At 68.9% G+C, this 56,627-nt stretch carries 51 protein-coding genes and 1 riboswitch (2 of these 52 running past the window's edge); of the genes, 18 read left to right on the top strand and 33 right to left on the bottom strand.

Features of this window, described 5'->3' with window-relative positions; all coding sequences use genetic code 11:
* Positions 1–7, top strand: the 3' portion of a protein-coding gene (eno, locus tag EV666_RS03705; RefSeq protein WP_132003279.1) for a phosphopyruvate hydratase. 1,280 nt of this gene lie to the left of the window's left edge; 7 of the gene's 1,287 nt are visible here — the last part of the coding sequence; the start codon falls outside the window, past its left edge; the stop codon is at positions 5–7.
* 653 nt (positions 8–660) lie between these two features.
* On the opposite strand, the gene EV666_RS18150 is transcribed toward eno, so the two are convergent.
* Positions 661–891 carry a hypothetical protein gene (locus EV666_RS18150; RefSeq protein WP_165909885.1) on the bottom strand — a complete coding sequence of 77 codons (231 nt, stop codon included), beginning with the start codon at positions 889–891 and terminating at the stop codon, positions 661–663.
* A 28-nt stretch (positions 892–919) separates the two neighbouring features.
* On the opposite strand from EV666_RS18150, the gene EV666_RS03695 reads away from it, so the two are divergent.
* On the top strand, positions 920–1,747 hold the full coding sequence (locus EV666_RS03695; protein WP_132003276.1) for an alpha/beta fold hydrolase: 828 nt from the start codon (positions 920–922) through the stop codon (positions 1,745–1,747).
* A 206-nt stretch (positions 1,748–1,953) separates the two neighbouring features.
* Here the strand turns inward: EV666_RS03695 and EV666_RS03690 are convergent, their stop codons facing one another.
* The 6 genes from EV666_RS03690 to EV666_RS03665 form a co-directional block, all read right to left on the bottom strand.
* Positions 1,954–2,865, bottom strand: coding sequence for an energy transducer TonB family protein (locus EV666_RS03690; protein ID WP_132003273.1), 912 nt, complete (start codon positions 2,863–2,865; stop codon positions 1,954–1,956).
* Positions 2,862–3,344: a TonB system transport protein ExbD gene (gene exbD / locus EV666_RS03685; protein ID WP_132003270.1), complete on the bottom strand. Its 483-nt coding sequence runs from the start codon at positions 3,342–3,344 to the stop codon at positions 2,862–2,864. Before exbD ends, EV666_RS03690 begins: the two co-directional genes overlap by 4 nt.
* Positions 3,345–3,348: 4 nt before the next feature.
* Positions 3,349–4,551 (bottom strand): tonB-system energizer ExbB, encoded by a 1,203-nt coding sequence (gene exbB / locus EV666_RS03680; RefSeq protein ID WP_245514195.1) that lies wholly within the window; start codon positions 4,549–4,551, stop codon positions 3,349–3,351.
* Positions 4,552–5,102: 551 nt separating this feature from the next.
* Complete coding sequence (locus EV666_RS03675; RefSeq protein WP_132003267.1) at positions 5,103–6,083, bottom strand: aldo/keto reductase; 981 nt, start codon at positions 6,081–6,083, stop codon at positions 5,103–5,105.
* A gap of 228 nt (positions 6,084–6,311) precedes the next feature.
* The gene (locus EV666_RS03670) at positions 6,312–7,415 is read right to left on the bottom strand and encodes an NAD-dependent epimerase/dehydratase family protein (protein ID WP_132003264.1); all 1,104 of its coding nucleotides are present in this window, start codon (positions 7,413–7,415) and stop codon (positions 6,312–6,314) included.
* A gap of 111 nt (positions 7,416–7,526) precedes the next feature.
* Positions 7,527–8,336: a TetR/AcrR family transcriptional regulator gene (locus tag EV666_RS03665; protein ID WP_132003261.1), complete on the bottom strand. Its 810-nt coding sequence runs from the start codon at positions 8,334–8,336 to the stop codon at positions 7,527–7,529.
* Positions 8,337–8,972: 636 nt separating this feature from the next.
* On the opposite strand from EV666_RS03665, the gene EV666_RS03660 reads away from it, so the two are divergent.
* Together EV666_RS03660 and EV666_RS03655 are read left to right on the top strand one after the other, a co-directional pair.
* A complete protein-coding gene (locus tag EV666_RS03660; protein ID WP_132003258.1) occupies positions 8,973–12,263 on the top strand; it encodes a carboxyl transferase domain-containing protein in 3,291 nt (1,096 codons plus the stop codon).
* Positions 12,264–12,796: 533 nt separating this feature from the next.
* On the top strand, positions 12,797–13,318 hold the full coding sequence (locus tag EV666_RS03655; protein WP_132003255.1) for an Lrp/AsnC family transcriptional regulator: 522 nt from the start codon (positions 12,797–12,799) through the stop codon (positions 13,316–13,318).
* A 24-nt stretch (positions 13,319–13,342) separates the two neighbouring features.
* On the opposite strand, the gene EV666_RS03650 is transcribed toward EV666_RS03655, so the two are convergent.
* Positions 13,343–14,383 carry an AraC family transcriptional regulator gene (locus tag EV666_RS03650; RefSeq protein WP_132003252.1) on the bottom strand — a complete coding sequence of 347 codons (1,041 nt, stop codon included), beginning with the start codon at positions 14,381–14,383 and terminating at the stop codon, positions 13,343–13,345.
* Between the two features lie 677 nt (positions 14,384–15,060).
* Between EV666_RS03650 and EV666_RS03645 the strand changes: the two genes are divergently transcribed.
* The 4 genes from EV666_RS03645 to EV666_RS03630 all read left to right on the top strand — a co-directional run bounded on the left by EV666_RS03645 (position 15,061) and on the right by EV666_RS03630 (position 18,651).
* On the top strand, positions 15,061–15,471 hold the full coding sequence (locus EV666_RS03645) for a nuclear transport factor 2-like protein (protein ID WP_132003249.1): 411 nt from the start codon (positions 15,061–15,063) through the stop codon (positions 15,469–15,471).
* Between the two features lie 163 nt (positions 15,472–15,634).
* On the top strand, positions 15,635–16,519 hold the full coding sequence (locus EV666_RS03640; protein ID WP_132003245.1) for an SDR family oxidoreductase: 885 nt from the start codon (positions 15,635–15,637) through the stop codon (positions 16,517–16,519).
* A 270-nt stretch (positions 16,520–16,789) separates the two neighbouring features.
* On the top strand, positions 16,790–17,332 hold the full coding sequence (locus tag EV666_RS03635) for an aspartate 1-decarboxylase (protein WP_132003242.1): 543 nt from the start codon (positions 16,790–16,792) through the stop codon (positions 17,330–17,332).
* Between the two features lie 209 nt (positions 17,333–17,541).
* Positions 17,542–18,651: a glycerophosphodiester phosphodiesterase gene (locus EV666_RS03630; protein ID WP_207906326.1), complete on the top strand. Its 1,110-nt coding sequence runs from the start codon at positions 17,542–17,544 to the stop codon at positions 18,649–18,651.
* Between the two features lie 51 nt (positions 18,652–18,702).
* Here the strand turns inward: EV666_RS03630 and gltS are convergent, their stop codons facing one another.
* Positions 18,703–19,911: a sodium/glutamate symporter gene (gltS, locus tag EV666_RS03625; protein ID WP_132003236.1), complete on the bottom strand. Its 1,209-nt coding sequence runs from the start codon at positions 19,909–19,911 to the stop codon at positions 18,703–18,705.
* A gap of 267 nt (positions 19,912–20,178) precedes the next feature.
* On the opposite strand from gltS, the gene EV666_RS03620 reads away from it, so the two are divergent.
* Together EV666_RS03620 and EV666_RS03615 are read left to right on the top strand one after the other, a co-directional pair.
* A complete protein-coding gene (locus EV666_RS03620) occupies positions 20,179–20,640 on the top strand; it encodes a GNAT family N-acetyltransferase (protein ID WP_132003234.1) in 462 nt (153 codons plus the stop codon).
* 79 nt (positions 20,641–20,719) lie between these two features.
* Positions 20,720–21,133, top strand: coding sequence for a PaaI family thioesterase (locus tag EV666_RS03615; RefSeq protein WP_132003231.1), 414 nt, complete (start codon positions 20,720–20,722; stop codon positions 21,131–21,133).
* Positions 21,134–21,178: 45 nt separating this feature from the next.
* On the opposite strand, the gene EV666_RS03610 is transcribed toward EV666_RS03615, so the two are convergent.
* Together EV666_RS03610 and EV666_RS03605 are read right to left on the bottom strand one after the other, a co-directional pair.
* The gene (locus EV666_RS03610) at positions 21,179–21,886 is read right to left on the bottom strand and encodes a CerR family C-terminal domain-containing protein (RefSeq protein WP_165909884.1); all 708 of its coding nucleotides are present in this window, start codon (positions 21,884–21,886) and stop codon (positions 21,179–21,181) included.
* Positions 21,887–22,049: 163 nt separating this feature from the next.
* Entirely contained in the window at positions 22,050–23,381 is a 1,332-nt protein-coding gene (locus tag EV666_RS03605) for an oxygenase MpaB family protein (RefSeq protein WP_132003225.1), read from the bottom strand.
* Positions 23,382–23,650: 269 nt separating this feature from the next.
* Here EV666_RS03605 and EV666_RS03600 point away from each other — a divergent pair, with 269 nt between their 5' ends.
* Positions 23,651–25,120: a cobyric acid synthase gene (locus tag EV666_RS03600; RefSeq protein WP_132003222.1), complete on the top strand. Its 1,470-nt coding sequence runs from the start codon at positions 23,651–23,653 to the stop codon at positions 25,118–25,120.
* Here EV666_RS03600 and cbiB read toward each other — a convergent pair.
* Positions 25,104–26,093 (bottom strand): adenosylcobinamide-phosphate synthase CbiB, encoded by a 990-nt coding sequence (cbiB, locus tag EV666_RS03595; protein WP_132003219.1) that lies wholly within the window; start codon positions 26,091–26,093, stop codon positions 25,104–25,106. The two genes, EV666_RS03600 and cbiB, sit on opposite strands and share 17 nt — an antisense overlap.
* A 43-nt stretch (positions 26,094–26,136) precedes the next feature.
* On the opposite strand from cbiB, the gene cobD reads away from it, so the two are divergent.
* Entirely contained in the window at positions 26,137–27,240 is a 1,104-nt protein-coding gene (gene cobD, locus EV666_RS03590; protein ID WP_245514194.1) for a threonine-phosphate decarboxylase CobD, read from the top strand.
* A 13-nt stretch (positions 27,241–27,253) separates the two neighbouring features.
* On the opposite strand, the gene EV666_RS03585 is transcribed toward cobD, so the two are convergent.
* From EV666_RS03585 to cbiE, 7 genes are all read right to left on the bottom strand, one after another.
* The gene (locus EV666_RS03585; RefSeq protein WP_132003216.1) at positions 27,254–28,009 is read right to left on the bottom strand and encodes a (2Fe-2S) ferredoxin domain-containing protein; all 756 of its coding nucleotides are present in this window, start codon (positions 28,007–28,009) and stop codon (positions 27,254–27,256) included.
* Positions 28,010–28,220: 211 nt separating this feature from the next.
* Positions 28,221–28,985, bottom strand: coding sequence for a precorrin-6A synthase (deacetylating) (cobF, locus tag EV666_RS03580; protein ID WP_132003213.1), 765 nt, complete (start codon positions 28,983–28,985; stop codon positions 28,221–28,223).
* Positions 28,986–28,992: 7 nt separating this feature from the next.
* A complete protein-coding gene (locus EV666_RS03575; protein ID WP_132003210.1) occupies positions 28,993–30,423 on the bottom strand; it encodes a cobyrinic acid a,c-diamide synthase CobB in 1,431 nt (476 codons plus the stop codon).
* On the bottom strand, positions 30,420–31,193 hold the full coding sequence (gene cobA / locus EV666_RS03570; protein WP_132003752.1) for a uroporphyrinogen-III C-methyltransferase: 774 nt from the start codon (positions 31,191–31,193) through the stop codon (positions 30,420–30,422). Before cobA ends, EV666_RS03575 begins: the two co-directional genes overlap by 4 nt.
* A 110-nt stretch (positions 31,194–31,303) precedes the next feature.
* Complete coding sequence (gene cobM, locus EV666_RS03565; RefSeq protein ID WP_132003207.1) at positions 31,304–32,113, bottom strand: precorrin-4 C(11)-methyltransferase; 810 nt, start codon at positions 32,111–32,113, stop codon at positions 31,304–31,306.
* On the bottom strand, positions 32,110–32,553 hold the full coding sequence (locus EV666_RS03560; protein ID WP_132003204.1) for a cobalamin biosynthesis protein: 444 nt from the start codon (positions 32,551–32,553) through the stop codon (positions 32,110–32,112). Before EV666_RS03560 ends, cobM begins: the two co-directional genes overlap by 4 nt.
* A complete protein-coding gene (gene cbiE, locus EV666_RS03555) occupies positions 32,550–33,782 on the bottom strand; it encodes a precorrin-6y C5,15-methyltransferase (decarboxylating) subunit CbiE (RefSeq protein WP_245514193.1) in 1,233 nt (410 codons plus the stop codon). The genes EV666_RS03560 and cbiE overlap by 4 nt, the downstream gene beginning before the upstream one ends.
* Before the next feature lie 85 nt (positions 33,783–33,867).
* Between cbiE and EV666_RS03550 the strand changes: the two genes are divergently transcribed.
* A complete protein-coding gene (locus EV666_RS03550) occupies positions 33,868–34,731 on the top strand; it encodes a cobalt-precorrin-6A reductase (RefSeq protein ID WP_245514192.1) in 864 nt (287 codons plus the stop codon).
* On the opposite strand, the gene EV666_RS03545 is transcribed toward EV666_RS03550, so the two are convergent.
* The 7 genes from EV666_RS03545 to EV666_RS03515 are packed head-to-tail and all read right to left on the bottom strand — an operon-like array spanning position 34,674 to position 43,129.
* Positions 34,674–35,489, bottom strand: coding sequence for a precorrin-3B C(17)-methyltransferase (locus EV666_RS03545; protein WP_132003198.1), 816 nt, complete (start codon positions 35,487–35,489; stop codon positions 34,674–34,676). The two genes, EV666_RS03550 and EV666_RS03545, sit on opposite strands and share 58 nt — an antisense overlap.
* Positions 35,486–36,223, bottom strand: coding sequence for a precorrin-2 C(20)-methyltransferase (locus tag EV666_RS03540; RefSeq protein WP_132003194.1), 738 nt, complete (start codon positions 36,221–36,223; stop codon positions 35,486–35,488). The genes EV666_RS03545 and EV666_RS03540 overlap by 4 nt, the downstream gene beginning before the upstream one ends.
* Positions 36,224–36,234: 11 nt before the next feature.
* Positions 36,235–36,864, bottom strand: coding sequence for a precorrin-8X methylmutase (locus EV666_RS03535; RefSeq protein ID WP_132003192.1), 630 nt, complete (start codon positions 36,862–36,864; stop codon positions 36,235–36,237).
* Positions 36,861–38,171, bottom strand: a complete 1,311-nt coding sequence (gene cobG / locus EV666_RS03530) for a precorrin-3B synthase (RefSeq protein ID WP_132003189.1) — start codon at positions 38,169–38,171, stop codon at positions 36,861–36,863. The genes EV666_RS03535 and cobG overlap by 4 nt, the downstream gene beginning before the upstream one ends.
* Positions 38,168–41,536 carry a cobaltochelatase subunit CobN gene (gene cobN / locus EV666_RS03525; RefSeq protein ID WP_132003186.1) on the bottom strand — a complete coding sequence of 1,123 codons (3,369 nt, stop codon included), beginning with the start codon at positions 41,534–41,536 and terminating at the stop codon, positions 38,168–38,170. The genes cobG and cobN overlap by 4 nt, the downstream gene beginning before the upstream one ends.
* Before the next feature lie 10 nt (positions 41,537–41,546).
* Positions 41,547–42,626, bottom strand: a complete 1,080-nt coding sequence (cobW, locus tag EV666_RS03520) for a cobalamin biosynthesis protein CobW (RefSeq protein ID WP_132003184.1) — start codon at positions 42,624–42,626, stop codon at positions 41,547–41,549.
* Complete coding sequence (locus EV666_RS03515; protein ID WP_342635643.1) at positions 42,623–43,129, bottom strand: DUF1636 family protein; 507 nt, start codon at positions 43,127–43,129, stop codon at positions 42,623–42,625. Before EV666_RS03515 ends, cobW begins: the two co-directional genes overlap by 4 nt.
* 37 nt (positions 43,130–43,166) lie before the next feature.
* A riboswitch (cobalamin riboswitch) is annotated at positions 43,167–43,404 on the bottom strand.
* A gap of 108 nt (positions 43,405–43,512) precedes the next feature.
* Between EV666_RS03515 and cobO the strand changes: the two genes are divergently transcribed.
* The 5 genes from cobO (at position 43,513) to EV666_RS03490 (ending at position 49,983) form a co-directional block, all read left to right on the top strand.
* Positions 43,513–44,139, top strand: coding sequence for a cob(I)yrinic acid a,c-diamide adenosyltransferase (gene cobO / locus EV666_RS03510; RefSeq protein WP_280990822.1), 627 nt, complete (start codon positions 43,513–43,515; stop codon positions 44,137–44,139).
* A gap of 226 nt (positions 44,140–44,365) precedes the next feature.
* On the top strand, positions 44,366–45,814 hold the full coding sequence (locus EV666_RS03505; RefSeq protein ID WP_132003181.1) for an amidohydrolase: 1,449 nt from the start codon (positions 44,366–44,368) through the stop codon (positions 45,812–45,814).
* Positions 45,815–46,294: 480 nt separating this feature from the next.
* On the top strand, positions 46,295–47,515 hold the full coding sequence (locus EV666_RS03500) for an ABC transporter substrate-binding protein (protein WP_132003178.1): 1,221 nt from the start codon (positions 46,295–46,297) through the stop codon (positions 47,513–47,515).
* 124 nt (positions 47,516–47,639) lie between these two features.
* Positions 47,640–48,851 carry an acyl-CoA dehydrogenase family protein gene (locus EV666_RS03495; protein ID WP_132003175.1) on the top strand — a complete coding sequence of 404 codons (1,212 nt, stop codon included), beginning with the start codon at positions 47,640–47,642 and terminating at the stop codon, positions 48,849–48,851.
* Positions 48,852–48,861: 10 nt separating this feature from the next.
* Positions 48,862–49,983, top strand: coding sequence for an acyl-CoA dehydrogenase family protein (locus tag EV666_RS03490; RefSeq protein ID WP_132003172.1), 1,122 nt, complete (start codon positions 48,862–48,864; stop codon positions 49,981–49,983).
* A 104-nt stretch (positions 49,984–50,087) separates the two neighbouring features.
* On the opposite strand, the gene EV666_RS03485 is transcribed toward EV666_RS03490, so the two are convergent.
* The 7 genes from EV666_RS03485 to urtA form a co-directional block, all read right to left on the bottom strand.
* A complete protein-coding gene (locus EV666_RS03485; protein ID WP_132003169.1) occupies positions 50,088–50,450 on the bottom strand; it encodes an FmdB family zinc ribbon protein in 363 nt (120 codons plus the stop codon).
* A gap of 139 nt (positions 50,451–50,589) precedes the next feature.
* On the bottom strand, positions 50,590–51,822 hold the full coding sequence (gene fmdA, locus EV666_RS03480; protein WP_132003167.1) for a formamidase: 1,233 nt from the start codon (positions 51,820–51,822) through the stop codon (positions 50,590–50,592).
* A 37-nt stretch (positions 51,823–51,859) separates the two neighbouring features.
* Positions 51,860–52,549: an urea ABC transporter ATP-binding subunit UrtE gene (urtE, locus tag EV666_RS03475; protein ID WP_132003164.1), complete on the bottom strand. Its 690-nt coding sequence runs from the start codon at positions 52,547–52,549 to the stop codon at positions 51,860–51,862.
* A 132-nt stretch (positions 52,550–52,681) separates the two neighbouring features.
* Positions 52,682–53,431 (bottom strand): urea ABC transporter ATP-binding protein UrtD, encoded by a 750-nt coding sequence (urtD, locus tag EV666_RS03470; protein ID WP_132003161.1) that lies wholly within the window; start codon positions 53,429–53,431, stop codon positions 52,682–52,684.
* A 23-nt stretch (positions 53,432–53,454) separates the two neighbouring features.
* On the bottom strand, positions 53,455–54,714 hold the full coding sequence (gene urtC / locus EV666_RS03465) for an urea ABC transporter permease subunit UrtC (RefSeq protein WP_132003158.1): 1,260 nt from the start codon (positions 54,712–54,714) through the stop codon (positions 53,455–53,457).
* Positions 54,715–54,794: 80 nt separating this feature from the next.
* Positions 54,795–55,721: an urea ABC transporter permease subunit UrtB gene (gene urtB / locus EV666_RS03460; RefSeq protein ID WP_132003155.1), complete on the bottom strand. Its 927-nt coding sequence runs from the start codon at positions 55,719–55,721 to the stop codon at positions 54,795–54,797.
* Positions 55,722–55,833: 112 nt separating this feature from the next.
* A protein-coding gene (urtA, locus tag EV666_RS03455) for an urea ABC transporter substrate-binding protein (RefSeq protein ID WP_132003152.1) crosses the window boundary here: on the bottom strand, positions 55,834–56,627 show its 3' portion. Its footprint extends 460 nt past the window's final position; only the last 794 of its 1,254 coding nucleotides appear in the window; its start codon lies off the right edge, out of view; the stop codon is at positions 55,834–55,836.

Below are 56,627 nucleotides of genomic sequence, written 5' to 3'. Positions count from 1 at the left end.
CGGCTGAGGCGCGCCTGTGCGCGGTGCGCTGTCGCCGCGCGCCTGAACGCGGGCAGGGCGGAAGAGTTCACCGGCCCTGCCGGCTGGCCCCTTGCCGACGTTTCCATCCGGCCTGGCTTCACCGCCAGGCCGGTTTTTTTGTGCGCCCCCCATCTGGTTTCCCTGCCGCATCCCCCTTTCACCCCTACGCTCGGCGGGCCGGCGTTCCAGCGCCGCCCTGGCGTCGTGACGCGGGAGCAGCTTTACGGGCGGGCGACCCTGGGGCAGTCTCGCTACACCGCAATGGGGACTGGCGCATGGTTTCGCGCGCGCGGACAATTCGCGGACGAGTCGGCGCGAACGGTCGGCGCACGGGCGAGGCGAGGAGGACGGCATGACGGCCACGGCGATTCCAGCAAAAGTGCGCGCCGCTTTTGCGGCTGGAACGGCAGCCAGCCGGGCTAACCGCGCCTTCGGACCCGACCATCCGCCGCCGTGCGCGTTCCCCCCTGGCGGGAAAGCCTCCCTGTCAAGCCGCGTCAGAGTTAACGCTGGCGCGAAACCATTTGGCAAATGCCTGGCTGGCTTCTGCCTCGCCGCCATGCTCCTGGCGGCGCCGGCCGTTCACGCAGCCGACGCCGCGCCCCCCGTGGCTGCATCCCCAGCCGTCCCGGCGACATCTCAGGCCACCCCTCCCGGCAGCGCCGCCGCGACGCCGCACGCGCCGACGACGCCAGCGCGCCCGGCCAATGCCCCGGCGGGTGCGGCCGCCAGTTCTTCTGACGGCTCTTCCGCCAGTTCTTCGGGCGCGCCCACGGCGGCGCCGGCGATGGTCGCCCAGGGGCAGTCTGCTCCAGCCGGGTCTGCTCCAGCCGGGTCTGCTCCTGGCGAGACTGCGCCAAATCCCGCCACGCCAAACCCCGCGACGCCAAATCCCGCGATGCCAGCGCCCGCTGCGCAGGATCCCGCTGGCGCGCCGTCAGAAGCCGCGAAGGCCGCCGTCACGCCCACGGTCATCCTGGTCCATTCCGAACTGCTGGACGGGTCGTCGTGGCGCGGCGTCATTCCCCTGTTGCAGCGCTCTGGCGTCAACGCCCTCGCGGTGCAGTTGCCGCTGAATTCCCTGTGGGCGGATGTGGCGGTGGTCCAGCGGGCGCTCGCCATCGTCCGCGGGCCGGTCATTCTCGTCGGGCATTCGTGGGGCGGCGTCATCATCACCGAGGCGGGCGTCGACCGGAAGGTCGCGGCGCTGGTCTATGTGGCGGCCATGGCGCCGGATGTGGGCCAGTCCTTCATCGACCGCCTGCGCAACGCGCCGCGTGGCCCGGGGCTGGCGAAATTGCTGACCGATTCATCCGGTTTCGTTCGCCTGGCGGATGACGCTTTCGCCACGGACTTTGGCCAGGACCTGGACGCGGCGCAAAACCGCCTGCTCGCCGCCACCCAGGCGCCGGTGTTCGGCAAGGTGTTCGAGGAGCGGGTGAACAACGCCGCCTGGAAAAACCTGCCGGTCTGGTATGTGGTGGCCGCCAATGACCGGCTGCTGGATCCTGGCGTCCAGCAGGCCGAGGCCGGGCGCATCAAGGCGCGCACGGTCGCCACGCCCGCGAGCCATGCGGTGGTGCTGTCGCAACCGGAGGTCGTCGCGAAGGCAATTCTCGAAGCTGTCGCGGCGGTGAAGGCCGGCGCCGCCGCCGGCCACGACGGCGCCGCCCAGCAGTTGCAGCCGCTTTCGCCGCCGGTGCAGCCAGAGCCGCCGAAGAAGTAACCGCCCCCGACGCCGGGACGGTGCGCACGGAACCCCGCGCTCGTCCCGGCGCCGCAACCCCGCGCCTCTCACGATGCGTGGCGAACGCCAGCCTGGCGCGGGGACGGGCTGCCCCTGCCCACAAGAAATGCCCCGCAAAAGAAATGCCCGCGACTCGCGCGGGCATTATCAGGTTTCCCGCTCCGGCAACGCCTTGCTGACGGCGCTCAGCGGCTGTAGCGGATCGGCACCGACAGGGAGATCGAGCCGCCGGCGATGTGCGCGGGCGGGGCCGGCACCGGGCTGGCGCGACGGACGGTGGCCACGGCCTCACTGTCCAGGGCGCTGTCGCCAGATGAACGGGCCAGCCGGGCGCTGGTGACGCCGCCGCTCCGGTTGATCGAGAACGACACCACCGCCGTGCCGTTATTGGACGAGGCGCCGCCGGGGAAGCGCTTGTGCCGGTTGAGGTGGGCCATCAGCGCCCCCCGCCAGCTCGCCATCGCCGCGCTGTTGGCGCCCGCTGATGCGGAGGCGGCGGAAGGTGAACGTGGCCCGGGCGCGCCGGATGGCGCCGAGGTGCGTTGCGCCGTGGCGTTGCGCTCGGCCTGAAGCGCCTTTGCCCGGGCGGCGCGCTTTTTCTCGCGCTCCAGCTCGCGCTTGCGCTCCCGTTCGCGTTCCCGTTCGCGCGCCAGCTCGATGCGCTTCTGACGCTCGCGCTCCAGCTTGCGCTCTTTCTCGCGCTCCTTCTGCGGATCAACCTTGGGCGCGGCCGGAAGCACGACCTCCGCCTTCTGGGGAACCTCCGGCGCCTGAATTTCCTGTGGTTCAGGCTCCGGCTCCGGCTCGGGCGGCGGGGGCGGCGGCTCGTTCTGGGCTATCTCCGATTCCACCGGCTTCTCGGCCTGCTGCGCTTCCGCGACTTCGGGGCCGGGGGCTGCTTCGTTCTGCGGCGCGTTATTGGCGGAGACCGGCAACGGCGCCAGCTCGATCATGATCGCGGCCGGCGGCTCGCCCGCCGGTTCGGCGTGCTTCCAGTGCAGCGCCACCCAGGCTCCGCCGAAATGGGCCGCCAGCACGACGGCGCCGGCGGCGCCCCAGCGGGCGAACGCCCAGCCATGACCAGTGCTTCCGATCACTGGCCGGCTCCAGGATTCTGCCCCGCCGCCGGGCTGGCGGCGGGCGCTGCCGGCGCGGCTTGCCCGGTGTCTTCCAGGCCAACAAGCGCGATCTTCAGGTAGCCGGCGCTGCGCAGCAGGTTCATCACCTTCATCAGTTCGCCATAGGCCACGCCCTGGTCGGCGCGCAGGAACACACGCTGCTCGCGGTCGCCGTGGGTGCGGCCGTCAAGCGCGGCCTGCAGGCCGTCGCGGGCCACGCCGTCGTCGCCGAGCGCCAGGGTGAGGTCGTTCTTCACGGACAGGAACAGCGGCTTGTCCGGGCGCGGTTGCTGCTGGGCGTTGGAGACCGGCAGATCAACCGGCACGTCCACGGTCGACAGCGGCGCCGCCACCATGAAGATGATGAGCAGAACCAGGATGACGTCGATGAACGGCGTCACGTTGATTTCGGAGACTTCCGCGAGGTCGTCGCCGCTTTCTTTCAGACTGACGGCCATCTGGTTACTCCGCGGCGCGACGCAGCCGGGTCACGTTGACGCCCATGTCCCGGCGATCCAGATCACGGGACAGATGCTGCAGGGCGAGGGCCGAGGCGTCGGAGAGCAGCGCCCGGTAGCCGGTGATCGAGCGGGAGAACACGTTGTAGATGATGACGGCCGGGATGGCGGCGACCAGACCGATGGCGGTGGCCAGCAACGCTTCGGCGATGCCGGGGGCGACAACCGCCAGGTTGGTGGTCTTGGCCACCGAGATGCCGATGAACGAATTCATGATGCCCCACACGGTGCCGAACAGGCCAACGAAGGGGGCGGTGGAGCCAATGGTGGCGAGCAGGCCCGTGCCGCGCGCCATGTTGCGGCCGGCGCGCGCCTCGATGCGCGACAGGGCGATGGCGACGCGCTCCTTGACGCCCTCGGCGGGCAGGCCGGCCGAGCGCTCTTCCTCGGATTCCGCCGCGGCGACGATCTCGCTGACCGGGCCGCCGGAGCGGATGGCGTTGTCGCTGAGCGCTTCCACGAGGCTGTCGGCCGCGTGCAGGCGGCGCACGGCGCGCACGGCCCGGCGGCGGGCCGCCAGCAGCTCCAGCGATTTCGCCAGCCAGATGGTCCAGGTGACCAGCGAGGCGAAGGCAAGGCCAATCATCACCGCCTTCACCACCATGTCGGCCTGCATGAACATGCCCCATGGCGACAGATCATGCGGGATAACGGCGGTGGCGGCCGGAGCCGCGGGCTTCGCGGCCTGCTCCTGGGTCAGGTTTTGTCCCTGGGCCTGGTTTTGCCCCTGGACCTGAGGCTGGACGGCGTTGGCCGGCGCGGCCTGTTGGGCGGACGGGGCGCCTGCCGGAGCGGTGGCCGGAACAGCGCCAGAAGCCGGCGCAGCGCCAGGCGCAGGAGTTGCGGGCAGGGGCGGGTGACCCACTGGCAGGTTTGAGGTCGGGGCGGCGTGATCGGGAACCGACATGACAGGTTTCGGCTGCGCAGCCGGCGCGGCGGTTGGCGCGGCCGGAGCCTGCTGCGCCTGCTGCTGCGTCTGCCCCTGGGGCAGTCCCTGGGCAAGGGCGGGGGCCGCCAGCGCCTGGGCCAGCATCAGGACGACGAGGGGCGCGGCGAAACCCTGGTGGACCCCAGGTTTGGCGCGTTCGGAGGCCGCGACGGCGCGCGTGCTGCGCGAACGGGCGAAATGCTTCGAAAACGCGGACAAGTGAGCAACTCCCCTATTGCAACAACCGCCGGATATCCTGGCGGAAGGGCCGTCGTGTACGGCGGGAACAGGCGTTCCGCCGCTGCCGGCGCCCCGGCCCGTTCGCCCGGCAAAAGGCGCCGCAAACGGCCAATCTGTCATTCCGTGCAATCCCGCCGGCTGGCCCGCGGACCGGAATGACGCATCCGCAAGCCGCAGGCGATTGGCGCCAGACAGGCCCGTGGAACTCGCGCTTCACTAAACCCGCAAAAATTTGAACGCAATCTCAATGATTTAGAGGGATTCTAAGAAGTGTACTTCCCCGACGCCCCACCGGCGTCGCCCATTGAAGCCACCCGGGAAGACAGATCGCAAATATTGATGTTGAGACAATTGTTTATTCGAGGCTGTTGCGGCCACGCCCGTCGCGGAACGTCATGCGACTGGCGCAAGGGGCCTCTGTGAATCGTCGCGTGAAAATGATGGGGAAGCGGCGCGGCCCGCGCCATGGCGGGAAACCATGGCGAAACGGCCGCGCCCGCTTCCAGGCGGCGAACTGGCGCCGGCCGGGCTCAGCTGAACCCGGCGACCGGGTGGGGAACGTACGGAGCTTCCAGGGCGGCGATCTCCGCGTCGTCGAGCACAAGATCGACAGCCGCGACGGCGTCGGCCAGATGCTGTGGCTTGCTGGCGCCGACGATCGGCGTCGTCACGCCGTCCTTTTGCAGCAGCCACATCATGGCGACCTGGGCGCGCGAAACGCCGCGCGCCGCGGCGATGCGGGCGACCTCCGCCACGATTTGCCGGTCGCTGTCCTCGCTGGAGCGATAAAGCGTGCCCCCGAACACATCGGTTTCCTGACGCTGGCTGGTCTCGTCCCAGTCGCGTGTCAGGCGGCCGCGCGCCAGCGGGCTCCACGGCATCACGGCGACGCCCTGATCCCGGCAGAGCGGCAGCATCTCGCGCTCCTCCTCCCGCATCAGCAGGTTGAGGTGGTTTTGCATCGAGACGAATTCCGTCCAGCCGTTGAGGCGCGAGGTGTAAAGCGCTTTGGCGAACTGCCAGGCGAACATGGAGGAGGCGCCGATGTACAGCGCCTTGCCGGCCTTCACCACATCGTGCAGCGCCTCAAGCGTCTCCTCCACCGGCGTGTCGTAGTCCCAGCGGTGGATCTGGTAGAGGTCCACATAATCCACGCCGAGGCGCCTCAGGCTGGCGTCGATTTCCTGCATGATCGCCTTGCGTGACAGTCCGGCGCCGTTTGGCCCCTTGCGCGTGCGCATGAAAACCTTGGTGGCGATGACGGTTTCCTCGCGCCGCGTGAAATCCTTCAGCGCCCGGCCGACGATTTCTTCCGATGTGCCGTCGGAATAGGCGTTCGCCGTGTCGAAGAAATTGATGCCGGCCTCCACCGCCTGGCGGATGAGCGGCCGGCTGGCGTCCTCGTCCAGCGTCCACGGGTGCGCGCCGCGATCCGGAACGCCATAGGTCATGCAACCAAGGCAGATGCGGGAAACGTCGAGACCGGTCTGGCCGAATTTCACATATTTCACGGATTATACCTTTCGCTGCGATATGGCGGTCCATGGCGCTGCCACGCGTCGGGGATCACGCCTGTTCGTGAAATTGGCGTATGCGCCGCAAGGGTGGCGCCGACCTGGAAACGCCGCGAACCAGGCGCCACGGCGGAACATGCTTCAGGAACCCACGCCCCGGAGCGGACGCCCGGCGATCGTGTCGGAGCGGCGGCCGCCGTCAGGTCTCAGGCACTCAGGCGTGTCTCAGTGCATTCCGGCGTGGCCCGGCAACAGCCGCGCTTCCCGAAAGGCGCTGAACCATTTCCTGAACATGGCTTCCGTGTCCATCACCATGGAAAAACCCGCCTCGTGCCGGCGGATATCGGAAATGATAGAGACCTTGGCGCCGCCGCTGGCGTTTCGCGCCAGCAGATAATCCATGTACTGGGCCGAGGCTCCGACAAAGGCCGGCAGTTCCGGCGCGGCGAGGCCGTGCCGGCGGCACAGGGCGGCCCATTCCGCGCCGCTTCGCGCCAGATCGTCGGCCAGGGAGGCGGGGCGGCGTTCGCCGGGGCGCATGCCAAGGGCGTCGGCGATCGCCGGCCAGACATTGGCCCACACGAAGACATCGCCGTTGGTGATATTGAAAATGCGGTCGCGCGCCGTTTCAGCCTCACCACCCCAGGCGATCGCCTGCGCCAGCAGGTCCGCGTCCACCGCCTGCAACACGTTGCCGGTTTCGCCGCCAGGAAAATACAGCGGCTCGCCCTTCTCATGCAGCAGGGCCGCCCAGGCGCCGATGGCGGTGATGGGGTTCATGGCGCTGCCGAACGACAGGCCGAAGATGATCTGCGGACGCCAGATGGTCCATGTCCAGTTCTGGCCGCGCCGGGCCGCCTTGAGCCAGTTCTCCTGCTCCCAGTAAAAATTCGGGATGTCGTGCGCCTCGTCACGATCTTCACGCGGCGGCAACGCCATGCGGCGCGCGTGGGCGCCGTAAGCCTTGGCGCCCTGCAACAGGGTGACGTGGCGCAAGCCGCCGGCATGGGCGAGCAGCGGCTCCATCAGATTGCTGAACATACGGGCGTTGACGGCGATCTGTTCCGGGTCGCGCCAGCCGTCGATCAGCGCCGGCTTTTCGTAAAGCGCCGCATAGACCACATGGGTCACATCGCTAAGGCACGCGGCCGCGTCCGCGCAGGCTTCCTGGTCCGTGAGGTCAAGGCTGAGAAAGCGGGCGCCGCTGTCCTGAAGCGGGCGTCTGCGCGACAGCGCGGTGACGCGCACCCCCGCCATGCCCTGGAAATGGCGCAGCGCCGCCTGGCCGACGAGGCCCGATGCGCCCGCCACAAGCACATGCCTGTTCATTCTCCGGCCCTCCCATGCGCGGCGTCTTCAGCGCCTGCGTTTCGCCTCGCGCCATATTCGCAAGGCCCGGCATCCTGCCGCTGAAACGCCCATTGGTCCAGGGGCAATTTCTCAGGCGCCCGGTGGCGGCGCGTCATCGCCGGTCGTTGCCAGCAGCCCCTCGAACAGCACGGAGACGATGGCGTCGCCGTAGATGCGCACCTGCTCGGGGTCAAAGGGGTCCTTGCCGTGAATTGCCCGCGTCACGGCGCCGATGCTGAAGGTCATGGACGCGGCCGAGGTGATGATGTTCGACGTCTGGTGAGGCGGCAGCGGCCGGACGAGCCCTTGGGCCATCGCGTCGGCGATGGCGTCGTCAAAGGCGGCGATGCCGGGCCGGATGAAGGTTTCCATCAGCCAGTCGAACCGCTGCGTCTGGCCCATGGCCTCATGGCTGACAATGCGGATGTAGCGCGGCTCCGCGGCGTTGGCCGCCACCAGACGGCGGATCAGCGTCCGCAGACGTTCGAGCGGATTGGGTTCGGGCGTTTCGGGGCGCCCCACAGGGAAATACTGGCCCCGGCGACGCATCACCCGGTATATCGCCGCGCGCCACAACCGCTCCTTGGAGCCGAAGTGGTAGTGCACCATCGATTGCGACAGGCCGGCGGCGCGCGCCACCGCCGCGGTGCTCACCGGCTCATAACCCCGGTCGGCAAACAGGTCGATGGCGACGTCGAGCAGTTTCTCCCGGGATGAATCTTCCCCGGCGCCTCCCTTCAGGGGCGGGCGGCCTGGCCGGCGGAAAGACCGTGGGCGCGAAGGTCCGGCGCCGGAGGTATGCGGGTTTGCCGGACCAGTCGCCGCCGTCGCCGCGTGCAGGTCCGGGTCTGGCGTTCCGGCCGGCGCCGGCCCGCCGCCCGCCTCATGGCGCCCGGCCAAGCTCAGGCTTCCGCGCCGGTTGCCGGCGGGCAGGCGGCGGTCGCCTGGAATCCGGCGCCTGCCCAGTGTGCGAATCAACAGGAACGGGGCGCATCGACGATGTCACGCCGCAACGCGGTTCGCGTGATGGTTGCGGAGTTGCCGGCCCGGAAGGGCGTGCTGTCTGAAGGTTCAAAATTCGCAAGCCGCATTGGAACAGGGAAACTGTTGGCGTGGCCGGGACCCGGCGCCCGACGAAGCGGAGGCGATGCGGCGGGCCCCGATACAATTAGCGCGTGTATGTGGCCTGCGCATTGATGCAAATCAATGTGCCAATGGCTTGATGCAAATAAATTGATCATGCTAATAATTACAAAAATGCGGCCGGCTCACCGGCGCGCCGACAGGACGTGAAAGGGTGGAAACATGACCGGTCAGGGCAGGTGGCCGCGCGCGGCCTCACAGCGCGTCCGCGTGGTCGTTACGCTTCCTGAAAATGGTGAGCGTCTTTCGCGCCGGCCCGGCGGTCCGGCCAGCGCTGTAGCCTGAATATCCGCCCGCCAGAATCCGCGTCGCGGACCAGACTGCCCCGCGCCAGCCAGGCGCGGACCGCTCCCGCCGGGAGCCGGATTTGCTGACCCCGTGAAAGACCCGCCCTTGTTCCGCAAGCTTCTCATTGCCAATCGCGGCGAGATCGCCATCCGCATTGCGCGAGCCTGCGCCGAAGCCGGCGTGGCGTCGCTCGCCGTCGCCCCGCGGGACGACGCCCGCGCGCTGCACATGACGAAGGCGGACGCGGCGGCGACGCTGCCAGGCGAGGGCGCGGCCGCTTACCTTGACGGCGCCGCCCTTGTTCGCATGGCGGTGGAGCACGGCTGCGACGCGGTTCACCCCGGCTACGGTTTCCTCAGCGAGAACGCGGATTTCGCCCGCCAGTGCGCCGCCGCCGGCCTCACCTTCATTGGGCCACGGCCCGAAGCGCTGGAGCTGTTCGGCGACAAGGCGCGCGCCGTCGCCCTGGCCCGTGAAACTGGCGTCCCCGTCGCCCGCAACACCAACGGCCCCGCCAGCCTGGCCCAGGTCCAGGCCTTCATGGAACGTCTGGGGCCGGATGCGGCTGGCGTCATGCTCAAGGCTGTCGCCGGCGGCGGTGGCCGGGGCATGCGCGTCGTCCGCGACATCGCCGATCTTGCGGAAGCCTGTGACCGCTGCGCCTCCGAGGCCCGCGCCGCCTTCGGCTCCGACGACATCTACGCTGAGGAGCTGATCGGCCGCGCCCGCCACATCGAGGTGCAGGTGGTTGGCGATCGTACGGGCGCCGTCTCGCACCTGTGGGAGCGCGAGTGCTCGGTGCAGCGCCGCCACCAGAAGCTGGTCGAGATCGCCCCCAGCCCGTGGCTGGAAAACGATCTGCGCCAGCGCCTGTGCGAGGAAGCGACGCGCATCGCCGCCGCGGCGCGCTATGATGCGGTCGGCACCGTGGAGTTTCTGGTCGAGACAGACGCCCGGGGGCGCGCCACGGGGCGCTACGTTTTCATCGAGATGAATCCCCGGCTTCAGGTGGAGCACACTGTCACCGAGGAGGTGACCGGCGTCGACCTGGTGCAGACCCAGCTTGCCCTGGCTGCTGGCCGCACGCTGGCCGAACTGGGATTGACCACGCCGCCGCCGGCGCGCGGCCATGCCATCCAGCTGCGCGTCAATATGGAGACGCTCACCGAAGATGGCGGCGCCTTGCCGTCCGGCGGCGTCATCGGCGTGTTCGAGCCGCCCTCCGGCGCCGGCGTGCGCGTCGAGAGCTTCGGCTACCGGGGCTATGAAACCCATTCCGGCTTCGACGCCCTGCTGGCCAAGCTGGTTGTCCACGCGCCGTCCGGCGATTTCGGCCAGACCCTGGCGCGGGCCCGCCGGGCGCTGGGCGAGTTCGGCGTCGCCGGCGTCGCCACCACGATCCCGGCGCTTCAGGCCATTCTCGCCCATCCTGAATTCATCGCCGGCCAGGCCGACACCGGCTTCATCAGCCGCGCCGCCTCGCAACTGGTGGCCGCCGCCGGCGATCAGAAGTCATGGCTGGCGCCCCGCGTCGATGCGGGCGACAGCGCCGGGACGCAGGCCGTGACTGGCGATCTGGAGGGCGCGACGGCCCTGCGGGCCCCCATGCGCGGCCGCCTGGTGGCGGTGAAGGCGGCGGCGGGCGACAGCGTCGCGGCGGGCCAGACCCTGGCCATCGTTGAGGCCATGAAGATGGAGCACGCCATCACCGCCGCCACGGCGGGGCAGGTGGCGCGCATCGACGCCGCCCCCGGCGACACCCTGCGCGCCGATGCGCCAATCCTCTGGATTGTCGGCGCCGACGGACCGGTGGTCGAGGTGGAGCAGACGCCGGAGCACGATGCGGAGGCGCTGGCCCTGCGCGACCTCATCGAGGACGCGCGCGCCGCCACCCTGGACGCGGCGCGGCCCGGCGCCGTGGCCCGCCTGCGTGAGCGCGAGCGGCTGACGGCGCGCCAGCGCATCGACCTGCTGGCCGACGCCGGCAGTTTTGTCGAGATTGGCGGGCTGGTCGCCCATGAGGGGCTGGAAGAAACCGCCCCGGCTGAAGGCGTGGTGGTCGGCTCGGCGCGCATCGACGGCCGGCCGGTGATGGTCGTCTCCCAGGACTTCAGCGTCTTTGGCGGCAGCGTCGGTCACCTCGGCATCGGGAAAATGGACCGGGCGATCGCCATCGCCCTGAAGAGCGGCGTTCCGCTGGTCATGCTGCTCGATGGCGGCGGCCATCGTATCCAGGACGGTCAGAACTCCCGCCACTATGCCGCCGGCGCCTCGTCGTTCCATGATCTCACCCGCCTCAACGGCTGGGTTCCTGTGGTGGGCGCCATTCTCGGCGCCGGCTTCGCCGCCAACACCAATTACACCGGCCTCGCCGATTTCGTCGTCATGGTGCGCGGCAAGTCCGCCATGGGTCTTGCCGGGCCGGCGCTGGTGAAGGCCGGCACGGGCGAGGACATCGGCATCGAGGCGCTGGGCGGCGCCGATGTTCAGGTGGGACGCCATGGCCTCGCGGATCTGGCCGTCGCCACGGAGGAGGAGGCGATCGCCGCCCTGCGCAGGCATCTCTCCTATATGCCCTCCAACGCCCGGGCGCCGCTTCCGCTGACCCCGCCCACCCTGAGCGCCGCCGAGGAGGCGGAGCGCGCCGCGCCGCTGGCGGCGATGGTTCCGGCCAATCCCCGCAAGGCCTATGACGTGCGCTGCGTCATCGACCGCATCGCCGACGCCGGCAGCGTCACGGAGTTCAAGCCGGCGTTCGCCCGCAATGTGGTGACGGCGCTGGCGCGCATGGATGGGCGGCCGGTCGGCTTCATCGCCAACCAGGCCCTGGTGCTTGGCGGCATGCTCGATTCGCCGGCCTGCGAAAAAGCCGCCCGCTTCATCGCCATGTGCGACGCCTTCGGCCTGCCGCTGATCTATCTGATCGACGTGCCCGGCTTCGCCATTGGCTCCGACGCCGAACGCACCCAGCTTGGCCGGCGCAGCGCCAAACTGATCGCCGAACTGGGGCTGGCGACGGTGCCGCGCATCTCCGTGGTGCTGCGCAAGGGCTATGGTCTTGGCTATGTGGCGATGGCCGGCGGCCGCAGCTTCGACGCCGATCTCGCCGTCGCCTGGCCGACCGCCGAGATCTGCGCCATGTCGATCGAAGGCGCCGTCGATGTGGCGTTTCGCAAGGAGTACGCCGCCGCGGCCGACCCACAGGCCCGTCGCCAGCAACTGATCGACGACATGCGCGCCCAGGTGACGCCGCTCGAAGCCGCCCGTGGTTTTGGCGTGGACGACGTCATCGATCCGTGCGCCACCCGCTTCCGCATTATTGAGACGCTGCAGCGCGTTCCCGCCCGCCGGGACAACCACGCGCCGCCGCGTTTCCGCACCATTCCGCCGGTCTGATCCGTCAAACCGCCGGAACGCGCAGCGTGCCAGTCCCCTCACTGGCGCGCTGCGCACCCAGAACCAGCTGGCCAAGCGCCGCAACGGGTCGCCCACCGGCGAAACGCGCCGCCGCGCGATGACGTCATGTTGCGCGATGCCTCGATGATCCGGGAATAGGCGCAGGAATAGGCGTGGGAAGAAGCGTGTGTGCGCCGCCTGGCCATGCCATCGCCTCCCATTGTCTGGCTGCCCAACGAACCGGCCCCCTCCCATCCAGCAACAGACCGCCCGGCCGCAAACGCGGCCGGGCATTTTGTTGCAGGGCCGGGGCTTCTTGCGCCCTGTGCCCCGGGGGGATTCATCCAGCCTGACAGCGGCTTGCGGCCATAAAATACGAACGTCCCGAAAACTGGTTGCCTTTACATCGTAATTTTCTGTATTATTATTTTAAATATCGAATTTTAATGTGAATTAAGCTGCGCAGCCCGGCGCGCGCCTGAATCCGTCAGGCGGCCGCTGGTGCGGCAGGCGTTGGGGACAGGACATCGGGAATGGTTGAAGCTGCAGTGACACGCGACATTCCGCGCCCGGCCCCGCGTGGGCCGGCGCCGAGGCTGGACGCCATAGACCGGCGCATTCTGCGGGCCCTGCAGCGCGACGCGTCCCTGACCATCGCCGAGGTGGCGGATGAGGCCGGCCTGTCGCCGACGCCGTGCTGGAAGCGCATCCAGCGCCTTGAGGCTGCCGGGATCATCCGCAAGCGCGTGGCCCTGCTGGATCACGAGATGCTGGGCTACGGCGTCACCGTGTTCGTGTCCATGCAGATCGGTGAGCACTCGGAGGCGGAAATCCGCCGTTTCGCCGAGGCGCTGCGGCAAATGCCAGAAGTGCTGGCTTTCTATCGCATGGCCGGCGACGTGGATTATCTGGCGGTGATCGTGGTGCGTGACATGGCGGAATACGACGAGGTCTACCGGCGCATCATCGCCGCCGGCAATCTCAAGAACGTCGTGTCCCGCTTCGCCCTGGAGCGGCTGAAGTCCGAAACAGCGATACCGGTCATCCAGCCCTGAGGGGCCAACCGCCCGGAGGGGCTGTCAGACTTCCTGCGGCTGGCCGATGCTCTTGCGCCAGGCGCGGGGGCTGACGCCGCAGGTCCGGCGGAAACTGTGGTTGAAGGCCGAGGTTTCCGTATAGCCCAGCCGCCAGGCGATTTCCGCCACCGGCAGGCTGGTTTCACGCAGCAGCCGGCGCGCGCCGTTGATGCGCTCCCGGGTCTGGAGCTGGCGATAGCTGACGCCGGCCCCGGTCAGCCGTCGCTGCAGGGTGCGCGGACTCATCCGCAACCGCGCCGCCGCGTCCGGCAGGCTGAGGCCCGGATCCCCCTCCTGCAATAACCGGCAGATGCGGGCGACGAGATCGTTGCTCTCGTCCGTCGCCAGGGCGTGTTGCAGCAGCTGGTCCGCCTGGCGGAGCGACAGTTCGTGCGAGCGCCGGTCAGCGGCGGGCAGCTTCTGGTCCAGCAGTTCCGCCGGCCATGTCCAGACTGCGCCTGGTTCGCCCAGGCGCACCACCATCGCGTCCGGTTTGCGAACGGGGGTGAAAATGCGGTCGCGCGTCGTCAGTTCGATGCCCAGGAACGGAAACCGCCCGCCCCAGATCATGTTGAGCAGGTCAGTGGTGGCGGGCGCGTCGCGCAGGGCCGTGAACTCCCGCAGATGCGGCGGCGTCTGGTCCAGCCGCATGCGCAGCGTACAGACGCCGTTCTGGGTCCTGAGCTCATACAGCGCCAGCGAATGGTGCAGCCACGCCAGCCGGCCCGCTGTCTCCATGGCCGAGCGCAAGGTCCGCGCCGTCATCACCGCCACGCCGAACAGGCCGAGCATCAGGAAGCGGGAGCGCAGCCCCAGCTCCAGCCACACATGCCGGCGCCCGTCGGTCAGCTCGACAAACTTCTCCTGAAACGCCAGCTCCGCCGCGCCGCTGACGGTCGCAAGGGGATTGCTGGCGTGATCGGCCGTCACGCCGGCGGCGGTGAAGGCGGGGGCGGGGTCAATGTCGTTCTCGCGCAGCAGCTCAGCCATCACCGCCATGTTCTGCGGCGATACCGGAACCTTGCGGTAAAGTGACAGCAGCATCGCCCCGTTTCTCCCGTGCGCCCAGCCTTTCCAGATCAGGCAGAGCACATTTTTCTTCCAGAAAACTGCACAGGATCAATCTGATATAGCCGGACCCGTTCTGTGCGCAGCCGATTCCCCGGCCGCTCCGGGCGGCGGCGGGCGATGTTTCCGCATGGTGTCGCAACTGGCGTAAAAACACAAGTTTATGGCGTGTCGGCGCCTTGCAATTCCGGCCTCGAACTGGCGTTCTTCGGGACAGGACGCGCCGGCGCTGGCGTCGGGCGGCGGCTTCGGGTGGGCGCATAGACCGGAAGCCGGGGGAGGCCCGATTCTCTACGGTGGCGCGTCCAGCCGCCCTTCGCCAGGGCAGGCCAGGCCGGCTCCCGCCAGGCCGGCTGCCGCGCCGGTTGTGGCTGGGCGGCGCAGGCGCCGCTGGATCTGTCCGCCCGCAGCCGCGCCCCCCAGGCGCCGGCCAGATGCGTTGCGACCCGGAACCGGTTGCGCGGTCGCGGGGGCGGCGCAGGCCCCAGAACGACGCCGTTGGGCGCGGGGCAGATGGCCGCGCCCGTAAAGGCGCATCATCCAGATTGGTTTGACAGGATCCGCCCGCGATCCGGCGGTCCTGTCCCGGGAAGCGCACGGGGAACGTGCGGGGAAACGCATCAGACCGGCGGTGTAACGCCAGGGAGAGCATCATGGGCGAAGTGGATCAGGCGGCGATTGCGGCCGATTTCATCAGGCGCTGGCGCGCGTGGGCCGCGACCCACGATCCGGCTGGCGCGGCGGCGATGTTCGCTGACAATCCCACGCTGATGTCCCCGGTCTTCCATGGTCCAAAGCAGTCGAAAGACTACGCCGTCGCCGTGGTTTGCCATGCCCTGGCGGTGTTCGAGAACTTTCGCTACGTCAGCGAATGGTCCAGCGATGACGGGGTGATCCTTGGCTTCGAGGCCAATGTGGGTCCGCACCAGTTGCGCGGCGTCGACAGGTTTCGCCTCGACGACCAGGGCCGCGTCACTGAACTTGAAGTGATGATCCGCCCCCTGAACGCCCTCGCCGAGGTCGGCGAGCGCATGAAGGCGCGATTCGCCGCCAGCGCGGCCTGACGCCCGGTTTGGTCCATCGATCGGCGGCAGTTGCAGGCCATGACCGTTGCGGCGCTGCGACCAGGCGCCGTGCGGGCCGCGATCGGCAGGCGCCGCCGTTCCCCGGGCCGCGCAAGGCGGCGCCAGTGGCCGCATACAAACAAACGCTCAACTGGAGAGTCTCATGTTCAGCAAGGATCTGCTCAGCGGCAAGCGCATTCTCGTCACCGGCGGCGGCACCGGCCTCGGCAAGGCCATGTCCGAAGGCTTCATGTCGCTGGGCGCCGACGTCGTCATCTGTGGTCGCCGCAAGGGCGTGCTCGATGACACGGCGAAGGAGCTGATGGACCGTTATCCGGGCCGCAAGGTCGACGTGTTCGGCGTCGACATCCGTGATTTCAACGCGGTGGACGCCATGGTGGAGGAGGTGTTCCAGACCGGCGCGCCGCTCACCGGCCTGATCAACAACGCCGCCGGCAATTTCATCTCGCGCACCGAGGACCTGACGCCAGGCGGCTTCAACGCCATCGCCAATATCGTCATGCACGGCACGTTTTACGTCACGCATTCGGTTGGCAAGCGCTGGATCGCGCGGCAGCTGCCAGGTTCGGTGATTTCCATCCTGGCCACCTGGGTGCGCAACGGCGGCCCCTATGTGGTGCCCTCGGCCATGAGCAAGGCCGCCGTCAATGTCATGACCATGTCGCTGGCCGCCGAATGGGGCCATTACGGCATCCGCCTCAATTCCATCGCCCCGGGTGAAATTCCCACTGAAGGCATGAACGCCCGCCTCAGCCCTGGCCAGAAGCCGGGCGAGCGCGCCGCGAAGTTCAACCCCATGGGCCGCCACGGCACATTCGCCGACCTGCAAAATCTGGCGTCGTTCCTTCAGTCGGACGGCTCCAGCTGGATCAACGGCGAAACCATCGCCCTCGACGGCGCGCAGGGCTTGGCCACCGGCGGCAACTTCTACAGCGTCATGCGGGACTGGAGCGACGCGGACTGGCAGAAGGCGCGCGATCTCATCAGGGGGCAGAACGAGAAGGACCGTTCGCAGCGCACCAACTGACAGCGCGGTTTCCTCACGAAAGAACGCCCGCCGACCATGCTGGCGGGCGTTCTGATGGGGGCTGGAGCCGCCAGCGCAGGTCCGGGTGCGTCGCAATGGCGCCACGCGTGGATAACGCTGGCGTCTGGACGCTTTTTTACGTATATGCGGGCCTTCTGCGCGCCTTGCGGCGGGCGCCGGCGCGGCATGCGCCGGACGGCTCGCGGTTCCGCCGGGCGCAAGACTGGCGATACAGGCGTCACGGGTGGTGAACGCCGCGGAAGGTTAGCTATGATCCAGGTTGTCAGGGCCAAGCTGCATGGAATTCGCGTGACCGGCGCGGATCTTGACTATCACGGCTCCATTACCCTCGATCCCGAGCAGTGCACCCAGGCCGGCATCCGCCCGCTGGAGTACGTTGACATCTTCAACAAGGCCAACGGCGCGCGCTTTTACACCTATGTGATTTTCGGCGAGCCGGGCAAGGGCGAGTGCGTGCTGAACGGCGCCGCCGCCCGCAATTGCCAGCGGGGCGACCAGCTCATCATCTGCGCATCGGCCTTCGTGCAGGAAACCGAGCTGTATTCCATGCGCCCCAAGGTGCTGACCTACGGCGCCGGCAACAAGGTTGAGGACATCATCCATTACGAGGTGTTCGAGGGGCCGGAGCGGCCGTTCGACTTCCGCATGGTCACCGAGCCGCAGATCGATCCCGCCGAGCGTCGCGTCGGTGAGTTCAATGTGAGCGCCTTCACCGAGGACCTGCGCGCCCGTGGCCTCGACGACCACGCCATCGCTGACGTGCTGTCGCGCCACCTGAAGTCGGTCGCCTGACCGGCGCCTGACAGGTTGGGTGTCTTGGTGGCCGGGAATTTCCCGGCCATTTTGTTTTTGCGCCGGCCGCGCCGTCAGCCGACATGCTATGATGGCGATTGCGCCCGTATGGTGTGTTCGCCATTTCTCCCACGGGGCATGCGATGCGAAGCCTTGCGACCGGTTTCCTGTTTCTGTTCCTGTTTGCCCCTGCCCATGCGGAGACATCCATGGCGACGAGCACCCCTGCCGGCGCGCCCGCCAGCCAGGTGAACCGCCCGCGTGCGGCGCCGCTGGTCATCGCCCATCGCGGCGCCTCCGGCTATCTGCCCGACCACACCATCGCCGCCTACCGGCGCGCCATCGACATGGGCGCCGACTTCATTGAGCCTGACGTGGTTTCCACCCGCGACGGCGTGCTGGTGGTGCGTCACGAACCCATGCTGTCGCAAACCACCAACGTGGCCGGCCATCCGGAGTTCGCCGCCCGGCGCCGGACCATGCTGCTGGACGGGGTTCCGGTCACCGACTGGTTCACCACCGATTTCACCCTGGCTGAGCTGAAAACCCTGCGCGCCCGCCAGCCCATGGCCTGGCGCGACCAGAGCCACAACGACCGCCATCCGGTCGCCACGCTCCAGGAGGTGATTGATCTCGCCAGAGCCGAAAGCGCGAAGCGGGGGCGGGAGATTGGCATTGCGCCCGAGACCAAGCACCCCACCTGGCACGCGGCGCAGGGCCTGCCGCTGGAGGATGCGCTGGTCACCGCCCTTGACGCCGCTGGCTGGAAGGATCGCGCCGCGCCGGTAATCATCCAGAGTTTCGAGACCGGCAACCTGCGTTATCTGCGTCGCCGCACCGGCGTTCGCCTGCTGCAACTGGTGGATGGCGGCGGGCCTGACGCCGCCGGAGCCATGACCCTGGCGCCGAACAACATGCGCCCCTTCGACTGGACCGTTACGGGCGACAGCCGCACCTGGGCCGATCTGCTGACCCCGGCCGGTCTGGCGGATGTGAAGACGTGGGCAGACTATGTGGCGCCATGGAAATTGTGGCTGATCCCGACCCGCGCCGCGACGGCCGCCGACGGCGTCGCCCCCGGCGCCGTCGGTGAGGGCGCGCGGCTGGCCCTGCCGTCAACCAGCATCGTGAGGGACGCCCATGCGGCGGGACTCGGCGTCGTCACATGGACCCTGCGCAGCGAGCCGCGCTTTCTGGCGGCCAGCTATGGCGGCGACCCGGCGAAAGAGGTCCGGGCGCTCATCGATCTGGGCGTCGACGGCCTGTTCAGCGATTTCCCCGACGTGGCGGTGGCGGCGCGGGACGGGGCCGGGCGGTGAACGCGCCGCCAGGCTCGCCAACAACGGCAAGGCTGGCCAATAACGGCCAGGCTAGCCAATAACGGCGATAAAGCCGGAGATGACGGCGGCGTTCACCAGATCGATGAAGAAGCCGGCCACAAGCGGCACAATGATGAACGCCCGGTGCGCCGCGCCATGCTGCTGCGCCACGGCGGTGATGTTCGCCACGGCCGTCGCGGTGGAGCCAAGGGTAATGCCGCCGAAGCCGGCGCAAACGACCGCCGCCTCGTAGTCGGAGCCCATGGCGCGGAACACCACAAGCATCGTCCAGGCGATGGTGAGCAGGATTTGCAGCGCCAGCACCGTGAAAATGAAAACCAGCGCGCCGGACAGCTCCCACAATTGCAGGCCCATCAGCGCCATGGTGAGGAAAACGCCGAGGGCGATGTCGGAAACCAGCGCCATGCCCTGGCGGACCCCGGGCCACATCCGGGCGAGGTTGCGCTTCATGGTCAGGGGCGTGGCGTTGCGCACGATGATGCCGGCGAGCAGGCAGCCGACAAATGCCGGCAGCGTCACGCCGGTTTCCGCGATCAGGGCGTGCAGGCCCATGCCCAGCATGATCGTCATGTTGATGACAAGCAGCGCCCACACCACGCTGAAATAATCGAGTGGCGGCGTGGGGCCCCGGGTCCGTGAGCCGATGTCAAGCTGGCGCGCCGCCGGGCCATGCAGGCCATGGCGCCTGATCAGCCAGGTGGCCATGGGGCCGCCAATGACGCAGGCGGCGATCAGACCCACCGTGTTCGCCGCGATGCCCAGCTCCAGGGCGTTGCTGACGCCGTGCTGCTGCACGAAGACCGGCGACCAGGCCAGCGTGGTGCCGACGCCGCCGGTGAGCGAAATGGACCCGACCATCAGGCCCGCCAGGGGATTGAAGCCGAAAGCCTCGGCCAGCACGACGCCGAGGCCGTTTTGCATCAGCATGAACGTGGTCGCCAGCGCCGTCAGGATCACCAGGGGCTTGCCGCCGCGCAGCAGGGTGCGCAGATCGGAGCCGAGCCCGATGGAGGCGAAAAACACCAGCAGCAGGAAATCGCGCGCGCCAAGGGTGAAGCTGACCTTGACGCCGCTGACGGCGTAGATCAGCCCCACCGTCGCCGCGCACAACACGCCGCCGACCACCGGCTCGGGAATGCTGTAACGCCTGAGCAGCGGCGCGTTCATGGTGATGACCTTGCCGCCAAGCAGCAGCGACATGGCGATGGTGAAGGACAGGAAGGCGTCGATCTGGAGCATGCGGGTCCTGATATGGGCGGGCGGGCAGACGTAACCATAGCTGGCGCGCGTGGAATTTCCCAAAAAGGTCGGAAAAAATCCGATGCAGAATTTTCGGGGTCCCGTCTCCGGGCAGGGCCGGGGCGGGGCGGCGGGAGCGGCGCGGCCACGGCGCCCAGGCCGGGCAAGCCTTCTGGCGCGCGGGCGATTGGTTTATCCTTGCCGCGCCATCCTTGACCGATATCCTTGCAAGGCTTTGCCCAAAGGAGGTTCAGAGGGGAGGTTCTGATGATGTTCCGTTTGGGAGTCTTCGATGATGCGCGCGTGATAGAGGCGTTGCGCGCCCATTTCGAAGCGGCTTACGCCAACACCGCGCCCGGCAGCGCCCATGCGCTGGAAATCGCCGCGCTGCAGACGCCGCAAATCCGCTTCTGGTCCGCGTGGGATCAGGGCGCGTTGCTGGCCATAGGCGCGCTGAAGCGCTTCGCGCCGCGTCACGCCGAGGTGAAGTCCATGTATGTGGTCGAGGCCATGCGACGCCGGGGCGTGGGCGGCGCCATGCTGCGCCATCTCATCACCGACGCCAGGGCCGGCGGCGTCCACCAGCTTTGGCTGGAAACCGGCTCCTGGGACTATTTCCGGCCGGCGATCGAGATGTATCTGCGCCACGGCTTCGCGGAAACCGGGCCTTTCAACAATTACGTCGCCGATCCAAATTCCATGTTCATGATGCTGGATTTGCGGGATTGAACCAAACGTGGGCGGCCAGCCGCGCCGTCAACCATGCGCCAGCACAAAAACCAGGGCTGCCCAGTCGCCGGAGGAAACAATGTCAGATGGTCTTGCCATGATCGCCGCGCGGCACGAGGGCACCCTGCCGTGGAATCTGGGCATGCGCTGGGATCGCGCGGAGCGGGGGCTGGTGGAGGGGCGGTTCACCATCCAGTCGCATCATCTTGCCGGCAATGGTTTTCTGCACGCCGCCGCGATCATCGCTCTGGTCGATTCCGCCAGTGGCTATGGCTGCATGCTGTCCCTGCCCGAGGGCGCGGAAAGCTTCACCACCATCGAGCTGAAATCCAACTTTCTCGGAACCGCCCGGGAGGGCGACGTCAGCTGTGTCGCCACCCTGGCCCATGGCGGTCGCTCCACGCAGGTGTGGGACGCGGTGGCGCGCAGCGAGCTCAGCGGCAAGACCCTGGCGCTGTTCCGGTGCACGCAAATGGTGCTGTGGCCGCGTTAGGGCCGCGCCGCCTGGCTTGCCGCCAGGGCCTGGGGCCGCGGCGGTTCAGCCTGCCCGGTCGCTGACGCCATCGGCCAGCCGGTCGGCGGCGGCGAACAGCGCCTGCAGTTCGTGGTCGCCGATCTTCTCCCAGCCCAGGGTGCGCAGGGAAACCGCGCGCCCGGTATAAAATGCGACGAGGCTGGAGATCAGCAGCAGCGCGTCAATGGTGTCGGCGTCGCGCACGGTGCGGGCGCCGCGTACGCCGGCCGCCAGCCGCGCCAGCAGGCGCACGCCAGGCTCCCACAGGCGCTCGTACAGGATGGCGAAAGCGGGTCCCTGTTCGCGCAGCTCCCGCGCCACGAACGTCGTCCATGTGAGCGCGTCATCGGAGCCAGCGAGCAACTGGATCAGATGTCGCAAGAGCTGCTTGAGGTAATCGCGGCAGGCGGCGCTGTCGCCCCGCTCCAGCGCTTCCGTGAGGCCGGCGACCGATATGGACGCCATCTGGCGCACGTAGCGGTCAACGATCTCGTTGGCGCAGGCGAGATATACGCCTTCCTTGTTGCCAAAATAATAGGCCAGGGACGGGAGAGTGACGCCGGCGGCTTGGGTGATGCGCCGGGTGGTGGCGTTGGCGAAGCCATGCTCGCCAAACTCCGCCAGGGCGGCGGTAAGAATGGCGCGCCGGGTTTCTTCGCCCTTGGCGTAGCCGGAGCGGGCGTCGCGCCGGGGGGCAGCCGGGTTGCCAGGTGGGACGGACGGTGAGGCCATGCCCTTATTGAGCACGACGCCGGCCGGGGCGCAAATGGCGGCGCTCCACGGATCGGCGAGCCGGCCCGGCGCGGATAATCCGCCCGGGGCGCCCCCGTTCCTTCTGTCGTGAGCCACGTTCATCGGGCAAGGCGGCGTCGGCGCCGCAGACGCCGCCCGCTGCTCAGGCCCGCGCCGGCCGGTAATTCTCGCCGTCCGAGGCGAAGTCGGCGTGACCATAACGGTGCAGCAACCGTTCCAGCTTGCCGACGAGGCGGCGGTTGGCGAGGTCGCGCAGGCCAGGCAAGCGCATGGCGACGTCATACAGTTTCATGCGCGGGACGATGAACATGGCGGTGGCCAGGGCGATGAGGCGATCGCGGCCCGTATAGGAAACGCCCATTGCCCCGGCTTTTGAGGCGTCGCCATCGAGGAAGTTGCGCACCAGATAGGCCTTGGAAAAGCTGCGCTCCATGCCGCGCCGCACGCGCCCGGTCAGGGTATTGTCCTGCGACAGTTCCGCCGACATGGCGCCGCGCACCAGGGCGCCGCAGGTTTTGTCGTCGAAGCCAGACCGCAATGTCGCCTGGCGGGTCAGCAGCAGGTCCACGATCTGCTGCGGCGTCTCGCCAAGCAGATCCTCCGGCAGGCCAAGCAGGAAGCAGCGGTAGCGGGCGAGCTCGATGCGCGCCCGCTCTTCCTGGGTGAAATGGTTGCGCCCCTGGCGCAGCACCCTGAACGACAGCAGGAAAGAGCTGATCAGGCCCGCCGGCATCTGGTCCACCTGGGGAATCGGCACGCCAAACACCTTCGCGTTCCAGACGCCAGGCCGGCGCATGACGTTGAACCGCACCATGGAGTGCATTAGCCGGACCATGGCGGCGGCGCGAAAACCCTCGCCATGGCGCTCCAGCCCGCCCGGCATCACCGTGAGGGTGAAGAAGGTCGCCGTCTCGAAAGCCCGCTTGGCGGCGAGGGAATCGGTCAGCGCGCCGGTCAGCGCCATGGGCAGCGCCGAATATTTGTTCATGAAAGTGGCGAGCAGGGCGCCGCGGATCACGTAAGGCGCCAGATTGGCCATGCCGTTGCGCTCCAGCCGCGCGCCTTCGTTGACCAGTTTCATGTCCACCCAGGCGGGCGTGCGCTCCATGTCGCGAATGAAGGCCACGAGCTCGGGCGTGGCGTCGGGCACGGCGTCCAGCCCCTTGCGGCATGCGGTTTCAAGCTGGGAGATCATGCCGCGAAAACCGAGCTGGGGCATCAGCGCCGCATAGGCGTCGGCCACCCCGTCGCCGGTCATCGTGTAGCCGGCGATCATCGCCACCCGCTCACGATTGGCCAGCAGCGCGGCGCCCCGGTCGCGGAAGGGGCAGCGCAGGGAGCTGTCGCCTTCCTGCGCGCCGGTGAAGCGCTCGGGCATGGCGTCGAAGTCGATCTGGCCATAGATGGCCGGAATTTGCTGCGCCTGGCGGCGCGCGCGCGCCCAGACGGCCGGGCTGTCTGCGTCAAAAGCCATGCGGGCCTCCTCCTGAATGTTTATGTCCTGGAAAATGTATCATATGATATAAATGTCAAGAATGTTGCGCGATCGCAGACGCCTGCCAAACCGGCGCCGGCCCATGCGGGCATTTCCGGCGCGGGCCGTGCGGCGGTCTTTATGCGCGCCGGCCATCCGTGTAGTCAGGCGTCTGCAACCGGAGCATGTTCGCGGGCAGCGGCCCGTTCCCGTGACGGGAAGCGCGTGACCGCGTGCGAAATGCGTCCATTCAAAGATCAGAGCCCCAGATGCCCGCCAGATCGCTGATGTTCCAGGGAACCGGCTCCGACGTCGGCAAATCGCTGATGGTCGCGGGGCTTGCCCGCGCCCTGGTCAACCGCGGCCTGCGGGTGGCGCCGTTCAAGCCGCAGAACATGTCGAACAACGCCGCCGTCACCGTTGATGGCGGCGAAATCGGCCGCGCCCAGGCGCTGCAGGCGCGCGCCGCCCGCCTTGCGCCTACGGTGCATATGAATCCGGTGCTGCTGAAGCCCCAGGGCGGCCATGGCAGCCAGATCATCGTCCAGGGCCGCGTCGCCGGCTCGTCCAGCGCCGCCGGGTACCAGCGCGTCAGGGCCGGCCTGATGCCGGCGGTGCTGGAAAGCTTCAACCGGCTGCGCCAGGACGCCGACATCGTGCTGGTGGAGGGCGCCGGCAGCGCCTCCGAGGTCAATTTGCGCAGCCATGACATCGCCAACATGGGCTTCGCCCGCGCCGCCGACGTTCCGGTGGTGCTGATTGGCGATATCGACCGGGGCGGGGTGATAGCCAGTATCGTTGGCACGCAGGCGGTGATCGATCCGGCCGACGCGGCGATGATCGCGGGCTTCATCATCAACCGGTTTCGCGGTGATCCGGCGCTGTTCGCCGATGGCATGGCCATCATCGAGGCCCGCACCGGCTGGCGCGCCGTCGGCCTGGTTCCGCACCTGGAGGCGGCCGGCCGGCTGCCGGCGGAAGATGGCCTTGGTCTTGCCGGAAAGGGCGGGCGACCGGCAAAAACAGCTGGCGCGCCCATCCGCATCGCGGCGCTGGTGCTGCCGCATATCTCCAATTTCGATGACCTCGACCCGCTGGAGGCCGAGCCGCAGGTGGAGATGATCCAGGTTCGCCCGGGCGAGGCGCTGCCTGGCGACATTGACCTGGTGATCCTTCCCGGCTCGAAGGCGACGATCCCGGCCCTGGCCGCCCTGCGCGCCGCCGGCCTCGACATCGACATCGCCGCCCATGTGCGGCGCGGCGGCCATGTGCTGGGCATTTGCGGCGGCTACCAGATGCTTGGCCGCAGCATCAGCGATCCGGCGGGGCTGGAAGGCGCCGCAGGAACCGTTCCCGGGCTTGGCCTGCTCGATGTGGACACGGTGCTTGCCGGCGACAAGACCTTGCGCGAAACCTCAGGCCGCAGCGCCGACGGCGCCGCCTTCCAGGGCTATGAGATGCATGTGGGCGTAACCACCGGGCCGGGCCTCGCCAGGCCGTTCGCCCACTTCGCCGATGGGCGCGTTGACGGCGCCGTTTCCGCCAGCGGCCGGGTCAGCGGCTGCTATGTGCATGGCCTGTTCGCCAGCGACGCCCAGCGCGACGCCTGGCTGCGCCGCCTCGGCGGCGATGGCGTCGATCACGCCTATGAAGCCGGCGTCGAGGCGGCGCTGGACGCGCTGGCGGCGCATCTGGAAGCCCATCTCGATATCGACTGGCTTCTCAATATATCCAGATAAGAAGCTGAAAAATCAGGAAAGAACAGCCGAGTGTAGCGATCAGAAGCGTGTCGGCCAGCTGATACAGCCGCAGGGCGCGGCGGATATCGGCCGGCGTCGCCGCGCGCCGTCCGCCAGCGCCCATTTCGGCGTCATCGACCATCTGGCCGCCATAAACCCGGGGACCGGCCAGGGCGAGGCCGAGCGCGCCGGCCATCGCCGCCTCCGGCCAGCCGGCGTTGGGCGAGCGGTGCTTGCCGGCGTCGCGTCGCACCGCCCGCCAGGCGGCGCCGGCGTCGGCTCCCGGCGTCATGGCGGCGGCCGCCAGCAGCGCCAGCCCGGTGAGCCGCGAGGCCGGCAGATTGATGAGATCGTCGCAGCGGGCGGCGGCCCAGCCAAACGCCTCGTGCCGCGCCGTGCGATGGCCGATCATGCTGTCGGCGGTGTTCACCGCCTTGTAGACGGCGCAGCCGGGCAGGCCGGCGACCGCCAGCCAGAACGCCGGCGCGGTGACGCCATCGGAAAAGTTTTCGGCCAGGCTCTCGATGGCGGCGCGGCAAACAGCGGCCTCGTCCAGCGTATCCGGGTCGCGGCCGACGATCATCGAAACCGCGCGGCGGCCCGCCGTCAGGCCATCCCGCTCCAGCGCATCAGCCACGGCGACGACATGGGCAGCGAGGCTGCGCTGCGCCAGCAGGGCGCTCGCCAGCACGGCGACAGCCAGCCCGCCGGCGATCAGGCCGAACGCTCCCGGCAGGGCCTGCTGGACGGCCAGGCCGACGCCACCACAGACGATGATGAGAACAAGCAGGGTCAATACGCCAAGGGCCCGCCGGGCGTCTGTCGAATGGTTCGGCCGGTTCAGCTTTTCATCCAGACATGCGATGAGACGGCCAATCCAGCTCACCGGGTGGCCGATGGTGGTGTATACCCGGTCCGGGTAGCCGACGGCGCGTTCGATCAGCATGGCGGCGAAGGCGAGCAGAATGGTCATGACGGCTTCAGGCGGTGCGGGTTTACGGGCGGTGGCGGGTTTGGTGGACGCGAATTCAGCAATGGGCGGGCCTGGCGCGCCGGATCCGGGCGTGATCGTCCATGGCGGCTCCCTTGTGCAGGCGGCGGCGCTGTTCCCCGATGCGCCGGCGCCGTGGATCGACCTGTCGACGGGGATCAACCCCCATCCCCATACCCGCCGGCCAACGCCATCGGCGCTGCTGACGCGGCTGCCGGAGCCGGCCCGCCACGCCCGCCTGTGCGCCGTGGCGGCGGAAACCTGGGGCGTCGCGCCTGGCGCTGAGGTGGTCGCCGCGCCTGGAACCCAGATCCTGCTGGCGCAGGTCATGATGCTGGCGCGGCCAACCTCTGCCCGGCCGGCGCGGACCATGATCCTCGCGCCGACCTACGCTGGCCACGCCGACGCCGCAAGGGTCGCGGGTCATGAGGTCATTTGTCATCAGGCCGCCACGCCCGATGATCTGGCGGCGCTGGCTGACGCCGACGTCGCCGTTGTCGTCAATCCCAACAATCCGGACGGGCGGGTGACGGGCCGCGCGGCGCTGCTGCGACTGGCGGAGGCGCTGGCCCGCAAGGGCGGCCTGCTGGTGGTGGACGAGGCTTTCATCGACGCCTGCCCGGCGGCCGAAAGCCTTGCCGGCGATGTGGGGCGGGATGACCTGGGCGGCGCCCTGGTGGTGCTGCGCTCCTTCGGCAAATTCTATGGTCTTGCCGGCGTGCGGCTCGGCTTCGCCATTGCCGCGCCCGCCCAGGCAGCGCGGCTCAACGCCATTCTCGGCCCATGGGCGGTATCCGGCCCGGCCGTGGAATATGGCCTGGCGGCGCTTCAGGACGACGCCTGGCGGAACGCCATGATCAGACGGCTGACGGCCGAGGCGGCCCGGCTTGACCAGCGGCTGGCGGCGGCGGGCCTTGCCGCCACCGGCGACGTCAGCCTGTTCCGTCTCGTGCGTCATCCACGCGCTCACGATCTGTTCGTTGCACTCGGGCGGCGCGGCCTGTGGGTCCGCCGCTTCGAGGCGATCTCCGGGGTTGGCTGTGACGCCATCCGCATTGGCCTTCCGCCGGACAAGACAGCTACCCACCGTCTTGATAGCGCGCTTCAGGAATTTTCATCAACTATTTGATAAAAATCGAACATTATTGAATATTTCCCGTATCGTCTGTCGGCGTCTTCTGCCGGTGAACGATCGCCTCCGCCACCGGCTTTCCCTCTAGCAGATGCTCCTGCACGATGCGTTCGATCACCGTTTCATCGAGCCTGCCGTACCAGACGCCATCGGGCTGGACGATCAGCAGCGGCCCCTGGTTGCAGGGATAAAGACAGCTGGCGCGCACGCACATGGCCCGCTGCGGGCCGCTGTTGAGCGGGCGGATGTTCTTCATGATCCTGCGCATGTGCTGGTACAGCGGCAGCGCCCTGCGGTGGGCGCACCGGGCGCCCAGGCAGAAAAACACCTGGCGCGCGTGCTCCGGCACATCGGTCCAGCCCGGCTTGCCCATGGCGGGCTTCACCTCTGCGACGGGCCGGAGCCGCTCCGGGGCCGCCGCCACAGCCGCTTCCACCGCCGCCGCCACGTCCAGAAACTGCTCGACCGGCGGGGCGATCCGCAGGTCGAAGTCGCCGTCCGCATGTTCCAGCCGCCAGGCGTTCAATGCCCCAGCCAGCCATGCGCCAAGCGACGGATCGGCCGGAAACGCCACGGGAACCACCAGGGCTTGGCGCACGCCGCGCTTCAGCAGGTCTTCCAGAACATCTGGAATCGATGGCCCCGTGAGGTCTTCCCAGGCCGGGACAAAGGTGCGTTCGCCCGCCGCGTTCAGCCGCGCGGCGATCTGGGCGACATTCTGCTGCCGGTCAAGGGCGGCGCGGCCATACAGGATGACGACAGACATATCGGTTGCGGATGCTCCTGCTCCACCATGTTGTCCTTTACTTGCCATGACATGGCTCCATATGCTGATGCAGTGCTTCATCCCGTCGGGGAGGCGATGCGACCCTGCCTGCCGCGCCAGCGGCCATGCCAGAAGGCGCGGCCAGTCCCGGCAATGGACCATGCGGCCGGCTGCGCTGGCGCAATGGCCCGCCCCGTCAACCGCCTGCCCGTCACGCGTTGGCGCGGCGGCGCAGCATGTAGGTGTCCATGATCCAGCCGTGGCGGGCGCGGGCCCCGGCGCGCGTGCGCACAATGCGCTCGCTCACCTCGGCCAGCGGCCCGTTGATGAGGATTTCGTCGGGCATGCCGAGATAGGCGCCCCACCAGATGTCGTAGTGCGCCGCCGGCAGGGTGGTGAAGGCGCAGGCGCCGTCCAGCATCACCACGATGGTCTCCGCATCGGCGGGAACGCCCTGGCGCAAGCGGCGGCCGGTGGTGAGCAGCACCGGGCCGCCGATGGTGTTGAGCGGTATGCGGTGGCTGGCCGCGAGGGTCTGGACGCTGGTGACGCCGGGGATCACCTCGATCGCCAGCGCCGCCTCCGGCAGGGCGCGCAGCCGCTCCAGAATGCGCAGGGTGCTGTCGTAGAGCGACGGGTCGCCCCAGACCAGCAGGCCCACCGTGCCGGCGGGGCCGCATTCCCTGTCCAGCAGGTCGGCGTACGCGCCGGCGATGGCGTCGTGCCAGTCATCGACGGTCTGGCGGTAGGCGTCGTCCTGCTGCGCCCGCACCGGCAGGTCGAACTCGATCTGCCGCGTCTCCGGATTGGTCAGGAAGCGCCGGCAGATGTCGCGGCGGACCTCGGCCAGATCGTCCTTCTGCCCCGGCTTGCGCGGGATCAGGATCAGATCCAGCCGGTTCAGCGCGGCGATGGCCTGCACGGTCATGTGGTCCGGGTTGCCGGCGCCGATGCCGATGACAATGATCTTGCGCATGTGGGGCTCAAACACTGTGGCGGGCGATGGCGTGGAAGTAGCAGCCGGTGACATGGCCGCGCCGCCCGCCGGAGGGGCCAAGGTCGCGGCCCTGGGAGTCAGCCAGTTGCGCCAGTGGCGCGTCATCGCCGGCGCTCACCAGGCGGGAATAGTGGAACTCGTGGCCGCGAATGACATCGCCGGCCGCGCCGACGGGGCTGTCGGCGAGCAGCCGCGCCTCGCGATAGCCCAGGTTCATCCGCCGTTTGGCATAGCTGGTGACGTGGCCGAGCAGGCCGGCCATCGGGTGGGTGACGCCCTCCGCGTCCTCCAGCGCCGCGCCAAGCACCATGTAGCCGCCGCACTCGCCATGCACCGGGCGGGTGTCGGCGAAGCGGCGCAGCCCGTCCATGAAACGGCTTGCGGCGGCCAGCTGGCCGGCGTGCAGTTCGGGATAGCCGCCTGGCAGCCAGCAGACGTCGCTGGCGGCGTCCGGCGCCTCGTCGGCCAGCGGCGAGAACAGCGCGATCTCCGCGCCCGCGTCGCGCCAGCCCTGCAACACATGCGGGTAGATGAAGGAGAAGGCGGCGTCGCGGGCGATGGCGATGCGTTGGCCAGGCGGCGGCAGCCAGGAAGAAGGCGGCGGCAGCCAGGAAGAAGGCGGCGGCAGCCAGGAGGGAGCCGGCGGCAGCCAGGAAGAATCCGGCGGCAGCGAGGAAGACGGCGCTTCACCCTGACCCGCGGCGATGGGGGCCGCCAGCGCCAGCACCGCGTCCAGATCGACGGAAGCCTCGACCACGTCGGCCATCTGGTCGATGAAGGCTTCCAGGGCGGCGTGCTCGCCCGCCTGCACCAGGCCCAGATGCCGTTCCGGCAGGCTGATCTCCGGGTTGCGGCGGATGGCGCCGACCACCGGCAGGCCCAGCCGCTCGATCGCCGGGCGCACCACGGCTTCGTGCCGCTCGCTGGCGACCTGGTTGAGCACGACGCCGCCGATGCGCACGGCGGGATCATGGGTGGCGAAGCCGTGGGCGATGGCCCCGGCGGTTTGCGACTGGCCGGAAATGTCCAGCACCAGCAGGGTCGGCAGGCCGTAGATGCGCGCCAGATCCGCCGCCGCGCCGCTGCGGCCGGGGGCGGCGTCAACCCCGTCGAACAGCCCCATGGCGCTTTCCACGATCACCACGTCGGCGCCTGCGCCCTGGCGGGCCAGCAGATCGCGCAGCAGCACCGGCTCCATGGCCCAGCTGTCCAGATTGACGCCGGAATGGCCGGTGGCGGCGCGATGGAATTCCGGGTCGATATAATCCGGCCCGGATTTGGCGGCCCGCACGTTCAGGCCGCGCCGTTTCAGGGCGCGCAACAGGCCGATGGTGACGCTGGTTTTGCCGGAGCCGGAGCGGGCGGCGCCGACGATGAGGCCGCGCGGCTGGCCAGGGGGATTCACACCTTGCCTCATGGGAAGGCTCCGGTGGGCGTCGCGCCATTTCGCCAGGCGACGATCTCGCCAATGACAACCAGCGCCGGCGATTTGATATGGTCCCGCCGCGTCGCCTCGACGATGCCCGCCAGGTCTGAAACCAGCACCTTTTCCTCCGGCGTGGAGGCGGCGTGGATCACCGCCGCCGGGGTGCGCGCCGGCAGGCCGCCGGCCAGCAGCTGGTCGCGGATCAGCGGCAGGTTGCCCAGTCCCATGTAGATGACGATTGGCTGGCCGGTTTTCGCCAGCGCCGCCCAGTCCGGGCCGTCGTTGGGCACGGGCGGCTCGGCGGCGTGGCCGGTGGTGAGGATGATCGCCTGGCTGACGCCGCGCAGCGTCGCCGGAATGCCGGCCCCGGCCAGCGCCGCCAGCCCGGAGGTGAGGCCGGGCAGGAACCGGAACGGCACGCCGGCGCCGGCCAGCGCCCGCGCTTCCTCGCCGCCGCGGCCAAACACGTTGGGGTCGCCGCCCTTCAGCCGCAGCACCCGTTTGCCTTCGCCGGCAAGGCGGATGAGCAGGGCGTTGATATCGGTCTGCGCCGCCGAGCGTACGCCGGCGCGCTTGCCGACGTAATGTTTCTCGGCGTCCGGCGCCGCCAGCAGCAGGTCCGGGTTAACCAGGGCGTCGTAGACGACGGCGTCGGCCTTCGCCAGCGCCGCGACGACGCCCAGCGTCACGCATTCCAGCGAGCCAGGGCCGGCGCCGGCCAGCCACACCGCGCCAGGGGCGAAGCCGCTTGCTTCGGCCATTGGCGGCGGCGCATGAGCCAGGCGAGCCTGAGCCAGCCGCGCCAGGGCTTCCGCCGCCAGGGCGGGCAGGGTTTGGCCGGCGGCGCCAGGCGAGGCGGGACGATCAGTGCTCATGACGGCTCACCGCTTTTCGCATCGCGTTGCGCCAGCGGCCGGTTATGGGCGTCCCGGCCGCGAAAACGGCGCTGGTAATCCACGTCATACAGGGCGCTTTCCTGAAAATCGGCGGCGGCGAGGCCAGGGCCGACGAACACCAGCGCGGTGCGCTCCGCCGGCGCATCGGCCATCTGCCTGGCGATGTCGGCCAGGGTTCCGCGAATGACCCGTTCATCCGGGCAGGTGGCCCGCACCACCACGGCGACCGGGCACGTCGGCCCGTACAAAGGCGTCAGCTCGGCGATGATCTGGTCGAGGGCGTGGATGGCCAGATGTATGGCCAGGGTGGCTCCGGTCTGGCCGAAGCCGGTCAGCGTTTCGCCTGCAGGCATGGGTGAGGCGCGGCCGGAAACCCGGGTCAGCACCAGCGACTGGGCGAGCGCCGGAATGGTCAGTTCGCGCCCCAGGGCGGCGGCGGCGCCGGCGAAGGCCGGCACCCCCGGCGTCATCGTCCAGGCGATGCCCAGCCGGTCGAGCCGGCGCGTCTGCTCGGCCACCGCGCTCCAGATCGACAGATCGCCGGAATGCAGCCGGGCCACATCCTGGCCGCGCGCCGTGGCGGCGATGTATTCTTCCTCGATCTCGTCCAGCGACAGCGGCGCCGTGTCGAGCAGCCGCGCTCCTGGCGGGCAATATTGCAGCAGTTCCGCCGGCACGATGGAGCCGGCGTACAGGCAAACCTGGCAGCGCCCCAGCAGGTCGCGTCCGCGAACGGTAATGAGATCGGCGGCGCCGGGCCCGGCGCCAATGAAGTGGACGGTCATTGCTGATCCAGATGGTGAAGAACTGCTGGTGAGCAGGCGATGGCGCAGGTGGCCATGGGCCCTGCGCTGCGTGGGCCGGCGAGCCGGGCGTTGGCGTCGATGGCGCAGGCTGCCGCCAGCGCCGCCGCCTCGCTGGCCGAGGGCAGGCCGGTGGCGGCCAGCGCCGCGTCCGAACGGGTGAGGCAGGCCCCGGCCATCGCCGCCAGCGCGGCCGGGTCGGCGACGACAAGCGACAGCCCCAGCCGCGCCGCCGCCGCCTGAATGGCCGGGTGCTCCGCCCTGGCCGGAATGCAGGCGAGGGCAGTGAGGTTCTCTGGTCGCAGGCCGTCGCGCTTAAGCGCCTGAGCAATCACAGCCAGAATATCGTCAACACTGGCCGAAACGCGGCAGCCGACGCCAGCAATACAGACCCCGGCGCTGCAGACGGCGCGCGCGCTCATGGCTTGCTCCAGCGCCATTGCACGATCGGCATGGCGGCGCGCCAGCCGGTCAGGCCGCCCACCGGCGCGGCGCGGGCCACCGCCAGCGAAATCAGATCGCCGCCATGGCGCTGGCGCAGGGTGGTGAGGAGCGCCTGGGTTTCCAGCGTCACCGCATTGATGACCAGACGACCGCCTGGCTTCAGGGCGGCGCGGGCCGATTCCACGACGGTTTCACAGGCGCCGCCGCCGATGAAAATAGCGTCCGGCTGCGGCAGGCCGGCGAAAGCCTCCGGGGCCGCGCCCATGCGCAGATCGAGCCGGGGAACGCCGAGACGCGCCGCATTGGCGCGGGCGCGTTCGGCCCGCGCAGGGTCCCGTTCAATGGCGATGGCGCGCATGGCGGGCGACAGCCGCAGCCATTCGACGCCAATCGAGCCAGAGCCGGCGCCGACGTCCCACAGCAGCTGCCCCGGCAATGGCGCCAGGGCGGCCAGGGTGACGGCGCGCACCTCGCGCTTGGTAATCTGGCCGTCGTGGTCGAAAAAACTGTCATCCAGCCCCACGCCCAGTGGCGCCGGCTCCACCGGCGCATGGGCGCTCAATTCCAGCGCCAGCACGTTCAGCGGATCGAACTGTGCCTCGCCCATGGCTCCTGCCGTCGTCGCCGTCACCCGTTCGCGCGAACCGCCCAGCGCTTCCAGCACCCACGCCCCCGAAGCCCCGAAACCCGCGTCCGCCAGCATCCGCCCCAGCCGCGCCGGCGCCGCGCCGTCGCTGGTCAGAACCAGCAGCCGCATTCCTGGAAACAGATGGGCGCGCAGCGCGTCCTCGTCGCGGCCATGCAGCGAGAGCAGCGTCACGTCCTGCAACGCCCAGCCAAGTCGCGCGGCGGCGAGGCTGAACGACGACGGCGCCGGCCACACCTTCATTTCGGCAATGGGCACGTGGCGGGCGAGGGTGGCGCCAACGCCGTAGTGCATGGGGTCGCCGGAGGCGAGCACGCACACCGCCGCGCCGCGCCGCGCCAGCACGGCGGCGAGGCCGGCGTCGAATGGCGTTGGCCACGGGGAGGCTTCGCCGGTGATCGCCGCCGCCGCCAGTTCCAGATGACGCTGACCGCCAAACACCACATGGGCGTCGCCGATGGCCTGGCGGGCGCCGGCGCCGAGCCCGTCCAGCCCATCCTCGCCAAGCCCGACCACATGTAGCCATGGGCGGGGCGCGTCCTGACCTGACGCGCCCGTCATGCCTGCGGCGCGTTCTTTGCCTGCGGCGGTCATTATGCCTGCGGCGCTTGCAACTTCCGCCCGCCCGTCGTTACTGGACGCCATCATGACCTCCCGCCAGCCCGACGCCCTGATGCATGTTCTGATACTGGGCGGCGCCGCCGACGCCCGCGCCCTGATGCGCGCCTTGCAGGCGCAGCCGGATCTGCCGCTCAAGGTGACGCTGTCGCTCGCCGGTCGCACCCGCAACCCGCCGCCGCCGCAGGCTGGCCCGGTCGCCGTCAACCAGCGCGTCGGCGGTTTCGGCGGCGTGGCGGGGCTGGCGGCGTTCATCCGCGATCAACGGGTCGCCTGCATCGTCAACGCCACCCATCCCTTCGCCGCGCGCATGGCGTCCAACGCCGTCGAGGCCGCGGCGCTGACCGGAACGCCGCTGTTGCGGCTGGTCCGCCCGGCCTGGGCGGCCGGACCCGGCGATGACTGGCGCCACGTGGCCAACGTAGACGCGGCCGTGGTGGCCCTGGGCGCCGCGCCGCGCCGGGTGTTCCTCACCATCGGCCGGCAGAACCTCGCCGCCTTCATGGCCGCGCCGCAACACGCCTATCTGGCCCGCACCATCGAGGCGGCCGACGCGGACGTGCGCCTGCCCCACGTCGCCTGGCTGCGGGCGCGCGGTCCGTTCAGCCTGGACGACGAAAAGCGGTTGCTCATCGAGCATCGCATCGACCTGCTGGTGACCAAGAACAGCGGCGGCGACGACGCCGCGGCCAAGCTGGCGGCGGCGCGCCTGCTGGGCGTTCCCGTCGTCATGATCGACCGGCCGCCATCGCCCGGCGGCCTCACGACGCAATCCGCCGCCGAAGCCGTGGCCTGGCTGCGAGGGGTCTGGTCGCGGCCTGTGACCGGCCATGCTCATGACGGACGGTCCGTGGAGCCCGGGCCCGCGCCGGTCGCCGAGCGCGGCGCATAAACCAGCGGCGGCCGGCCGTCGCGGGCGATCAGCCGCGTCTCCGGCGAGCCGATAATGACGCAGGTGGCCATGTCAGCCATGTCGGAGCGGGCCTCGGCCAGCGGAACGATCGCCACCCGCTCATCCGGCCGGCCGGCGGCGCGGCCGAACACCACCGGCGTCCGCGCCGGCAGGATGCCGCGCAGGATGTCGAAGGCCTCGCCCAGTTGCCACGGACGCGCCCTGCTCACCGGGTTGTACAGGGCGATGACCAGGCCGGCGCCCGCCACGGCGCGCAGCCGCGCCGCGATCAGCTCCCACGGCTTCAGATTGTCCGACAGGGAAATGGCGCAAAAGTCGTGGCCGAGCGGCGCGCCGACGCAGGCGGCCACCGCCAGCATGGCGGTGACGCCGGGCACGATGGCGATGTCCAGCGCCCGCCATTCCGCCGGGCCATGATCGATGGCCTCGCAGATCGCCGCCGCCATGGCGAACACGCCGGCGTCGCCGCCCGAAACCACCGCCACCTCGCGGCCTGCCATCGCCATGTCCAGCGCCGCTCTGGCGCGGGCCAGCTCCTCGCGATTGTCGGAGGCGTGGCGGCGCTGGTGCGGGCCAAGCGCCAGCCGCTCCACATAAGGAAAATAGCCGAAGAAATCCGTCGCCCGCGCCACGGCGTTGCGCGCCTCGGGCGTCATCTGCTCCGGCCCGCCAGGGCCAAGGCCGATGACCGTGAGGCGGCCAGGGGCGGCGTCGTTCCGGGAGGCGTCGCCGCTCATGGCCGCGCGCTCCAGCCCGGCGTCAGCACCAGCGACAGATAGGGCGTGGCGTCGCCGTCCACCTCGCTCAGCGGCAGGGTGCGGCTGGCGTCCATGGTGCCGCGCTCCACATAAATCGCGCCCTCCAGCCGCCCGGCCTTGGCCAGCGCGCGGCGGATGCGGCCGAGATTGCGGCCCACCTTCATGATCACCGCCGCGTCGGCGTCGGCGAGGCGGCGCGCCAGCTCCGCTTCGTCCATGGTGCCGGGCAGCACCATCAGCACGTCCTCGCCCTGGGCCAGAGGCAGGCCCACCGCTGACCAGCAGCCGGACATGGCGGTGACGCCGGGGATGACCTCGGTAGCGTAGCGCGTCGCCAGCCGCACGTGCAGGTGCATGTAGGACCCGTAGAACAGCGGATCGCCCTCGCTCAGCACGCAGACCGAGCGGCCCGCGTCCAGATGCGCCGCCACGGCGGCGGCGGCTTCCTCGTAGAAGCCGGTGATGGCGTCCTTGTAGGCGTCGCTGCGGTGCGGCAGTTCGGTGGTGACCGGATAGAGCAGCGGCAGCTCGATCACCCCCGGGCGCAGGTGCGCCTGGGCGATGGCGCGGGCGTTGCTGGGGGAGCCGCGCTTGGCGAAGTGCGCCACCACGTCGGCGGCGGCGAGGGCGCGCACCGCCTTCAGGGTCATCAGCTCAGGGTCGCCGGGGCCCGTGCCGACGCCGGTGAGGCGCCCGGTTGCGGTTCCGTTCATGCTGTTCGCGCTCATATGCCAGCCCTCGCCAAAGCATTGACGGCGGCGGCGGTCATGGCGCTGCCGCCCATGCGGCCGGCCACGGTCGCGAACGCCAGATCAGCGCGCTGCGCCAGCGCCGCCTTCGATTCCACCGCGCCGACGAAACCCACCGGCATGCCGATGATCGCCGCCGGGCGCGGCGCGCCGGCGTCGATCATGTCCAGCAGGTGGAACAGCGCCGTCGGCGCATTGCCGATGGCGACCACCGCGCCCTCCAGCCGGTCGCGCCACAGCTCCAGCGCCGCCGCCGAGCGGGTGTTGCCCAGCTTCTGCGCCAGCTCCGGCGTGCGCGGATCGCGCAGGGTGCAGATCACCTCGTTCCGGGCTGGCAGGCGGGCGCGGGTGATTCCGTGCGCCACCATTTCCGCGTCGCACAGGATGGGCGCGCCATTTTGCAGCGCCGCTCGCGCCGCCGTCTCGAAGCCGGGGGCGAAGATGAAATGCCGCGCCGCCTCGACCACGCCGCAGGCGTGGATCATCCGCACCGCGACATCGGTCTCGCCATCGCTGAAACGCGCCAGGTCCGCTTCGCGCCGGATGATGGCGAACGACTGTTCATAGATGGCGGCGCCATCCTTGATATAGGTCTGGGTGGTCATGGCCGTTTTTTCAGGGCATCGGGCGTCGGATCAGACGCTTCGCCACGGGTATGGCGGGCGACCAGGGTGCGAAGCGTCCTGGACAAGTGAGAAAGGCGGCCTGGCGCCAGACCAGGCTTCCGCGCCGTATCCGGGTGGCCGGCGGATATCGCCGCCGCCACGCCCGCCGGCAGGTCCAGCCGCGTGACGTTGCGCGACGGCGCGCCGCAACGCTTGCCGCAGCCGGATACGTGCAGTTGCTGGTCGGGGCCGACGGCGGCCGCCAGCGTCGCCCCATGGTCGCGCGCCAGTTCCGCCGCCAGCGGGCGGGTGGCGATGGCGGCGGAGGCGCACAGCGGCGCGCCGGCGCAGACCGAAATGCGTAGTCGCATATCGTCGGTCTGGCGGATGAAGCCGAGATCGTCGGCGACTCCCGGCAGATGCGCCCGCGCGGCTTCGTCCAGGCCGGTCAGCAACAGGCCGCGCTCCGGGGCGAAGCGGACCCGCGCCTGCGGAAACGTCGCCGCAAGTTGCCTGAGGGCGCCGCTGTCGGTCGCCCCGAACGGCGGCGTCAGACCCATGGCGGGGCCAAGTGTGGTCGGAAAAACGCCGACCGGAACGGCAACTGGTTGCGCCGGCGCCGGCTCGGTGGCCGCCAGCCCTGCGCAGATCCTGTCGGCGATCTTTGCCGCCACATCGCGCATCCGGGCCTCCGGCCCCAGCGCCGCGAGCGCCGCCAGCAGGTCCAGCGCCGCGTCGCCGATCGCCGTTTCATCGCCGTGAAACGCCCGGCGGGCGCCGGCGGCCAGGTTCAGCATCATCGCCCAGCGCGACGCATCGACCGCCATGAGACGGATATCGGCTTTCAGCGCCGAGAGGCCGAACTGGCCGCCGCTATCCACGGTCACCGAGACCTTCGGGCCGAGCAGCGGCGCCAGCGCCGAGCCACTCACCGCGCCAGCGATCCGCGCCGCCAGCGGCCGTGGATCGCAACGCTCCAGCGGGTCGACGCCCGCCAGCGCGTTAACGTCGACGGCGAGACCCTGGCGGGCGATGACGCCGCTGGCGGCCACGTCCATCGCCAGCGCCCTGGCGCCCGCCGCCGTCAGGCCGCGAAGCTGCAGCGCGCCGCGCATGGTGATTTCGATCAGGCCGTTGCCGTGACGCGCCGCGGCCTCCGCCAGCGCCGCCAGTTGCGCCATGCTGATGTCGCCGTCGCGCGGCGTCAGCCGGGCCAGCAGGCCATCGCCCGTCTGCATGGGCGTCGTCAGGCTGGGGCAGGCGCCGCGTCGCCAGGCGCCGCTTTGCAGGGAGGAAGGGCCAGTCACGACGCCGCCTCCGTCATGGGCCGGGCTTCCGCCATCAGCGCCGCCAGATCGCCGTCGATGGCATTGCGGCGCGGATGCCACAGGCCGCGCCGGCGGGCGTCGGCGAAGCGGCGGGCGATCACCCGCACGGCGGCGGGGTTGTTGTGGCGCAGAAAATCCAGCACCGCCGCGTCGCCCAGATAAGCGTCATGCACCGCATCCAGCAGCGAGCCGGGCACGCAGCCGGTGGTTTCGGCGAAGCCCACCAGCCGGTCGACGGTTTCGGCCAGTTCCGAAGCGCCGCGCGGCCCATGCCGCATCTGCCCGGCGATGAACGCCGGGTTCACTGCCCGGGCCCGCACCACGCGGGCGATGGCCGCCGCCAGCGAGCGGGCGCGGGGGCTGGCGGGGTCGGTCGTGTCCAGCACCACGATGTCTGCGGGGCGAGCCTCGCCCGCGTCACGCGCCTGCAACGCCCGCGCCGCGGCGAAACCGCCGATGAAGGCGACGTCGGCGGAGCCTTCCAGCAGGTCGCGGCCGGGATCGTCCTGGGGGTGCACATGCACGTCCGCCGCCGCCACCCGCGCGGCGAAGGCGCCAGGAACGGCGACGCCGTCGCCGGCAAGACCGCCATAGGCGTGCGACGCCGTTTCCAGATAACGCTGGCCCAGTTCTTCGCGCGTCTCCCACTGGCCGCTGGCCAGTTCATGCTCGACGCCAGCGCCATAGACGCCAGGCGCCGCGCCGAACACCCGCGCGGGCGCCGCGCCGGCCCGCACGCTGGCGGCCAGCGGGTTGTCGTCGTCGCTTTCCTCGCGCGCCGCCACCGCCGCCGTCGCCGCGTCGAGCAGGGCGATCTGGCTGGGGAACATATCGCGGAACAGGCCGGAAATTCGCCAGGACACGTCCACGCGCGGCCGGCCAAAACTGGCCGGCGGCAGCACTTCGACGCCGGTGACGCGCCCGGTGGCGTGGTCCCAGTCCGGCCGGCAGCCCATCAGCGCCAGCCCCATGGAAATTTCCTCGCCGCCGGTGCGCAGGCTGGCGCTGCCCCACAGGTCGATCACCATGGCGCGCGGCCAGTCGCCGTGGCGCTGCAGGTAGTCCAGCACCAGCTGTTCCGCCGCGGCCTTGCCCAGGCTGTAAGCGGTAGGCGTCGGCATGGCGCGCGGATCGACGGCAAACAGGTTACGGCCGGTGGGCAGCACATCGGCGCGGCCGCGCGCCGGCGCTCCGGCCGGGCCAGGCGCCACGAAACGGCCGTCCAGCGCCGCCAGCAGCGCCGCGCTTTCCGCAACAGCGCTGCCTGTACGCTCCGGCGTCGCCCCGTCGCCGGCGCGGCCGTAAACGTGCAGCCCGTTCTTGACCGGGAAATCCTTCAGATCGCACAGCCAGGCGTCGATGCGCTGCAACGCCTCCACGGCGTCGCCGTCCACGTTCACTCCCGCTTCGCGCGCAAGGCCGCTGTCGCGGGCGGCGGCGACGATCTGTCCGGCCAGCAGGTCGCGCCGGCGCGGATCGAGGCTTTCGGCGCTGGCGTATTCGTCCACCAGCCGCTCAAGCGTCTGCATGGCCGGGGTGGTCCCGGCCGCGATCAGCGGCGGCGTCAGATGGCCGAGGGTGAGGGCGCCGATGCGCCGCTTGGCCTGCGCCGCCTCGCCGGGGTTGCTGACGATGAACGGATAGATCACCGGCAGCGACCCGAACACAATCTGGGGCCAGCAGGCGCCGCTGAGGGCGACGGTCTTGCCTGGCAGCCATTCCACCGCGCCATGGGCGCCCACATGCACCACGGCGTCTGCCTTGAGGGTGTGTTGCAGCCAGAAACCGAAGGCCAGCAGATTGTGGTGCGGCGGCAGGGCGCCGTCGTGATAGTCGGCGCGGCGGCTGTCGGCTTCGCCGCGATCGGGCGCCAGCGTCACCGTCGCCGCGCCGCACTGCAAGGCGCGAAAGCCGAAATCTGGCGCGTCCAAGGCGGGCGGCGGCCCCCAGCGCTCGATGATCGCGGCGCGGGCCGCATCCGGCAGGGTGTTGAAATGGCTGAGGTAATCTGCGGCGCTGAACGTCGGCTGCGGTCGCTCCAGCGCCAGCATCAGCGCGCGGGCGTCGGCGGGGATATCCGCAATTGCATAACCGGCGCTGGCGAGATCAGCCAGGATGGCGCGCGCGCTTTCCGGCGCGTCGAGGCCAACGGCGTAGCCGCTGCGGGCTTCGACGCCGGGGTAATCGGGAACCATGATGGCCACGCGCCGCGTCGCCGCCGGCGTCTGTCGCAGGCGAATATGGGCGTGGATGCGCTCCGCCACGGCGGCGACGCGGTCTGGCTCGGGCGTATTGCGCAACGCCTCGCCGGCCCCGTCGGACGCCGTGTCCTTGAAGGAGAGCACCCCCGCCAGCACGCGGCCGTCCACCTCCGGCAGGGCCACGTGCATGGCGGTGTCGGCGGGCGTCAGCCCGCGCTGGCCGTCGGCCCAGGCGCTGCGGCGGGTGGTGGCCACGATGGCCTGGAACACCGGAACGCCCAGTTCGGCGAACAGGTCGGGGCCGTCGTCGCCGCCCGTGGCGGCGAAGGCGGTGGCGGTGACCAGCGCCGCCGGCCGAAGCCGGGCGCAGGCGTCGCGCGCCGCCGCGCGCCCGGCGCTGTCGCGCAGGGAAGGTACGAAAATCGGCGCCGGCTGCACGCCGCGCGCCCGCAATGCCGCCGCCAGCGCGTCGATGGGCGCCGCGTCCCCGGCCAGCAGCATCGAGCGGTAGAACAATATGGCGACGCGCGGCTGCCCGGGATCTGCTTCTTGGCAGAGCGCCTCAAGGGAGACGGCGCCGCGTCCGGGCAGATAACCGCCGGCCTGCGGCGTCACCCGCGCTTCGGCCACGTCGATGGCGCGGCCGGCGAGCCGCGCCATGTGGCGGGCGACGAGGCGCAGATTGTCGGGGCCGCCGGCGCGAAAACAATCCAGGATGGCGCGGCGCGTCGCGCTGTCCACGGTGGAAAGCTCCGCCAGCCGGTTATCGTCATCGCGATCCTCGCCCGGCAGCAGCGCCAGAGCGACGCCATGGCGGCGCGCCGCCGCCGCCAGCTGCTCGCAGCCATAGCGCCACCAGTCGAGGCCGCCGAGAATCCGGGCGACCACCACCTGCGCCTTCGCGCCCACCGCGTCGATCCACAGATCCACCGACATGGGGTGGCGCAGATCGCGCAGGGGAACCAGCCGCAGGTCTGGCGTCAGTTCCGGCGTGGCGTCGCGCTCGGCCCGCCACGCGCGCTCCACCCCCGCCAGGTCGCTGTCACTGAACGACAGCACGGCCATCGCCGCCGGGCTCTGGCCCAGATCGACGGGAACCGCGAGGTCATCCAGCGATGACGATGTGCTGGCGAGAATGTGCATGCCGGGTGCTTTACGCCTTCAGGGCGGCCTCGACGGCGGCGCGGTCGAGGCCGTTCAGGCCAATGACCACGAGGCGGGTGGCCGGCGTTTCACCGGCGCGCCACGGCCGGTCGAAATAATGGCTGACGCGGGGACCGGCCGCCTGCACCACCAGGCGCATCGGTTTGCCGGCGACGCGGGCGAAGCCCTTGATGCGCAACACATTGTCGACGCCCGTCGCCGCCTGCACCCGCGCCGCCAGGTCTTCCGGCGACTGCGGATCGGCCAGATCAACGACGAAGCTGTCGAAGTCGTCGTGCTCGTGGTCCAGTTCGTCGTCGTGGTGGGTCTTGCGCCCTTCAATCTGGTCTTCCACCGCATGGCCAAGGCCGATCAGCGCCATCGGATCGACGTCGCCATGGGCGGCGGCGATGGTCCTGACGCCGGCGGCGACGTGGGCGGCCACATGGGCGCGGGCCTTTTCCAGGCCGGCGGCGTCGATCAGATCAGTGCGGGTCAGCACCACCAGATCGGCGCAGGCCATCTGGTCCTCGAACACTTCCTCCACCGGGTCGTCGTGATCGAGCGATTCATCGGCGGCGCGCTGGGCGGCGAGCGCCTCCATGTCGTGCGCCACCTGGCCTTCCGCCAGCGCCGCCGCGTCGGCCACGGCGATCACCGCGTCGACGGTGACGCGATTGCGGATTTCCGGCCAGTTGAACGCCTGCACCAGCGGCTTCGGCAGCGCCAGGCCAGACGTCTCGATCAGAATGTGATCGACCCCCTGGGGCAGGGCGAGGATGCGGTCGAGCGCCGGGGCGAAATCGTCGGCCACGGTGCAGCAGATGCAGCCATTGGCCAGCTCGACGATGTTCTCGCCAGGACACGAGGCCAGGCCACAGCTCTTCAGCAGTTCGCCGTCGATGCCCACGTCACCGAACTCGTTGACGATCACCGCGAATCTGCGGCCGTCCGCCTTCTCCAGCAGGGCGCGGATCAGCGTTGTCTTGCCGGCCCCAAGGAAGCCGGTGATGACGGTGCAGGGCGTGCGCGTCTGGCCGGGGCGGGCGACGGCGGCGCTCGGCGGGGCGTGGGGTCCCAGGGCGTTCATGGCGTATCCTTTGCGGGAGAAGACAGCAGCGTCTGCATGTGGGGAATGCGGGCGATCATGCCGCGTTTCAGCGTTTCCGGCCGCGGGCGGAACGGCATCAGCCCGTCTGTCGAGCCGGCCAGCAGTTCAGCGCCGCGCAGCAGGTCGGGGCCGCTGTCGGGCTTCAGGTCACCGAACACATAGGTCCAGGCCGCATCGCTGACGATGGCGGCGCTGAGGCCGCGCTTGCAATTGGAGAGGCAGGACACCCGGCGCACCGTAAACGGCGTGCCGTCAGCGGCCGCTTCGGCGCTGGCGCAAAGGGCCGCGCCGGGGCGCGGTTCGGCGGTGGGGTCTTCGGGGCGGCGGCAGGTTTCGCACACCACGATGATCACGCCCGCAGCGGCGTCTGGCGCGTCGCAAGGCGGCGAACCGGCGGGGCGGTCTTCGCTGGCAAGATGGCTTTCACTGGCGATGGAGCCAGGAGCCGCTGGCGGTTCCAGCGACGGAACGTGTTTGCTCACGCTGTTCTCCCTGCCCGGTAAACCCGCCGGACGACATGGTGAATCCGTAGCGAGGGCAGGTCTCCTGGCTCGCGGATCAAACGCCGGTCGTCGCCTTCCCAGGTTGCCCCAGTGGCATGTGACGCCGGCTGTCCGCCTACAGTTGCGGGTACAGCAGCGGAGTTGCGCGCAAAGCCCCATGTCGCCGGCCAGGCCGGCGCGCGGGGGGACGCGGCGCACCGCTTTCCCTTTTACTTCTTCCTTTTGGGAAGAAGACCATCGCTGCCGGCATCTAGTGTGGGCCGGCGTATTTTGTCAATGTGACGGCTTTGGCCGTGGTGACGGCGCGGATTTTCCGCCCGGTGGCCGGCCTGGCGCGACAGGACCTGGACAGGATCAACGACGTGGACAATGACGACGAAGCCGGACGCAATGATGGGGCCAGGCGCCACAAGGAAAAAATGGCCCGCCGCAAGGCGGTGCAGGACGCGGAGGTCGCCAGCAAGACCATCGAGAAGGGGCTGCTCATCGTCAACACCGGCCCTGGCAAGGGTAAATCGACGGCCGCCTTCGGCCTCGCCCTGCGCATGCTGGGGCACGGGCGACGGGTTGGCGTCGTGCAGTTCATCAAGGGGGCGTGGAGCACCGGCGAGCAGAAGGCGCTGCAACGCTTCGACGACCTGGTGACCTGGCGCTCCATGGGCGAGGGCTTCACATGGGAAACCCAGGACCGCGACCGTGATGTGGCGGCGGCTGCCAGGGCCTGGGAAACGGCCTGCGCCATGATGGATGATCCGGCGAACAGTCTGGTCATCCTCGATGAGCTGAACATCGCCCTGCGCTACGACTACCTCGATCTGGCCGCCGTGGTCGCCCGCCTTCAGGCGCGCCGGCCGGACCTGCACGTGGTCGTCACCGGCCGCAACGCCAAACCGGAGATGCTCGCGGCCGCCGACCTGGTCACGGAAATGGGCGCCGTGAAGCATCATTTCGCCGCCGGCGTGAAGGCGCAGCAGGGGGTGGAATTCTGATGGGGCGCTGGTGAAAACCCGCCTGGAAGTGGAAAATTGCAGCGCCGCGCGCACGTCGCCGCTAACATGCCAAACAACAGACGAAAAAGCTGGCGTGAGGGCGGCCGGGCGTTTTCCAGCCAGGTGGAGCCGCTTTGGATGAGGAAAATGCGTCGGATCAGAAAACTGGAGCGTAATTCCGGTCCGGCGTGAAGGAATCTGCTCCAGTCAGTTGAGGGGGAACGCCATGTCCGGAAACATCGCCATTCGCAGCGTGCTGACAGCCGCCCTGTTCACCGTGGCGTTGCCTGCGCTGGCGCAGACGGCGGCCCCGCAAAATCCGGCGGTGGCGCGTGAAGCCCAGGCTGCGTCCAGGAAAGACCAGGGCGCCGCAGCGGATTTCAACAGCCGCGTGACAAGGCTGGTGGAGGACGACGCGGCGCGCCTCACGGGGATATTCAAGGACATTCACCAGCATCCTGAACTGGGTTTCCAGGAAAAGCGCACCGCCGCCATCGTTGCCAGGGAGTTGAAGGCGCTGGGCTTTGAGGTGAAGGAAGGCATCGGCCAGACCGGCATCGTCGGCATTCTGAAGAACGGCCCTGGTCCCGTCGTCATGTACCGCGCCGACATGGACGCCAACGCGGTGAAGGAGGAAACCGGGCTGCCTTACGCCAGCAAGGTGACGGTGAAGCGCGATGACGGCTCGGAAGTTCCGGTGGCGCACATGTGCGGCCACGACGCGCACGTCGCCTGGATGCTGGGCATGGCGAAGAACATGGTCGCCATGAAGGCGGACTGGAGCGGAACCCTGGTGCTGGTCGCCCAGCCAGCCGAAGAACTGATCACCGGCGCCAAAGCCATGGTGGCGGACGGGCTGTACGGCAGGCGCGGCGTGCCGAAGCCCGACTTCCTGATTGGCCTGCACACCGCGCCGATCCCTGTTGGCTCCATCGCCAACGCGCCGGGGCCGCGCATGGCGGGAACCGACCAGCTCGACGTGTTGTTCAGGGGCGTGGGCGGCCACGGCTCGACGCCGCAGATGGCGCGCGATCCGGTGGTGATGGCCTCCATGGCGGTGCTCGGTTACCAGACCGTGGTCAGCCGCATGATCGACCCGCAGGAAATGGCGGTGATCACCGTTGGATCGGTTCAGGCCGGGGCGGACAATAACGTCATTCCCGCGACCGCGCTGCTGAAGGCCAACCTGCGCTGGTACAATCCGGATGTGCGCGAGCAGTTGCTGAAGGGCATCAGGGCAGTCAACGCCGGCGTCGCCGCCACCTACGCGGCGCCTGGCGCCGACCCCACCATCACCATGAAGGGCGGCGCCACCCCGCTTGTCAACGACAGCAAGCTTTCGGAACGTCTCGCCACGAGCCTGAAAGCCGCCATCGGCGAAAAAGCCGTGATCACCAATCTGCCGCGCGCCAACGGTTCCGAAGATTTTCACCATCTGCTTGGCGACTTCACCGATGTGCCGCTCAACTATACTTTCGTTGGCGTCGCCGATCCCGGCGTGTTCATCAGGGCGGTCAAGGAAGGGAAGAAGTTTCCTTACATGAACCACAACCCCAACTTCATCGTCGACCTGAAGGCGATTCCCTTTGGAACGCGGGTGGCGACCCTGTCGGCGCTGGAGTTGCTGGCGAAACCGGCGGGGAAACAGGCCGCCGGCAAAACTGGCGCTGATTGACCGTCGGCCCCAGAAGCGCGTGCTCGGCGACGCGTGTTTCGTGCGGCGGCGATTGGCCGCCGCCCGCCGCTCGCCCGCCGCCACGTCTGACGGACATGGCGGGATAATTTATTGATAACATATCAGAAACTGTCGCCCGGCCGCGCCGATCCGTCCGGCGGCGGCCGCTATTGGTTCTGGATGCAACGATCCCATGCGCCCGCACCTCTTGCGGATGCCTGCAAACTGCGCTCCATATCCGTTTGCGCCGACTGAGGGAGGCTGTCCCCGACGTTCATGGCCGGGGCTGGATGCAGGACGACGTATTTGCCAGGGACCGGGACGAAGACGCCTGGACATGGCGACAAAACGGCGGTGCGGCGGACGTTCGCGCCGCGACAGGACGTGAAAGCCTGACAGGACCGGATGGCCGGGCTGTCTGGCCGACGCAACAGAAATGCAAACGCCGTGTTGGCGTCAGAAGTTTTGAGAGGGGACACCATGGACAGACGGACATTCCTGCTGGCCGGCGCTGGCGCGCTCGGCGCTGGCTTCACGCTGCGCGGCGCGCCGGCGATCGCCGCTGGCGCGAAGAAGTATGACAAGGGCGCCAGCGACACCGAGATCCGTCTCGGCCAGACCATTCCCTATAGCGGCGCAGGCTCGGTTTACGGCGCCGTTGGCCTCGCCCAGGCCGCCTACTTCGATGATCTGAACGAAAAGGGCGGCGTTAACGGCCGCAAGATCAAATTCATCTCGCTCGACGACGCCTACAGCCCGCCCAAGACCATGGAGGCGACCCGCCGCCTGGTGGAGCAGGAAGAAGTGCTCGGCCTGTTCGGTTCGCTCGGCACCGCGACCCAGGCTTCGGTGCAGAAGTACCTGAACAGCAAGAAAATTCCGCAGCTTCTGCTGAACGCTGGCGCGCCGCGCTGGAATGATCCCAAGCACTTCCCGTGGACCACGCCAGGGCTGCCGCTCTACAACATTGAGGCGGCCATTCTCGCAAACTACACGGCGAAGGTGAAGCCGGGCGCCAAGGTCGCCGCCCTGTACCAGAACGACGAGTTTGGCCGCGACTACTTCCGTCTGTTCAAGGACGCGCTGGGCAATCGCGGAACCATCGTCGCCGACGCGCACTACGACCTGACCGACCCGACCGTCGATTCGCAGATGCTGAAGCTGGCCCAGTCGGGCGCGGACGTGTTCTACAACTGCGCCTCCGGCAAGTTCGCCTCGCTGGCCATCCGCAAGGCGCATGAGTTGAAGTGGAACGTGCTGCAACTGCTGATCAGCACCTCCAACGCCACCTCGATCCTCAACGCCGCCGGCAAGGAAGCCATCCAGGGCATCGTCTCGCCGCAGTACGTCAAGGACATTGGCGGCAAGCGCTGGGCGCAGGACCCCGGCGTCGTCGCCTGGCAGGAATTACGCGCCCGTCGCCTGCCCAACATCACGCCGGACAACAACACCGCCTTCCTCGGTTACGGCGTGGCGGTGCTGATGCACAAGGTGCTGGAGCGCTGCGGCGATGAGCTGACCCACGAGAACCTGCTGCGCCAGGCCACCAACCTCAAGGGCATGACCACGCCGGCCCTGCTGCCCGGCATCTCCTACGCCATCACGCCGGAGGATTACTCGCCCTTCAACGAGCTGATCATGGGCGCCTACAAGGGCGACGAGTGGGACCTGGCCGACAAGCCGACGTCCGCCGCGGGCTGACGCCTGCGGATGGGGCGCTGTTGGATGGGGCGCCGTTCGCCCCATCCATGCGGTCGCAATGAAATCAGGCTCCGGCGTGCGCGCCGGAGCCCATGATCAGATGATGCAAGGGCATGAAACTGCAATGAATATTGAATTCGGGCCGGAGCTTGAGAGCTTCCGGCGGGAGGTCGCGGAGTTTCTTGACGTCGCGCCGACGCCAGCGATTCGCGAAGCCGGCAAAAAGACCACCAGCGTGTTCGCGCCTTTTGAGCAGGTGATGGCCTGGCACAGGATCCTGCACGCGAAGGGCTGGGCCGCCCCGGCGTGGCCGAAGGAATACGGCGGCACCGGCTGGAGCGTCGAGCAGCGCTACATCTTCGCAGAAGAATGCCGCAAGCGCGAACTGCCGCCGCTGCTGCCGAACGGTTTGCAGATGGTCGGCCCGATGCTGATCGAGCTTGGCAGCGAAGAACAGAAGCGCAAGCATCTGCCGGGCATTCTCTCTGGCGAGGACTACTGGACCCAGGGTTATTCCGAGCCCAACGCCGGCTCCGATCTGGCGTCGTTGCAGTGCTCCGCCGTGGCGGACGGCGATGATTACATCATCAACGGCTCCAAGATCTGGACCACCCTGGCGCACCATTCCAACCGCATGTTCATGCTGGTGCGCACCAGCAAGACTGGCAAGAAGCAGGAGGGCATCACCTTCCTGCTGCTGGATCGCACCGACTATCCGGGCATGGAAATCCGCCCGATCATCGGCCTCGACGGCTTCCCGGAGCAGTGCGAGGTGTTCTTCGACAATGTGCGCGTGCCGCAATCCGGCCGCGTCGGCGCGGAAAACGACGGCTGGTCCGTGGCCAAGCACCTGCTGAAGCACGAGCGCGGCGGCTCGGCCGCCAGCCCGGCCATGCTGCACGCCATCGCCCGCATCCGCGAGACGGCGCGGCAGACGCCGTCGCCGTTTGGCGGCGTGCTGGCTGATGATGCGGTGTTCCAGCGCGATCTCGGCGAGCTTGAGGCGGACGTGATGTCCTGCCGCCACTTCGAGCAGCTGGCCATCAGCGGCCACCCGCTGGCCCGCGACGCGGCTTACCCGTCGGTTAACAAGACCATGAACTCGGAGCTGTCGCAGCGCATCTCGATCATGATGACCCGCGTCTCCGGCATCGAAACCGTTCCGCAGCAGCTTGAGGCGCTGGTGGTTGGCTCGAACGTGGCGCCGCTGGGCGACGACTTCGACCTGATCGCCATGCCGTATTATCTCAACACCCGCGCGACCTCGATCTATGCCGGCTCCAATGAAGTGCAGCGCGATCTGATCGCCCGCACCGTGCTGGCCGCCAATCGGTGAGGACTGGAACATGGATTTCAATTTCACCGAAGAGCAGGTGATGCTGCGCGACGGCGTCGCGCGCTATCTCGACCGCAACTACGATTTCGACGCCCGCCAGGGCCTGCTGCGTTCGGGCGCGGCGTGGTCGAAGGAAACGTGGAGCCAGTTTGCCGAACTCGGCGTTCTGGCCCTGCCATTTCCGGAGGAGGTTGGCGGCCTCGGCGGCTCGGCCGCCACGCTGGTTCCGGTCGCGGAAACCTGCGGCGAGCATCTGACCGTCGAACCACTGGCCTTCGCCCTGGCGCTTGCTGGCGGCGCCCTGGTCGCGGCTGGCGACAACGCGGGCGCCCGCGCCCGCCTGGCTGATCTTGCCAGCGGCGCCAGCGTCGGCGCCTTCGCCTATGACGAGGGTCGTGGTCTTGCCGCTCCGGCGCAGATCGCCATGGCCGCCACGGCGTCTGGAGACGGCTTTACGCTGAATGGCGAGAAGCGGCTGGTGTTTGGGGCGGCGCAGGCTGATTTTCTGGTTGTCGCCGCCCGCGCCGCGGGCAAGGCAGGCGACGCGGCCGGGCTCGTGCTGTTGCTGGTGGATCCGAAGGCCGATGGCGTGACCTTCACGCCGTTCCGCACCCAGGACGGCCGCAGCGCCGCGCACGTGCGGTTCGACAATGTGAAGGTCGCCGGCGCCGACGTGCTGGTTCGCGACGCCCATGACGTGATCGTCCGGCTGGTCGCCGACGCCATCCTGCTGCTGGCGGCGGAAGCGGTGGGCGCCATGAGCGCGCTGATGCGCATCACCGGCGCCTACGCCACCACGCGCAAGCAGTTCGGCGTCGCCATCGGCACGTTCCAGGCGGTGGCGCACCGCCTCGCCGACATGAAAATCGCGCTCGCCAGGGCCCACGCCACGCTGACCTATTCGACGGCGCTGGCCGAAGCCGGCCGCCTGACGGCGCGCGATGTTTCGGTGCTGAAGGCCCAGGTCGGCAAGCTTGGCCGCGCCATCGCCGAGGCGGCGGTGCAGACCCATGGCGGCGTCGGCATGACCGACGAACTGTCGGTCGGCCACTACATGAAGCGCGTGCTGGCGTTCGAGTCGATGTTCGGCGCCGCCGACTATCATTTCCGCATGATCGGCCAGGCGGCCTGATCGCCGCTGCCTGAAGTCGCCGCCGGCTGTACGGCGCATGACCAGCATCGACAGGGTCTGGAGCCGGCGGCTCCAGACCCTGTTTTCGTTCCGCAAGACTTTCTTCAGTGGGAAATCATCCACGGCCGCGCGGTGGGGAAGCTTTTCGAGCCGTCCGGGCGGTGCAGGGTCTTGCGCGGGGCGAGCGTCTTGTTGCTGCAGCAGGAACAGCCGGCGCCGTGCTTGCGGGCGCCGGCTCCGGTCGGCCCGTCCTTTGACAGGCGGCGCGGCGCGTGGGCGCTGCGTTCATTGGTTTCGCAGGCGAAGCGGCGCTCGCTGCTCATGCCGGAGAGCATCGGCGTGCTGATGAAGGCGCGCGGGCTTTCCGCGCCGCAATCCGGGCAGGCGCAGGGGGCGGCGTAGCGGGCCATGCTAGTGAAGGCCACGAACGGGCCGCAGCCGGCGCATTCATAATCGTAGGATGGCATGGCGTTCTCCGGATGATGTCGCGGGACGGCATGGCGTCCGGTCGGGTTGGTTTTCTGCGTGGCCCCGGCGGCAGGCGCCGCGCCATTGTTCAGGTGTGAGGGCGGAAGCAGGGCCTCCGCCCCCTGGCCAGACCGGCGGTTACAGGTCTGGCGCCAGCGGCACGTCCACCGAGCCGTCCACCAGCTTCTTCGGGCCGTCGGGACCGGGCGTCAGGTCGCCCTCGAAGATGTCGGTCGGCAGCCACAAGGTGGCGCAGGCGTTGGGCACGTCGACCACGCCGGAGATGTGGCCCTGCACCGGCGCGGTGCCGAGAATGGCATAGGCCTGGGCGCCCGAGTAACCGAACTTCTTCAGATATTCGATGGCGTTGAGGCAGGCCTGGCGATAGGCGACGTTGACGTCGAGGTAATACTGCGTGCCGGCGTCATCCACCGAGATGCCCTCGAAGATCAGATAGTCGTCATACTTCGGCGCGATCGGCGAGGGGCGGAAGATCGGGTTGCGGATGCCGTATTTGCTCATGCCCTCCTTGATGAGGCTGACGCGGATGTGCAGCCAGCCGGCCATCTCGATGGCGCCGCAGAAGGTGATCTCGCCGTCGCCCTGGGAGAAGTGCAGGTCGCCCATGGAGAGGCCGGCGCCGGGCACATAGACCGGGAAATAGACCTTCGAGCCGCGCGACAGGTCCTTGATGTCGCAATTGCCGCCATGTTCGCGCGGCGGCACCGTGCGGGCGCCTTCCGCCGCCGCCCTGTCGCGCGCCTCGCCCTTCAGCGCCCCCATGTGGGCGGTGGGGCCGCCGTCCGGCAGGTTGGCGAGGCCGGGCACGCGGTCGGGGTTGGTGTCGAACAGCGCCTTCTCGCGGGCGTTCCATGCGTCCAGCATCTTGCGGTCGGGCAGGCAGCCGATCAGCCCCGGATGGATCAGGCCGGCGTAGCGCACGCCCGGCACGTGGCGGGACTTCGTGAACATGCCCTCGAAGTCCCAGATCGACTTCTGCGCCTCGGGGAAATAGTCGGTGAGGAAGCCGCCGCCGTTCTTCTTCGAGAAGAAGCCGTTGAAGCCCCACTGCATCTCTTCCTTGGCGCCGATATCGAGAATATCGACCACCAGCAGGTCGCCCGGCTCGGCGCCCTTCACGCCGATGGGGCCAGAGAGATAGTGCACCTGTGGCAGCTCCACGTCGCGCACGTCGGAGGCGTCGTCGTTGTTCCTGATCTGGCCGCCGGTCCAGTCATAACACTCGATCTTGAAATCATCGCCGGGCGCGACCCAGACGTTGATCGGAATGTCCGGGTGCCAGCGGTTGTGCACGTTCGCGTTGCTGTGCGGGTTTGCTGACAGGTCTACGGAAATCAGGGTCTCGGCCATGGCGTCCTCACGGTTGAACAACAGGGAAACAGGGAATTCAGACGGACAGGAACCGCTCCACCGCGGCGGCGTCGACGTCGGCGCGTTGCGCCTCGTGCACGAAGCGGCCGTTGTCGATGACGACGATGCGATCGGCCACGTCGAGGGCGAACGACAGCACCTGTTCGGAAACCAGGATCGACAGGCCGCGCGCGTCGCGCAGCTGCTTCAGCGTGCGGGCCATGTCCTTGATGATCGACGGCTGGATGCCCTCGGTCGGCTCGTCGAGCAGCAGGGTTTTGGGGTCGGAAGCCAGCGCCCGGGCGATGGCGAGCTGCTGTTGCTGGCCGCCGGAGAGGTTGCCGCCGCGCCGGCCGCGCATCTCCCACAGCACCGGAAACATGCTGTAGAGGTCCTGTGGCGCCTCGCGCCGGCCGGTGACGGTGAGGCCGGTTTCGATGTTCTCCTGCACCGTCAGGGCGGAGAAGATCATCCGCCCCTGGGGCACGTAAGCGACGCCGGCGGCGACGCGCTTGTGCGACTTGAGGCCGTTCAGCGGCGTCTGCGCCACCGACATCTCGCCGCCCATGGCGGGGATGATCCCCATCAGCGTCTTCATCAGGGTCGACTTGCCCATGCCGTTGCGGCCCATCACCGCGACGATTTCGCCGGGCGCCAGTTCGAGGTCGAGCCCGTGCAGCACTTCCGACGCGCCGTAGCCGGATCTGAGGTTGGCGATCTTCAGCATGGCTGGCTCCTTTCCTGCGGCGGCCCCGGGTGCACGCCGTGACCTGCGGACGCAATCCGGGCGTCGTTTCGTTGCAGGTTCAATGAAATCAGATACTTGCGGGTGACCTGGCTGGTTGACCCGGCGCGCCCGTCAGTGGCCCAGGTAGACCTCGGCCACTCTGGGATCGGCCTTGACGTGGGCCAGCGAGCCTTCGGACAGCAGCTTGCCCTGGTGCAGGACGGTGACGCGGGTGGCGATGTCCTCGACAAAGCTCATGTCGTGCTCGATGACGATGACGCTGCGGTCCTGGATGATGCGGTTGAGCAGTTCGGCGGTCTTGCGCCGCTCGGCCACCGACATGCCGGCCACGGGCTCGTCCAGCATCAGCAGTTGCGGGTCCTGGATCAGCAGCATGCCGATCTCCAGCCACTGCTTCTGGCCGTGCGACAGCAGCCCGGCCTTCTTCTCCAGCGAGTCATCCAGGAAGATCTGCTCCGCGATGTCGCGGATCCGGTCCCTCACGGCGGCGTCGCGGCGGAAGGCGAGGGCGCCGAATACGCCATGGCCCTTCGGGTAGCTGATCTCCAGGTTCTCGAACACGGTCAGATCCTCGTAGACGCTGGGCGTCTGGAACTTGCGGCCGACGCCGGCGTGGACGATCTGGTCCTCGCGCATCTTCAGCAGCTCCATGTCGCGAAACCGCACGGAGCCGCCCGTGGCCTTCGTCCGGCCGCAGATCAGGTCGAGCACCGTGGTCTTGCCGGCGCCGTTGGGGCCGATGATCACCCGGCACTCGTTGGGGGCGATGTAGAGGTTGAGCCCGTCAACCGCCTTGAACCCGTCGAACGACACCGTCAGGCCCTCGACCGTGAGGATGAAGTGGGATGGCTCTTCGAACATGATGCGATCCTCCGGTCAGACGTTCAGAGCGCGGCGCGGGCGGCGGCGTCTGTCATGGGAGTTGCGGGCAAAGGATTTGTCGACAGTGCGTTCAGGGTGGCGGCGCCGGGGCGGCGCCCGGCGGCGTCGCGGGTCAGGGGGGCGGGCTCGGGCGCTTCCGGGGCGTTCGGGTCCGCCGGCGTCGTCGTCTTGCGGCGCAGCAGGCGGGCCAGCAGCGGCTCGATGCGCTCAACCCACACCCCGGCGAGGCCGGACGGGAAGGCCATCACCACGGCGATGAACAGGGCGCCGAGGCCGAACAGCCACAGTTCGGGGAAGCTCTCCGAGAAGCTGGTGCGGGCCAGGTTGACCAGCAGCGCCCCATACACCGCGCCGATCACCGACAGGCGGCCGCCGACCGCGCAGAAGATCACCATCTCGATCGACGGCACGATGCCGACGATGGTGGGCGACATGAAGCCAACCTGCAGGGTGAACATCGCCCCGCCAACGCTGGCGAAGACGGCGCCGAGGCAGAAGACGAAGGTCTTGAAGGCGGCGACGTCGTAGCCGGAGAAACGCACCCGGTCTTCCTGGTCGCGCATGGCGATCAGGATGCGGCCAAGCTTGCTGCGCTGCACGAACAGGGCGAGCACGGCGGCGAGCAGCAGCAGGCCAGCGCAGACGAAATACAGCGTCACCCTGGCGCTGTCCGGCCGGATGTCCCAGCCGTGCAGGGTGCGCAGGTCGGTGATGCCGTTGACGCCGCCGGTGTAGCCCTGCTGGCCGATGATCAGGATGGTGGCGATGGCGGCGATGGCCTGGGTGATGATGGCGAAGTACACGCCGCCCACCCGGCGCCGGAACATGGCCGTGCCGATGATGAAGGCGAAGGCGACCGGCAGGGCGATGATGGCGATGAGGGTGAAAGGCAGGGAGTGGAACGGCTCCCACCACAGCGGCAGCGCCTTCAGCTGGTTCCAGTCCATGAAGTCCGGGATGCCGGGCGTCGACTGGATCTTCGTCGCTTCGGGCGTCGAGGCCTCCAGCTTCAGATACATGGCCATGGCGTAGCCGCCGAGGCCGAAGAACACGCCCTGGCCAAGAGAAAGAATGCCGCCCATGCCCCAGCACAGCACGAGGCCGATGGCGACGAAGGCGAAGCACAGATACTTGCCGAACAGGTTGAGCCGGAAGGCGTCGAGACCGAGCGGCAGCGCGACGAGCAGCAGGGCGGCGAGGAGGGCGAGGCCGATGATCTGGCGCCTCAGGCCTGGGTCGGATGCGGAAAAGGACAGGCGCATGGCGGTCTCCGGAACAGGCGTTCGGTGAATTCGGGATCCCGGGCGGCGGTCCGCGTCGCCCGGGAGAGGGCGTCAGTCGCTCACTTGCGCAGCTTCAGGGCGAACAGGCCCTGCGGGCGCAGCATCAGGATGCCGACGACGGTGAGCAGCGTGAGCACCTTGGCCATGGAGCCGGAGAGGAAGAACTCGAGGATCGACTGGGCCTGGCTGATGGTGAAGGCGCTGGCGATGGTTCCAAGCAGGCTGGCGGCGCCGCCGAACACCACGACAAGGAAGGTGTCGACGATGTAGAGCTGGCCGGAACTGGGGCCGGTGGAGCCGATCATGGTGAAGGCGGAGCCGGCGACGCCGGCGATGCCGCAACCCACCGCGAAGGTCAGCCGGTCCGTGCGCTCCGTGTCGATGCCCACGGCGCCGGCCATGGTGCGGTTCTGCACCACGGCGCGCACCTGGCGGCCCCAGGATGAGCGGTGCATCATCACGCCCACCGCGATGGAGATGGCCACGGCGATGCCCATCACCAGGATGCCGTTGATGGGAACCTCGATCGTATCGCTCAGCTTCAGCGAACCCATCATCCATTCCGGCATGGTCACGCCCACTTCGCGCGCCCCGAAAATGGTGCGGTAAAGCTGTTGCAGGATCAGCGACAGGCCCCAGGTGGCGAGCAGCGTGTCGAGCGGCCGCCTGTACAGCCGCCGGATCAGCGCCCACTCCACAAAGGCGCCCAATGCGCCGGCGACGAGGAACGCCGCGACCATGGCCACGGGGAAATAGACGTTGAACAGCGCGTGCGGCAGTTCGCCAAAGGCGCGCGACACCAGGTAGGTGACGTAGGCGCCGAGGATCATGAACTCCCCGTGCGCCATGTTGATCACGCCCATCTGGCCGTAGATGATCGCCAGGCCCAGCGCCATCAGCACGAACACCGAGAACAGGATCAGGCCCGAAAAGCCCTGCATCGCGAAAATCGACGCCAGTTCGGACAGGCTGTATTCACCAAACATCTTCCGTCCCCTTGTTCCGTCCCCTTGCGTTGGCGAGACGCGCCGGCCGGGCGATGCTCCGGCCAGGCAATGTATGAGGGTGGTCGCGCCGGTCAGACCGGCGCGATGGCGCTTACTGGTAGCCGGCGGGGAAGGGGTTGGGCTCGATCAGGTCCTTCGTCTCGAACACCACCTCGTACTGGCCGTTCTCCAGCGCCTTGCCGACGCGGGTCTTCGACCAGAGGTGATGGTTCTTGTGGACCTTGATCACGCCTTCCGGCGCGTTGGTCATCTCCAGACCCGGCGAGACGGCGCGCACCTTGTCGACATCGAAGGAGCCGGCCTTCTCCACCGCCATCTTCCACAGCCACGGCCCGAGATAGGCGGCCTGGGTGACGTCGCCGATCACCATGTCCTGGCCCCACATCTTCCTGAACGCCGCGACGAAGTCCTTGTTGGCCGGGTTGTCGATGCTCTGGAAGTACTTCATGCAGGCGTAGGCGCCCTTGATGTTCTCGCCGCCGATGCCGCGGATCTCGTCCTCGGTCACCGAGATGGTCAGGATGATCGGCTTTTCCCTGGACGGATCGATGCCGGCGGCGATCAGCTGCTTGTAGAACGACACATTGGAGCCGCCGACGACCACGGCGTAGATCACGTCCGGCTTGCGCAGCTTGATCTTGTTGATGACGCTGTTGAACTGGGTGTGGCCGAGCGGATAATACTCCTCGCCCACCACCTTCAGGCCCAGCTTGTCCTCGATATGCTTGCGGGCGATCTTGTTCGAGGTGCGCGGCCAGATGTAGTCGGAGCCGAGCAGGTAAAACGTCTTGGCGCCCTTGGCCTTCGTCACCCAGTCCAGACCGGCGATGATTTGCTGGGTCGCCTCCTGGCCGGTGTAGAAGACGTTCGGCGACTCCTCCAGGC

It is taken from the genome of Camelimonas lactis, assembly GCF_004342915.1.
GTDB lineage: Bacteria > Pseudomonadota > Alphaproteobacteria > Rhizobiales > Beijerinckiaceae > Camelimonas > Camelimonas lactis.
Note: the sequence above shows the minus strand (reverse complement) of the source record. Positions and strands in the feature narration are given on the sequence as shown.

Bases quoted from the DNA above. Each gene is read 5' to 3' on its own strand.
- EV666_RS03630 (WP_207906326.1), top strand. From the start codon at position 17,542: ATGGCGACGAGCACCCCTGCCGGCGCGCCCGCCAGCCAGGTGAACCGC.
- EV666_RS03495 (WP_132003175.1), top strand. From the start codon at position 47,640: ATGAATATTGAATTCGGGCCGGAGCTTGAGAGCTTCCGGCGGGAGGTC.
- EV666_RS03615 (WP_132003231.1), top strand. From the start codon at position 20,720: ATGTCAGATGGTCTTGCCATGATCGCCGCGCGGCACGAGGGCACCCTG.
- EV666_RS03620 (WP_132003234.1), top strand. From the start codon at position 20,179: ATGATGTTCCGTTTGGGAGTCTTCGATGATGCGCGCGTGATAGAGGCG.
- urtE (WP_132003164.1), bottom strand. From the start codon at position 52,549: ATGCTGAAGATCGCCAACCTCAGATCCGGCTACGGCGCGTCGGAAGTG.
- EV666_RS03670 (WP_132003264.1), bottom strand. From the start codon at position 7,415: ATGAACAGGCATGTGCTTGTGGCGGGCGCATCGGGCCTCGTCGGCCAG.
- cbiB (WP_132003219.1), bottom strand. From the start codon at position 26,093: ATGACCATTCTGCTCGCCTTCGCCGCCATGCTGATCGAACGCGCCGTC.
- cbiE (WP_245514193.1), bottom strand. From the start codon at position 33,782: ATGACGGGCGCGTCAGGTCAGGACGCGCCCCGCCCATGGCTACATGTG.
- EV666_RS03640 (WP_132003245.1), top strand. From the start codon at position 15,635: ATGTTCAGCAAGGATCTGCTCAGCGGCAAGCGCATTCTCGTCACCGGC.
- cobM (WP_132003207.1), bottom strand. From the start codon at position 32,113: ATGACCGTCCACTTCATTGGCGCCGGGCCCGGCGCCGCCGATCTCATT.
- EV666_RS03695 (WP_132003276.1), top strand. From the start codon at position 920: ATGCCAGCGCCCGCTGCGCAGGATCCCGCTGGCGCGCCGTCAGAAGCC.
- EV666_RS03485 (WP_132003169.1), bottom strand. From the start codon at position 50,450: ATGCCATCCTACGATTATGAATGCGCCGGCTGCGGCCCGTTCGTGGCC.
- exbD (WP_132003270.1), bottom strand. From the start codon at position 3,344: ATGGCCGTCAGTCTGAAAGAAAGCGGCGACGACCTCGCGGAAGTCTCC.
- gltS (WP_132003236.1), bottom strand. From the start codon at position 19,911: ATGCTCCAGATCGACGCCTTCCTGTCCTTCACCATCGCCATGTCGCTG.
- EV666_RS03650 (WP_132003252.1), bottom strand. From the start codon at position 14,383: ATGCTGCTGTCACTTTACCGCAAGGTTCCGGTATCGCCGCAGAACATG.
- fmdA (WP_132003167.1), bottom strand. From the start codon at position 51,822: ATGGCCGAGACCCTGATTTCCGTAGACCTGTCAGCAAACCCGCACAGC.
- urtC (WP_132003158.1), bottom strand. From the start codon at position 54,714: ATGCGCCTGTCCTTTTCCGCATCCGACCCAGGCCTGAGGCGCCAGATC.
- EV666_RS03535 (WP_132003192.1), bottom strand. From the start codon at position 36,864: ATGACCACCCAGACCTATATCAAGGATGGCGCCGCCATCTATGAACAG.
- EV666_RS03575 (WP_132003210.1), bottom strand. From the start codon at position 30,423: ATGAGGCAAGGTGTGAATCCCCCTGGCCAGCCGCGCGGCCTCATCGTC.
- cobA (WP_132003752.1), bottom strand. From the start codon at position 31,193: ATGGCCGAAGCAAGCGGCTTCGCCCCTGGCGCGGTGTGGCTGGCCGGC.
- cobN (WP_132003186.1), bottom strand. From the start codon at position 41,536: ATGCACATTCTCGCCAGCACATCGTCATCGCTGGATGACCTCGCGGTT.
- EV666_RS03605 (WP_132003225.1), bottom strand. From the start codon at position 23,381: ATGGCTTTTGACGCAGACAGCCCGGCCGTCTGGGCGCGCGCGCGCCGC.
- EV666_RS03600 (WP_132003222.1), top strand. From the start codon at position 23,651: ATGCCCGCCAGATCGCTGATGTTCCAGGGAACCGGCTCCGACGTCGGC.
- EV666_RS03610 (WP_165909884.1), bottom strand. From the start codon at position 21,886: ATGGCCTCACCGTCCGTCCCACCTGGCAACCCGGCTGCCCCCCGGCGC.
- EV666_RS03500 (WP_132003178.1), top strand. From the start codon at position 46,295: ATGGACAGACGGACATTCCTGCTGGCCGGCGCTGGCGCGCTCGGCGCT.
- urtB (WP_132003155.1), bottom strand. From the start codon at position 55,721: ATGTTTGGTGAATACAGCCTGTCCGAACTGGCGTCGATTTTCGCGATG.
- EV666_RS03505 (WP_132003181.1), top strand. From the start codon at position 44,366: ATGTCCGGAAACATCGCCATTCGCAGCGTGCTGACAGCCGCCCTGTTC.
- EV666_RS03560 (WP_132003204.1), bottom strand. From the start codon at position 32,553: ATGAGCGCGCGCGCCGTCTGCAGCGCCGGGGTCTGTATTGCTGGCGTC.
- EV666_RS03655 (WP_132003255.1), top strand. From the start codon at position 12,797: ATGGTTGAAGCTGCAGTGACACGCGACATTCCGCGCCCGGCCCCGCGT.
- EV666_RS03545 (WP_132003198.1), bottom strand. From the start codon at position 35,489: ATGAGCGGCGACGCCTCCCGGAACGACGCCGCCCCTGGCCGCCTCACG.
- EV666_RS03490 (WP_132003172.1), top strand. From the start codon at position 48,862: ATGGATTTCAATTTCACCGAAGAGCAGGTGATGCTGCGCGACGGCGTC.
- EV666_RS03645 (WP_132003249.1), top strand. From the start codon at position 15,061: ATGGGCGAAGTGGATCAGGCGGCGATTGCGGCCGATTTCATCAGGCGC.
- EV666_RS03635 (WP_132003242.1), top strand. From the start codon at position 16,790: ATGATCCAGGTTGTCAGGGCCAAGCTGCATGGAATTCGCGTGACCGGC.
- cobW (WP_132003184.1), bottom strand. From the start codon at position 42,626: ATGAACGCCCTGGGACCCCACGCCCCGCCGAGCGCCGCCGTCGCCCGC.
- cobF (WP_132003213.1), bottom strand. From the start codon at position 28,985: ATGCGCAAGATCATTGTCATCGGCATCGGCGCCGGCAACCCGGACCAC.
- EV666_RS03540 (WP_132003194.1), bottom strand. From the start codon at position 36,223: ATGAACGGAACCGCAACCGGGCGCCTCACCGGCGTCGGCACGGGCCCC.
- EV666_RS03550 (WP_245514192.1), top strand. From the start codon at position 33,868: ATGACCTCCCGCCAGCCCGACGCCCTGATGCATGTTCTGATACTGGGC.
- EV666_RS03585 (WP_132003216.1), bottom strand. From the start codon at position 28,009: ATGTCTGTCGTCATCCTGTATGGCCGCGCCGCCCTTGACCGGCAGCAG.
- urtD (WP_132003161.1), bottom strand. From the start codon at position 53,431: ATGTTCGAAGAGCCATCCCACTTCATCCTCACGGTCGAGGGCCTGACG.